Here is a 56410-nt window from a genome sequence, read left to right on the forward strand (position 1 = left end):
CCCCCCCCCCCCCCCCCCCCCCCCCCCCCCCCCCCCCCCCCCCCCCCCCCCCCCCCCCCCCCCCCCCCCCCCCCCCCCCCCCCCCCCCCCCCCGCACCCCCCCCCCCCCCCCCCCCCCCCCCCCCCCCCCCCCCCCGGTTCGTGCCCGGCCCCTGTCCGAAGACGCCCGAGCCCGTCGAAGCGCTGAGCAAGGCGCGGTGCGGTTTCCTGGAGGTCCCCGAGAACCGCGCGCGCCCCGGCGGCCGGACCATCAAGCTGGCCGTGGCGAGGATTCCGGCCGCGGCGGCCAAGCCCGCCGCGGACCCGGTGGTGTTCATGGCGGGCGGTCCCGGCGCCGACACGTTCGACGACATTCCCTTCCTCGTCGACTCCGGCCTGAACAAGGACCGCGAACTGATCGTCATGGCCCAGCGCGGCAATCTCTACGACCGGCCGAACCTCGCCTGCCCGGAGGTCGACCGGTTCAACGAGCAGGCCGTGGGCCTGGGGTACGACTCGCAGCAGGCGGAAGACATCATGCTGAAGGCGGTGAAGGACTGCCGGGCCCGCCTGACGGCCGACGGCGTCGACCTGAGCGCCTACAACTCCACGGAGAACGCAGCGGACTTCGCCGACCTGCGCAAGGCGCTGGCCATTCCCCGGTGGAACGTCTACGGGTACTCCTACGGCACCAACCTGGCCCTCACGTACCTGCGCCTGCACCCCGAGGGCATCCGCGCGGTGGCGATCGACTCGGTCGCACCTTCCCAGTACGTGACCCTGCCGTGGACATGGGGCAGCACCGCCGAGGGAATCCACAACATCTTCGACGCGTGCGCGGCGCAGCCCGCCTGCAAGAACCGGTACCCGGACCTCCCCGGCCTGCTGACGGAGCAGGTGCGCAAGCTGGAGGCCGACCCCCTGACGCTGAACGTCACGCCGCCTGAGGGCGGGAAGCCGGTCAAGACCGTCCTCGACGGCGGCGCCCTGCTGAACCTGATCGTCGCCTTCACCCCCCGACCCAAGGACATCCCGGCGGCGCTCGACGAGCTCAGCCGCGGCAACCCGGAGCGCTTCGCGCAGGCCCGCGCGGCCGGCTCGGTCCAGAAGACCGGCGAATTCGCGCACGGCCTGACGAACTCGATCGCGTGCAGCGAGTGGGCTCCGGGCCACTCGGAAGCCGACGTGCTGAAGGCGGGGCAGAAGTCCTTCCCCGGCTGGCCGGACACGGTCCTGGCCCAGGCGCCGCAGCTGCCCTTCCAGTACCCGGTGTGCGGGGTGTGGAACGTTCCGGACCGCGCGAAGATCCAGCGGGTGCCCACGATCAGCTCGGTGCCGGCGCTCGTCGTCTCGGGCACGTTCGACGTGAAGACCGGGGCGAGTTGGGCCAAGGGCGTGGCCGACAACCTGTCCCGTTCGACCTCCGTACTGGTTCCCGGAATCGGCCACTGGGTGGTTCCGCAGTCGCCGTGCGCGCAGCGCGTGCTGGCGTCGTTCTTCGCTCGCCCGACCGCTCCCGACACCTCGTGCGTGGAAGGCCTCGAGCCCGCACCGTTCACCATCATCCCGAAATGACCGGGAGGGCAGATGACGCTCCAGTACGCGCCCCGTCGTCGGCGCACCGTGCGACGACTGCAGGCCACGTCGGCCGGCATAGCGACCGGTCTGCTCGTCACCGGTCTGCTGGCAACGCCCGCTCAGGCGCAGTCCCGCACCGAAGCCAGCCCCAGCCCGCAAGCGCCGATCGGCACGACCGCCCGCACGGTGGGCGACGCCAGCTACGAACCGGGCCCCTGCCCCAAGACGCCGGAACCGATCGAGGCGCTCAAGGGGGCCCGCTGCGGGACCCTCACCGTGCCCGAGAACCGCGCCGAACCGACCGGTATGACGATCAAACTCGGTGTCGCGATCGTGCCCGCCCTGTCCGCCACACCGAAACCCGACCCCATCGTGTGGCTCGCGGGCGGACCCGGGGACGACGCGGTCGGGGAGGCGAAGCTGGCGGTCGACGGCGGCCTGAACCGCGACCGTGACGTGATCCTCATGTCCCAGCGCGGCACGTACTCGGCCGATCCCGATGCCCTGTGCCCCAACATCGACGAGTTCAACGCACGCGCGGTCGGCCTCGCCTACGACGCGCCGTCCACCGAACGCCTGCACCTCGAGGCCACGAAGGCCTGCCGCGACAAACTGGTGCGCAGCGGTATCGACCTCAGCGCCTACAACGACACGGAGAGCGCCGCCGACTACGACGACCTGCGCAAGGCGCTGGGCATCGAGAAGTGGAACCTGTACGGCATCTCCTACGGCACCAACCTGGCGCTGGTCTCCATGCGCCTTCACCCCGAAGGGCTCCGCTCGGTCGGCCTCGACGGCATCCTGCCGCCCTCCAAGGGCGGGTCGGCCTCGACTTGGAGCAGCGCCAAGCAGGGCTTCGACGGTCTGTTCAAGGCCTGCGCGGACCAGCCCGCGTGCAACAAGCGCTATCCGAACCTGCCGGCCACCTTCGAGAAGCTCGTCCGCGACCTCGACGCCAAGCCCGTCACCACCACCGTCACGCCCCCCGGCAGCGACAAGCCGGTGAAGGTCGTACTGGACGGCGGAATGCTGGTGAACTGGCTGGTCTCCGCCACGCACACGGCGGAGGCCGTACCCCGCTCCCTCGATGAGCTGGCGCACGGCAACCCCCAGCGGATCGCCCAGCAGTGGGCGGCCTGGAAGACCAACCCCAAGGGCATCGGAGTGACTTCGCACGGCCTGGCCTACGGCGTCTTCTGCAGCGAGTGGACACCGTACGAGACCCAGGAGCAGGCGCTGAAGGGCGGACAGGCAGCGTTCCCGGCCTTCCCCGGCTCGGTGCAGGCCCAGGCCCCGCTGCTCACCTTCCTCCGTCCGGACTGCGACGTCTGGAACATCCCCGCGGCACCGCGCTCGATCCGGGACGTCACGAGCGGCGACATCCCCACCCTCGCCCTGTCCGGTGCGTTCGACGCCCAGACCGGGGCGGACAACGGTCCCTACGTCGCCCGTACGCTGGGCAAGGCCAAGGTCGTCACGGTCCCCTACGAGCCGCACGTGGTGTTCGCGACCTCGAAGTGCGCCCAGGAGATCGCCGTCTCCTTCTTCGACAACCCGGCCGCACCGAAGACCGGATGCCTGAACAGCCTCGAACCGCCCGAGTTCGAGATCGGCCCGAAGCCCTGACCTCCCATGAACGCGGGTACAGCGCTGGCCGCCGCCGGGTTCGGCATCCGGTGCGCGCGACCGTCGGAATCCGGCGAGATCGCCGCGCTCCTGGCCCGCGCCTTCGCCGACGACTCGGTCATGGCCTGGATGATCCCCGACGTCGCCGACCGGGGCCGCAGGATGGCCCTCTACTTCAAGCTGGCCCAGCGCCGGCAGCGGCCGCGTGCGGGCGGTGTCCGGGTGGCCGCGACCGGCGGGGGCCGGCTGCTGGCGGCCGCCCTGTGGTCGGGGCCGGAGCGCTGGAAGACCTCCGCGGTGCAGGAGCTGGCGGCGATGCCGCGTTCTGTGCGCGTGTTCGGTGCCAGGGGCGTTTCGCGGGCCGCAGACGTCCAGAACACCCTGCACGAGGCCCATCCGGACGCACCGCACTGCCGCCTACCTGGAGTGGAGTCCGGCATCCGCCTCTACGAGCGGTTGGGCTTCCGCGTGACGGGTGAGATCCGGTTGCCGGACGGCGGGCCGGTCCTCTGGGCCGTGTGGCGCGATGCCCGCGCGCGATCCGGACCGGCTGCCGAAGGGTCCGCCGGCCACGGTGGCTGAGCCGTCCTGGGCGTCGGATTGTCAAGCCCCGACTTTCCGTGGGGTGACCGCGGCGCCCGGCCGGGGCGCAATGGAACCACGGACGACGGCACGCAGATGCAGACAGCATCCTCGCCTCGTCCGCAACCCGGCCCCCTCGACCCCGTAAGGACCCTCTCCCATGGCCGTCACCAGGACCCGACGCATCGTTCCCGCCCTCATGGTCGCCACCGCTCTGGCCGCCGGAGGCGTCTCGCTGAGCAGCACCGCCTTCGCCGCCCCCGGCGCCGCACCCGCACACCTCACCGCCGACGGCGACGACCCCGGCGCGCTGAAGCTCCTCAAGTACTCCAAGCTCTCGAAGATCTCCAAGAGCGGCGGCATCCTGACGAAGGTCCCTGCCGGCGGCGGCGCGACCGGTGGCGACACCGAGCCGCCGAAGGGTGGCAGCACCGGAGCGGCCGGGGGCGGAGACACCGAGCCCCCCACGGGCGGCGGCACCGGAGGGTCCACGGGCGGCGACACCGGCACCTCCAGCGGCATCCCCGACGACTTCGACTACGGCGTCTGGGTCGGCGTCGATCCGCCCTCCGGCCCCATCGTCAACTGAATCGTTCGAGCCGTGCGGCCTAGGGGCGTCTTGCCGATCAGGCCGGGCTCGCGGCGTCCGGCAACGCGCGCTCGCCGCGTTCTCGTCACTCGCCGCTCCGCGTCGACTCCCTCCTCGGCCTTGCGATCGCACGCACCGGACGCCGCTCCCTGATCCGGCCTGATCGGCAAGACACCCCCTAGTGACCTGAGTCGGAAGTTCTCTTCTAGATAGAACGTTCGAACCAAGCGAACCTTGCATGCTGGCAAGGAGGCCCGCCGCGACCGGAGGGCCCGGCGATCTACCAGAAAATCTCTGACTCACGTCACTAGACGACCGGCGGGTTGAGCCGGGCGAAGCCCTCCTGTCGGTGGTACGGGAAGTAGGGGTACGGGGCCGTCCGGCTGCTCGCCGCGTCGAGCCTGGCCATCTGTTCGGGGGTGAGCGTCCAGCCCACGGCTCCGAGGTTCTGGCGCAGCTGTTCCTCGTTGCGGGCACCGACGATGACGGAGGAGACGGTCGGCCGCTGCAACAGCCACCGGAGGGCGATCTGCGGGATCGCCTTCCCGGTTTCCTCCGCGATCTCGTCCAGGGCGTCGACCACGCGGTAGAGGTACTCGTCCTCCACCGGCGGGCCGTAGTCGGCGGTGTCGTGCAGCCTGCTGCCGGCGGGCAGCGGCCGGCCCCGGCGGATCTTGCCGGTGAGCCGGCCCCAGCCGAGCGGGCTCCAGACGATCGCACCCAGCCCCTGGTCGAGGCCGAGCGGCATCAGCTCCCATTCGTAGTCGCGCCCGATGAGGGAGTAGTAGACCTGGTGGGCTACGTAGCGCTCCCGTCCGCGGCGGTCGGCGGTGGCGAGGGATTTCATCGCCTGCCAGCCGGAGAAGTTGGAGACGCCGAGATGACGGATCTTCCCGGCCCGGACCAGGTCGTCCAGGGTGGACAGCACCTCCTCCACGGGGGTGCCGGCGTCGTAGGCGTGCAGCTGGAAGAGGTCGATGTGGTCGGTGTCGAGGCGGCGCAGGGCGCTGTCGACGGACGTGATCAGGCGGGACCGCGAGGTGCCGGCGTCGCCGGGACCGTCGCCCGTGGGCAGGCCGGCCTTGGTGGAGATGAGCACCTGGTCCCGGCGCCCCTTGAGGGCGGCCCCCAGCACCTCCTCCGACGCGCCGTCGGAGTAGACGTCGGCGGTGTCGAACATGGTGATCCCCGCGTCGATGCAGATGTCCACGAGGCGGCGCGCCTCTTCCACACCGGTATCGCCCCAGGCTCCGAAGAGCGGCCCCTGTCCGCCGAAGGTTCCGGCGCCGAAGCTGAGCGCGGGTACCTGAAGCCCGGACGCACCCAGTCGCCTGTACTCCATGACGAATCCCCTCTCACACACCCAGCTAATGGGGCTGTGGTTCCGTTAAGATGGCCTCAGCCTAACAAGGCTGGACAGTTAATGGAACAGGAGTCCCGTTATGGAGTTCGCGGAAGCCGAGGCCGACCCGGGGACCACCCGGCCCGGAGGGCGTACGGCACGGGTGCGGGCGGCGGTGCTGCGTGCCGCCGAAGACGTCCTGGCCGAGCAGGGCTTCGCCCATCTGGACCTGACCGACATCGCGCGCCGCGCGGAGGTCGGGAAGACGACGGTCTACCGCCGCTGGGGCACGGTCGCCGCTCTCGTGACCGACCTGCTGCTGGACATGGCGCAGCAGTCCGTACCGCGCACGGAGACGGGCTCGCTGCTCGGGGACCTGAGGGCCAACACCCGTCTGGTGCAGCGGACGCTGGCCGACCCCCGGCAGGGAGCCCTGTTCAAGGCGGTGATCGCGGCCGGCACCTGCGACCCGAAGGCGGCGGAGGCTCTGTACGGCTTCTACACGGCCCGCGTCGAGGAATGGGCGCCGTGCGTCGAACAGGCCGCCGCTCGCGGCGAGGTGCCCGAGGCGACCGACCCGCACGAGGTGATCCGCGCGGCGTCCGCCCCGCTCTACCACCGCCTGCTGACCACTGCCCTGCCCCTCGACGAGGCCGCTGCCGATCGCTGCGCCACGGCCGCGGCGGTGGCCGCGCGCGCGGGGGTGTACGTACGGGAGCCCCACGTACGGGAGGAGTAGCGGTTCGGCCGCGGTGGACGGGGCCCCCGGGCGCCGGACCCCGAGGGAGCCCTTACGGGGTGGTACGGGCCGGGAAGGTGAAGGTGTAGCCCCGCGCGGTGAGCCAGGGCAGGTACTCCTTGAGCGCGGCGACCGTCTCGCTGCGGTCGCCGCCGCCGTCGTGGAACAGGACGGTCGGCTGCCGGGGCAGCTTGCCCTCCAGCGCGGCGACGATTGCAGGCAGGCCCGGCCGGCTCCAGTCCTTGGGGTCCACGCTCCAGCCCAGCGGCCGCATCCCGCTCGCGGTGGCTATCGCACGGCTGTCGGGGGTGAAGGCGCCGCCCGGCGCGCGGTAGTAGTTCACCGCGACACCCGGCACGGCCTTCTCGATCATGGCCTTGCCGTCGAGGATCTGCTGCCGCTGGTAGGCGACGGGCTTGTGGTCCATCGTCACGTCGTGGTCGACGGAGTGGTCGCACAGCTGGTGACCGTCGGCGGCGATCTCGCGCACCAGAGCGGGGTACTTCTGCGCGCGGGTTCCGATCATGCAGAAGGTGGCCTTGACGTGGTTCTGCCTCAGCACCTTCAGGACCTGCGGGGTCCAACGGGGGTCCGGGCCGTCGTCGATGGTGATGGCGACGTTGTGGCCCGAGCCCTGGGCCAGCCGGGAGATCCCCAGCGGGATCGGGGTGGCACCCTGGGCGGATCCGGAGTTGGCCGACGACCGGCCCGCCGAGCCGTCCGTAGCGGCGAGCGCCGGTGTGCCGGCGGCTGCCAGAAGGCCGAGGACGGCCCCCGTCACGGCGCATCCCGCCCGCCGACGACGTACGGAACTGAAGATGATGCCCATGGACGCGCTCTTCCTTTTGCGCTCGGCCCCCGGATCTCACGTTGCCGATCCAGGGTAGGTCACGCGTTCGTGGGCCTCGTTCCTCCGATCGGCCGATACGGCGCAGGACCGGCGACGCACGAGCGGCAGTTCACGCCGGGCGCCTCGCCCGCTACTTGCTGTGCAGGATCTGGATCAGGTTGCCGCAGGTGTCGTCCAAAACTGCAGTGGTGACCGCGCCCATCTCGAGCGGCTCCTGGGTGAACTGCACGCCGAGCCCGCGCAGCCGGTCGAACTCCGCAGGTACGTCGTCCACGGCGAAGGCTGCGAGCGGGATGCCGTCCTTGGCCAGCCCGTCCCTGTACGCCTTCACCACGGGATGGCCGGAGGGCTCCAGCAGCAGTTCGGTCCCGTCGGGAGCCTCCGGCGAGACCACGGTCAGCCACCGGTCCTCGCCGAGCGGGACGTCGTGCTTCTTCACGAAGCCGAGCACCTCGGTGTAGAAGCGCAGGGCCTTCTCTTGGTCGTCGACGAAGACGCTGGTCCGGTGGATCTTCATGGGGTGCCCTCCGGGGTGCGGGGCCTGAGCCATCGGGTCGCGATGCGCTCGAGGGGTTCGGTGTTCAGATCGTGGAACTTGTAGCGGCCCTGGCGCCGCGAGACGACCAGACCCGCGGATTCCAGTACGGCCAGATGCTGGCTGATCGCCTGGCGGGACAGCCCCAGACCGTGCTTGGTCACCAGCCGTGCGCATATTTCGAACAGGGTCTGGCCGTCCCGTTCCACCAGCTCATCGAGGATGCGCCGGCGGGTGGGGTCGGCCAACGCCTTGAAGACGTCCTCCGCCATGACGGCCACCATAGGCAAGTGTCGGCTTGCCTATCAAGTCCACGCCGCCTTGTCAGGTGCCCTCGGAAGGGCTCGACGGGTTCAGCCAGGCCCCGATGCTCGGCAGCGCTCCGGGCCCGCTGTCGCGCTCCACCGAGCCCACGAGGTCGGCGATGGAGACCCCCTGCAGCGACGCCCGCCAGGCGGCATCGGCAGCGGCCATCACACGGGCGATGGCGCACGGCTTCGTGCAGTCCTGGGGCGGGGTCCCGAGCGGGCCCCGCTGGCGGATCTCGGTGCACACGAAGGCCGGGCTCGCCCCGTCGACGGCCTGCACCACGTCCAGCACCGTGATCTCGGAGGCGGCCCTGGTCAGGGCGTACCCGCCCGTCTTGCCCTGGACGGACGTCACGAGACCCGCGCGGGACAGGGCCTGCATCTGCTTGGCGAGGTAGCTGGGCGAGACGTCGTGCAGTCGCGCCAGCCGGGCCGCCGGCACCGGCTCGGTCGCCGCGGTCAGCACCACACAGCAGTGCAGCGCCCACTCCACTCCACCGGACAGCTTCATGCACCCTCCCGTTTGACTCGGACCCAGAATATCCGAGTATCATCTCGGACAAGATGTATCCGAGTTTGGGCCGCGACCGCTCGCGGCACTCGGCTCACGGAAAGGGCACGGCCATGAAGACCACAGTCATCGGCGGCACCGGACTGATCGGCTCCCAGCTCGTCTCCAGGCTCCGCGAGGCCGGGCACGAGGTGGTCGTCGCATCCCTGTCGAGCGGGGTCGACCTGCTCACCGGCGCGGGGCTCGACCAGGCGCTCGAAGGCGCGGACACGGTCGTCAACGTGACGAACTCCCCCACGTTCGACCAAGCCTCCCCGGACTTCTTCCGTATCACCATGGGCAACCTGCTGGCGGCGGGCGAGCGCGCGGGCGTCCGCCATCAGGTCATCCTCTCCATCGTCGGAGTCGACCAGGTGCCGCAGCTGGACTACTACCGCGCGAAGACGCTGCAGGAGGACCTGCTGCGTACCGGCCCCACCCCGTACTCGATCGTGCGCGCCACCCAGTTCTTCGAGTTCATGGACGCGGTCATGTCCTGGACCGCCGACGACCGCACCGTCCGGCTGCCCGCCACTCCCGTCCAGCCCGTCGCGACGGCCGACGTGGTCGAGGCCCTGGCCGACGTGGCCACCACCGAGCCGCTGGACGGCACAATCGAAGTCGCGGGCCCCGATGTCTTCACACTGGACGACCTCGGCCGCCTCACCCTGTCCGCCCGGCAGGAGCAGCGCACCGTTGTCACCGACGCGCAGGCGGGCATGTTCGCGGCAGTCTCGGGCGACGTTCTCCTCCCGGGCCCCGACGCCCGCCTGGCCCCCACCCGCTACAAGGACTGGCTCGACAGCCGCCGCTAGCGTCCGAGGGTCCGCAACGACCCGGCGAACGTGCCCGTCACAGCATCGGGGGGCAGGCAAGCGATTTCCTCTGCCCCCCGTTCCCACCCACCGGTTCCAGCCAAACCTCCTGTCGAGGAACCTCCGGAACTCAGCCGACGCCCGGAACGATCAGCCAACGGCGCGGAGCCGACCGCGTGAGCAGGTCGGCCAGATCCGGCTGCTCCGGCCTGCGCACTGCTGTGTACTCACTCCCTCCAGTTCCCCGGACAGCGCAGCGGCGCCTCCCCCGGCCTCGGTCGGCGGGCTGCGCCGCCATGTCCTGCACCGGGTGAACCGGGTTCCCTCACAGCCGAGTTGGAGGAGCCGCAGAATGACGCAGCAGCAGGCCGAGAAGGCGAAGGACACCGCACTGCCCGCGCCACCGGAGTTCAAGTTCACCTGGGGCCAGCACAACGAGACGATGGAACGGCTGTCGCTCGCACAGATGGCCCGCCGCGTGCCCGCCGCCCTCGCGCAGACCGCGAAGCTGGCCTGGGCGGTGAACCGAACTGCGTTCCTCTGGCTCGTGTGCGCCCAGCTGCTCGGCGGCGTGTGCACGGCCGCCTCCCTCGCCGCGGTCTCGAGGGCCATGGGTCCCCTGCTCGCCGGCGGCACCGCCGAGCAGCGCATCGCCGCCGCCACGTGGCCCCTGGTCGCCGCAGCGGCCATGACCGCCGTGGGGGCGCTGGCTTCCATCGCCTCCGGCAGTGCGGCCCGGCGCCTGAACCCCGGCATGGCCACGATCGCCGACCTGGCCATGGTCGACGCCCACATGGACGTCGAGCTGGCCGCCTACGACGCCCCCGACTTCACCGAGCGCTCCGAGGCGGCGGAAACGGGATCGGCCCGCTCCTCCATGCTGCTTCAGGACGCACTCGGCTTCACCGGCGGGCTCATCGACATGCTCGCCGTGGCGTCGGTGCTGTCCCTGGTGCACCCGCTGCTCCTGCCGCTCCTGCTGCTGTCGGTGATCCCCCGGGGCCTCGGCTCCGTCTTCGCTGCCCGCCTCGACTACCGCCTCCACAACGAGACGGTCGCCTCCCGCAACATCCGCCACATGATGCGCTGGCATCTCACGACCCCCAAGCTTGCCGACGAGCTCCGCGGCAACAGCATGCGGACGTACGCGCACCACTGGTACGCCGCAGTCTGCGAGCGGATCGACTCCAAGATGGTCAGCTCCGCCCCGCGCTACCTGGCCGTGTACCTGACCGCGGCCGCCGTGTCCGGTCTGTTCATCCTCGTGACCTGGGTCTCCCTCGGCGCCCTGGTGATCGGCGGCTACCTGGCCGTGGGCGCGGCCGGCACCGCCATCGTCGCCATGCGGACGTCCACCGCGGCCCTGTCGCAACTCGTCGTGTACGGCGCGGCGATGTTCCAGCACGCCCTCTACCTCGGCGACTACGCGGCCTTCATCGCACAGTCGGCCGAGCAGTCCGTACCGCGCGGGGCGCAGGTGCTCGACGCCCCCCAGAAGATTCGGATGGAGGGGGCCTCGTACACGTATCCGGGCAAGGACACCCCGGCGCTCGGACCGGTCGACCTCACCCTGAACCGGGGGGAGGTCGTCGCCCTCATCGGGGAGAACGGCGCAGGCAAGTCCACGTTCATCCGGCTCCTGACGGCGCTGACGACCCCGACGGCGGGCAGCGTGTCCTGGGACGGCGTGCCGACCTCGGATGCCGACCAGCGTTCGGCGTGGACCCACGTCGGGCTCGTCACCCAGTCGTACGGGTACTGGCCCTTCTCGACCCGCGAGAACATCACCCTCGGCCAGCCCGACGCCCGCGGTGAAGACGCGGTCTGGGAGGCGCTGGCCGCCGTCGGCATGAAGGAGGCCGTACGGGAATTCCCGCACGGCCTGGACACACTGCTGGCGAGGTCCCTGTGGGGTGGCCACGAGCCCTCGGGCGGCCAGTGGCAGCGCCTCGCGTGCGGCAGGGCCTTCCACAGGCGGCCCGCCCTCCTCGTCATGGACGAGCCCACGTCGGCGATGGACCCCCGCGGAGAGCACATGGTGTTCTCCGGGCTCCGGGACATGAAGGACGACCGGATCACGGTGATCGTCACGCACCGGATGGAGAACTGCCGTCTCGCCGACCGGATCATCGTGCTCGACTCCGGGAGGATCACGGAGCAGGGCACGTACGAGGAACTGGTCCGGCTGCAGGGCTCCTTCGCCGAGCTCGTGCGGCTCTCCCAGGACCGGTAGGCCGGCTCTCGCAGGGGGCGGGGGAGGTGCACCGTGCACCGCCGCGTCCCCTGCGGTCGCGCGTATTGACGGGGCGTCGGGTGTCAGGTCAGGACGACGACCTTGTGCATGCCCTTGACCGCGTGCGGGAGGCCGGTCGTGGCGTCCGGGACGAAGCAGAGGAGAACGTACGTGCCCGGCGGCAGGTTCCGGGTCTCCAGCAGCGCGGAGCGGCCGGGCGAGAGCACGCCGAGGCCGACGGGCCGACCGGTATAGGGCAGCGGACCGGGTGCGGTGCGGTCGAAGACGGCCTGGATCTGGGCGTCCGTGGTGCCGGGCGCGACGGGCTGCACCGCCATCTCGTGCAGCTCGCTCGAGGAGTTGTGCACCAGGATGCTGTCCGCGGCCCGGTCCAGGCCGTGGACGTCGAAGCGGGGGCCGTCCGAGGCATCCCGTTCGATCAGCAGGCTGTCGGCGAAGTCCGTCAGGTTCCCTGACCTCTTGTGGCCCTGAAGCTCAAGCGTGCGAGTGACCGGGTGGGCCGGGTCTGCGAGGAAGGCGCCGAAGTCCAGCAGGACGAGCTCGCCCGCGGTGATCGGAGCGGTGAAGGTCTCGGACACCGACGGGGTGACCTGTGCCCCGCCGAACAGGTCCGCCTCGTCGCGCACCGCGGATATGCCCTCGACGGTGGGGACGGGCTGGTGGCTGACGGCCTTGGCAAGGTCGGCCAGCACCTGCTCCACCGTCACGCCGGAGTGCGGCCGGAAGGCCTGCAGGAAGTGCCCGTTCGGGTCGTCGGTCCTGACGCGGAAGGACACCAGGCCCGCCTGCGCGGACTCCGGCGCCTCGATCCCCGACGCCGTGATCCGCACGTCGACCGGCCTCGGCGCACGCGAGCCGAGACCGGCCTGGCCCTGGGGGTCGCCGTTGTCTGCCGTGTCGGCGACGGCCGGACCGCCGAGGGAGGTGGCGAGGACGAGCGCGGCTGCGGCCGTCGCTCGTACCCCGTGCTTGAGCAGTGCGCTACGCATGGGTCTCCTGTCGTGGAACGGCCCCCGGACAGGGCTACGCCTTCGGGGCCCGGGCGGCGTCAGCCACGCACGCTACGGGTTCGATCAACGACACCGGCGCTCGAACTGACGTATTCGACACAGACGTTGGCCGCAATGACGGCCAGAACTGGATCGACGGCCGGGAGCGCCGCCGTGAGAGCCACGTCGGCGACGGTTGCGCCGGGCGGCCGGCCTCCCGGGCTCATTTGCGCCGGTGAGACCCTCACTCCTTCACGCTCCCCCACTTGGCGCAAGCGTCGTTGAGCTGCACCGACCATGATCAATACCCTGCCGACCGGCGCGTGATCTCGCGTCTGTCGGAGGGAAGGCGAGCGACCCCCGATGGAACTCCCGATGTTGCAGCGCGCGGCCCGGCTCACCGCGGCGACCGCGCTGCTGACACTGCTCGGCACCACCCCGGCCGGTGCGGCCGACCCATGGCAGAAGGTGGGCGGCGACGCCCGCAGCGGTGTCAGCGGCATCGCTTTCGAGAGCCGCACCGAGGACGGAGTCGGCGTACACGCACTGGTCGTGCACGACAACAAGGGGACCGGGCAGCAGCGCCTGTCCCGGATCACCCATCGGGAGGGCTCCGACGACATCTCTCCGATCACCTGGGACGGACCCGAGCGCGTCGGCCTGGAGGCCGTCGAAGCGATCCCCCAGATGCCCGGGGAGTACCTGGCCCTCGCCGGTCGCGGCATCGTCTACCGGCTGAAGGTCGTCGGCAGTACGGCGACGGTCGTCGACCACGCGCCGCTGCCGGCGATCGGGGAGGGCGACGACTTCGAGAGCTTCGCGCTCGTGGCCCAGAACGGGAAGCTCGCCGCCCTGTGGGCTGACCGCGGAGCGGGTGCGGAGCGCCCCGCAACGCTGTACTCGGCGCCCCTCACGTTCGCCCCGTGGGGACAGCCGCAGTTCGGCAGCGTGATCCGCCGGGCCTTCCGGGCGACGTATCCGACCGACGACGAGACGCGGCACATCTCAGACATCTCGGTGACCGACTCCGGCCGGATCATCGTGAGTTCGGCGGCGGCCGCCGGCAACGACGGCCCGTTCGACTCGGCGGTGAGCGAGGCGGGCCGGGTGACCGTGTCGCCGGCCGGCCGGGTACGGGTCACGCTCGCGCCGTCCCCGGCCGTGCTCGGGGCCTTCCCGCAACACAAGATCGAGGGGGTGGAGTGCCTGCCGGGATCCACCGACGCACTCCTCGGCACCGACGACGAGAACCTCGGCGGACACGTCCGGAGCATGCCGATCTGCGGGGCCTGACCCGGGACAGTGGCATCGGCGCCCGGCCGGTGGCCGGACGCCGGTACCCGCCGGACAGGCCGATGGCGTGGCGGCCCGACCGAGATGCCGGGCGAAGATGTCGGACAGAAGCCCGGACCACGTAGGCCGTAGGGGGTATCCACTCATCCGTACAGCCCCCCTTGACGGGTGTCGAGCAGGCACGGGCAGGTGACGGCGTTAGCGTCGCTCGTGGCCCATGGAAGCACCACTTCGCTGTCGTGCACGGAGGTTGTGATGTCGGGTAGAGCGGCGTCGGAGCAGGCGAACACGGTGCGAAGTCGAGGGGGCGGAGCTTCCCGGTGGGCACTGCTGCGATCCTGGGCGACGGGGCTGGCGGTACTGGCCGGGATGATCGTCCCCCTCACCGCAGCAACACCCGCCGCCGCGCAGACCAGAACCCTCGCCTACGTGACCAATCACTTCTCGGGCAGCGTGTCGGTGATCGACACTGCGACCAACACCGTCACCGCCACGATCACCGTCGGCAGTCAACCCGAGGGCGTGGCGGTCACCCCGGACGGCACCCGCGTCTACGTCGCCAATTCCGATGGCACCACCGTGTCGGTGATCAACACCGCGACCAACACGGTCACCGCCACCATCGGCGTCGGCAGAGGCCCCAGAGGTGTGGCGATCACCCCGGACGGCACGCGCGCCTACGTCACCAACTCCATCGACGGCACCGTGTCGGTGATCAACACCGCGACCAACACCGTCATCGCCACCATCCGCGTCGGCTCGGCCCCTCGTGGTGTGGCGGTGGGATCCAGCGTCTACGTCGCCAATCCCGGCTCGAACAGCGTGTCGGTGATCGACATCGCCTCCAACACCGTCACGGCCACCCTCACCGTCGGCACCTTCCCCCAAGGTGTGGCGGTCAATCCGGACTCCGCCTACGTCACCAACACCAATGACGGCACCGTGTCGGTGATCGACACTGCAGGCAACGACATCGCCGCCACCATCCCCGTCGGCCCCTCCCCCCTCGGAGTGGCGGCCGCCCTGGTCGGTGGCGCCAACGTCTACGTCACCAACGCCACCTCCCCGGGCACCGTGTCGGTGATCAACTCCGCCACCAACACCGTCACCGCCACCATCCCCGTCGGCTCCCTCCCCCAGGGCGTGGCGGTCACCCCGGACACCTCCCGCGTCTACGTCACCAACGTCGGCTCGGACACCGTGTCGGTGATCGACACCGCCGGCAATGCCGTCACCGCCACCATCCATGTCGGCGACGGCCCGGTCGGCGTGGCGATCGGGACCCTCGCCGTGTCGGAGCAGCCGCAGACGCCGACCACACTGACGCTGAAGGCGGAGAAGAAGGAGGGGCAGGACAAGGACGGGCCGGGTGTCCTGAGCAGCGGCGGCCTCACCCTGAAGGCCAGGTTGACGGCCTACGGCGAGCCGGTGGAGGGCAAGCCGATCGAGTTCACCACCGACTCCACCTCGCTGTGCACCGACACGACCGACAGCAGGGGCCACGCCGTCTGCAAGGTCCCGCGCAGCCATGACGACGAAGCCTGCTACACCGCCACCTTCGCCGGCGACGACACCCACGGCCCGTCCACCGCCACCGTCTGCACGAAGAACCACCACGGCGAACCCCACCACGAGGGGGACCAGCCTGACCACGACAGCAGCCGTGCTCTGACGCCGGCCCCCATGACCTCGACAGGCCTTCCCCTCGTCCGGCACGGCCACTGAGGCAGGTCACCGTGCGCCGGCTGCCGCCGTAGGCTGACATCTCGCACGTGAGGGACAGGAGGCTGGGGTGGCCGATACCACGGTGGCCGAGGTGATGGCCGAGCTGGCCGAGCTCGAGGACCCCAAGGCGCGCGAGGTGAACGAGAAACACGGTGACGATCACGGCGTCAACCTCGGCAAGCTGCGCGCGCTCGCGAAACGGCTGAAGACGCAGCAGGAACTCGCCCGCCGGCTCTGGGACACGGGTGACACCGCGGCGAGACTGCTGGCGATCCTGATCTGCCGACCGAAGGCTTTCGAGCGTGACGAGTTGGACACCATGGTGCGCGAGGCGCGCACACCCAAGGTGCACGCCTGGCTCGTGAACAACGTGGTGAAGAAGAACCCGCACTCCGACGAGCTGCGCCTGGCCTGGCTCGCCGATCGGGATCCGGTGGTCGCGAGTGCCGGCTGGGCGCTGACCACCGAACGCGTGACGAAGAAGCCCGCGGGCCTCGACCTTGCGGGACTGCTCGACGTCATCGAGGCGGAGATGAAGGACGCCCCGGATCGCCTGCAGTGGGCCATGAACCACTGCCTGGCTCAGATCGGCATCGACCACGCCGAGTACCGCGCCCGCGCCATCGACATCGGTGAGCGCCTGGAGGTGCTCAAGGACTACCCGACGTCCCCAGGCTGCACGTCTCCGTTCGCGCCCGTCTGGATCACCGAACTGGTGCGCCGACAGCAGGAGAAGGCGATGCCGTGACCCCGTCCCCCCGCGCTGGCCGTCACCTCACGGTGGCGGCCGGCGCCATGGCATGCGGGGTGGGCACGGGCCGCCAGACGCCACACAGACACGTGGTCGTCGCCTGGCAGGTCCGGACCGGTCAGGCGGTGGCCGTCACCGGCTCGTTCGCGGTCTGGGCCGGTACGGCGGCCGGGGCTTCGGCGGCCGTGTCGTTGGGCTGGATCGCCGTGTAGTAGACGGTGGAGCCCTGCTTGGCGCGCTCCGCCAGGCTGCGGGCCACCAGACGCTCGGTGGTCGTGCGCACGAGGTTGTCGCTGAGGTTGCGGTCCGGGTGCGCGGTGGTCAGGGCCTGGGCGATCTCGCGGGCCGTCTTCGGCTCCGTCTGACCGCTCAGGTGCTGGTGGATGATCTCCGTCAGCGGGACCGGCTTCTCCTTGGACGCTGCGGGCTTCTCCACCACGGGCTTCTTCGCCGCGGCCTTCACGGCAGGTGCCTTCACGGCAGGTGCCTTGACGGCTGTTGCCTTCTTGGCGGTGGCCTTCGTGGCAGTGTTCTTCTTGGCGGTGGTCTTCTTCGCGTCGGCGGTGGTCGCGGTCTTCGTCGCCGCGGGCTTCTTCACGGACGCCGCGGTCTTCTTGCCGGTACGCGGCGCGGGCACCGCGGTCGGGGTGTCGCCGATGGCCGCCCGCATCCCGACGAGGAGTTTCTGGTCCTGCTCCAGAGCGGTCAGGTGGTCCTGCAGGGACGCGATCTCCTTGCGGATCCGCTCCTGCTCGGCGGTGTTCAGCTCGAGGTCTGCGGTGACCTTCTCGACGTACTGCGACTTGAGAGTCTGCTCCTGTGTGGCCATGGGGGCTCCTCGCTAGATGGTGTTGCCTGCGGACTCTACCCAGGTCACCTGTGAGGTGTGTGGGTTTGAGCGATACCGGATACTCGCCTGTGGGGAACGAGGCGCGGTAGAGCAGGGCGTCGGAGTAGGCAGGTTTCCATCCCGCGGCGTACTTGACGAGCGTCCGGTACCCGCAGGTCAGTTCGGGTGGTCGCTCGTGTGGGGATCCTGGCCTGTGTGCGCCCGGTCGACACCACTGCCTCTCCAACCTGTTGGTGAGGCAGTGGTGTTGAGGCCCCGACCGCGAGCACCGTTCGGAGGCCAACGGCTCGCTCGACGAGTGCGTTGCCCGCCCGACCACAGCCTGAGACCTGGAATTGACCCCGGAACTCGTCTACGGTGCGATCTACCACCCGGGAGCGCGGCCGCCGCGTGGGTCGGCGAGGATCGCGGGGTCACCCGCCCGCAACACGTGAGGAGCGTCCGCGCAGATGCCCCCGCCCGGTCTCGGCCCCAAGCCACCGACGATCGCCGACGTCGCCCGTGTCGCCGGGGTGTCGCGTACGACGGTCTCGCACGCCCTCAACGGGCTCGGCAAGGTCGACCCCCGCACGCGGGAGCGGATCAAGCAGGTTGCCGCCGAGCTCGGTTACCGGCCCAATCTGCGGGCGCAGCGGTTGCGGCGCGGGCAGGCCAAGGCCATTGCGCTGGCGTCTTCCATGCCGTTCGCGGTCGCTGGTGGGACTTCGCGGCTCGGGTTCTACATGGAGATCGCCGCCGCTGCCGCCGAGAGCGCGCTGCTGCACGACTACGCGCTCGTCCTCGTACCGCCCGTCCAGTCCGGTTCCGGGCTGCACTCGGTCGACATCGACGGTGCCATCGTCGTCGAACCGGACGTGGACGACCCCGCGACGGCCCTGCTGCGGGAGCGCGGGTTGCCGTACGTGGCGCTCGGCAGGCCCGTCTCGCCGGACGAGGACGCGCCGTACGTGGACCTGCGCGGCGGGCTCGTCGCCGAGATGCTGCTCACCCATCTGCACGAGCAGGGTGCCTCGCGGCCCGCACTGCTCATCGGGTCCGGCGAACGCCACTCCTCCGTCGACGCGCGCCAGGCGTACGAGCGCGTGGCGACGGAGTACGGCTGGGCGCCGATCGTCGCGACCGCCCCCGAGGCGGGCGGGGAGCAGGCCGGCTACGAGCGCTGCGCGGCCCTGCTCGCCGAGCATCCCGGGATCGACGCGGTCTGTGCGCTGGTGGACGCGTTCGCGGTGGGTGCGGTCCGGGCGATCCGGGAAAGCGGGCGGGCCGTACCGGATGACGTCATGGTCGTCACCCGGTACGACGGACTGCGCGCCCGCACCTGTGATCCGCTGCTCACGGCCGTCGACCTCCACCTGGACCGGGCAGCGGCCGACGCGGTGGAGCTGTTGCTGGGGCGGCTGCGGGGTGATGCGGCGGCCGCCACGGCGGTGGCCACGCCGCCCGCGCCCCGGCTCGTCGTACGGGCGTCTTCGCTGCGGGTCACGCCCCCAGCATGAGGACCAGCCCGGAGACCAGCGCAAAGGCCAGCACGAACAGGCGCATCCTGCGCGCGTCCAGCCGGTGGTGCACCAGGCGGCTCAGCCACGCTCCGGCAGCGATCGCCGGCAGGAGCAGGACGGCCCAGCCGAGGTCCTGCGGGCGTCCCTGACCCGTGGCGAACAGCAGGATCAGCGAGGCCACTTCGCCGATGAGGAAGCAGACGGCGACGGTCGCGCGGAGCTCGGCCGGCGGCCGGTGCTGGTAGACGAGCGCGAGCGGCGGGCCGCCCACGCCGGTCGCGGTCTCCGTCAGCCCCGTCACCGCGCCCGCTCCGACATAGGCGGCCCGGCCGGGGGTGAAGGCGGGTGCGGCAAGGCTCACCACGGCCGCCAGGACGGTGGCGATGCCCACGAACAGGCCGAGGCTGCGGTCCGGGATCAGCCAGAGCAGTGCCAGCCCGCCGGGGGTGGCGGCGAGCCTGGCGCCGGTGATCCAGCCGGCGCCCCGCAGATCGAGCGCGGCCCGCTCGCGCCAGGCGACGTACACGTTCAGCGGGATCATCGACGCCAGGACGAACACAGGCAGCAGCCCCGGATCGAGGATCCCGGCCACGGGGGCGACGATCAGGGCGAAGCCGAGTCCGCTGCTGCCCTGGACGAAGGCGGCGAGGGCCACGGTGAGGGCGAGTGCCGCGAGCGTCTCGGGGCTCACCGTGCGGTGCTCCGATCGCGTGCCGCGGTGGAGGTGGGGTGTACCCGCGTGACGGGCGCCCTTTCCACGGCGGCGCGGGCCAGTTCCGCCGCTCGCCGTACGAGCGCGGCACCGTCCCATCCGTGGGGCCCGCCGCACCACAGGCGCATGCGCCCTGCGACGAACACGGCCGTGATCTGGTCGCGGTTGCCGCGTCGTACGAGCTCCCACGGCAGGTCCCATGAGAGTGCGAGTTCGGGGGTGGTGACGTCGACGAGGAGGAAGTCGGCGGCCAGGCCCTCGGTGACGGTGCCGGTACGGGCGCCCAGGCCGACGGCGTCGGCGCCCCCTCGCGTGGCGTGCTCGAGCCAGGTCCACCCGGCGCCGCACGACGAGTCGCCGGTGGCGAGGCCGTAGACGATGCGCTGGGCGAACTCGGCCGCGTCGGCGAGCCGGAACCCGTCGCCGCGCGTGCCGTCGGTACCGAGCCCGAAGCGGATGCCGCGCTCGGCCATGGCGGTGGCCGGGGCGACGGCGTTGCCCTTCCAGGCGCTGGCGACGGGGTTGTAGCTGACGGCGGTCCCCGTGTCGGCGAGCAGGGTCAGCTCGCGGGGGGTGAGCAGGGTGGCGTGGGCGGCGAGCAGTTGGGGGCCGAGCGCGCCGAGGTGGTGCAGGTGTTCGAGGGGGCGCAGGCCGTGCCGTACCAGTGAGCGTTCGACGCCGGCCAGGTGCTCGTTGACGTGGATCTGTACGGTGGCCCCGGCTTCCGCGGCGAGGCGGGCGGTGCGCCGAAGCGTGGCCTCCGTGGCCGCCTCGGGGACGGACACGGCGAGCGAGGCATGGACGAGCGGGTCGCCGTCGTACCGGGCCAGGTGTTTCTCCGCGCCGTCGCGTACGGAGGGGTGGTCCGATTGCGTCCCGGCGTCGTCCCCCGTCCCCGCGTCGTCGCATACGAGTCCCAGGACGCAGCGGATGCCGGCGTCACGGGCGGCGGATGCCACGACGTCGATGTCCACGCCGGTGCGGTTGCCGGCGTCGGCGACGGTGGTGAACCCGCCGCGCAGCGCTTCGAGCGCCGCCAATTTGGCTGCCGCGTAGGCGGATTCCTCGTCCAGGGCGCCCTCCAGCGGCACCCAGACCCGGCGGAAGATCTCCGACGGCTCCCCGTAGGCGAGTGCGGAGCCGAAGCTCTGCGTGAGGTGGTGGTGGGCGTCGACGAAGCCGGGCATGAGGAGGTGGCCGGGCAGCCGTACGGGGTCGAGGTGCGCATGGGTGCGTCCCAGCTCCTCGGCGGGGCCGACGGCGTGGAACGTGCCGTCGGCGACGACGACCGCCATGCCGTCGGCGGGGCCTTCGGGCAACAGCACGGCGTCCGGTACGAGGAGGAGCGGGCCCGGCCCGTCGAGGAGGTCTCGGATGAGCTGGTTCATCGGTCGGTCTTTTCGCTTTCGGTACGGGCGCCGGCGACGCGGGCGGCGACGCGGGGCCTGATGTGGTGGAAGAGGAGGTTGAGTACGACGGCCACGAACGCGCCGACGGCGACACCGCTTTCGAGGAGGATGCGGAGGTTCGGCGGGAAGGCCGCGTACACGCCCGGGATGAGGATGGGCAGCAGGCCGAGTGCGAGGGCGACGGCGCAGACGAAGGTGTTGGTGTGCCGGTCGAGGTCCGAGCGGCCGAGCATCTGTATGCCGAGCACCGTGATGACCGCGAACACCACCATGGCGGTGCCCCCGATGACGGCGGACGGGACCACGCTGATGGCGCGGGTCACGGGCGCGAGGAAGCCGATGACGATGAGGACGATGCCGGCCGCGGCGGTGACGTATCGGCTGCGGACGCCGGTGACGCGGACGATCCCGATGTTCTCGCCGCTCGTCACCATCAACGGCAGTCCGAAGAAGCCGCCGACGAGGGAGGTGAGCGCATCGCCCCTGATGGTCTTGGGGACGGCGGTGCGCCGGTCGATCTCCTTGCCGACGGCCTCGGCGTTGATGACGGTCTGGCCGGTGGCCTCCGCCATGGAGGCGAGGCTGTAGAGCATCAGCGGCAGCGCGGCGACGAGGCTGAACTGGGGAGCGCCGAAGGGCAGCAGCTGCGGCGCGTTGAGCAGGCCGTCCTCGGCGGCGCGCCCGAGGTCGACGGTCCCGAGGACTGCGGCGAGCACGGTGCCGGCGAGCAGGCCCAGCATGACGGCGAGTTGGCGCAGGATGCCGGTGAACAGCAGGTAGCAGACGACGGTGAACCCGATCGTGGCCACGCCGAGCCCGAGGTTCGTGGGGTCCCCGAAGCCCGGTTCGCCGGGGCGGCCGGTCACGAGGACGGCGCCGACCTTCACCAGGTTGACACCCACGATGACGATCATCGTGCCGATGACGAGGGCCGGGAAGTAGGCGAGCAGCCGCGAGAAGACGGGGAGGACGACGAAGGAGAAAGCGGCGGTGAGGACGACCGCGCCGGTGGCCGTGCGCAGGCCGTGCTGCTCGGCGATGGCGAGGAAGAGGATGAGGGGCGCGCCGCCCGGCAGCATCACGAACGGGAGCCGGGGACCGAACTTCCAGGGCCCGAGCGACTGGATGAGGGAGCCGACGCCGGAGAGTACGAAGGCTGCGGAGAGCAGATTGACGGTGAGGCGGGAGTCGAGGCGGAGGGTGGCGCTCATCAGGAAGATCGCCGAGATCGGGGTGGCTGCCATGACGAGGACGTGTTGGATTCCGAAGAGGAGGATCCGGGCGAAGGGGCGGGACTCGTCGACGGGGTGGACTCCGTCGGGGTGCACGCCCTCGGGGTGCACGCCCTCGGCGTGGTCGGCCGGGGGGTCGGCCGGCTCCGGCGTCGGTGGCTGCTGCGTTCCGGGGATGGTCTGGCGGGGACTGGACACGTTCGAGCTCCGATCGGCGTTCGACACGCATGAGTTCAGCCGCGATCCGGCCCTGGACGGAGAGCCAAAGCGAAGTGGCCAAATCGATTTGGCCGCCAGTATGTGAGGGCCCCGGACGGCCGTCAAGGGTTCCGGGCAGGCCGGCCCGCCGCACCTTCGGCATGGCCAACGGTGGAGACGGCCATCGCGGTTGGGAACCACGAGGACGTGGGGACCGTCCGGTTCGGGGAGGGGTCGTTCGGGCGTAGGCTTCGCTCAGCACGGGCGCAGCAAGGGGGCGGAGCACATGACGGCCGAGACACCACGGACGTGGAGGTCGACCCTCGATTCGGTCGTGGTGTACGCGCAGGGCGCGGTCTGCCGCCGACTGGTCCGGGGCAGCGTGCCTGCGAACGGCCGGCTGCGGGTGACGGGGCTGCCCCGCTCGCTGGACCCGGCTTCACTGCGCGTCCGTGTCCTGGGCGCCACCACCGGGGTGCGCATCACCGAGGCCCGGGTGGAGGTCGAGGCCGAGCCGCTGGGCGCCGGCGCACCCGACTCGTTGCGGCGCGAGGTCGTGCGGTTGCGCGACGAGCACGCGGCCGCGCAAGGACGCCGGGACCGGCAACTGGGCCTGATCGAGGAGGTCAGGGGGCTGCACCCGGTGCCGCCGCCCCGCAAGCGCGACGACCCGCACCGCCGCACCCCGGTCGACGCGTGGTTGGGGCTCGCCGACTTCGTCGAGGAGCGGCTGACCCAACTGCACGCCCGCCTGGTCGAGCTGGAGGACGCACTGCGCCGCGCCGAGCACGAGCTCGCCGTCGCCGCGGACCAACTCGCCCGCGCCACCACCGACGCGCCGTCAGCGCACGTGGAGACCACGGTCTCGGCGGTCCTGACCCTCGACGCCACCCACGACGGGGAGGCGGACGCGCAGACAGAGCTGGAACTCGATCTGGAGCTGGAATACGCCGTGCCCGGCGCCGTCTGGGTGCCCGCCTACCGGCTCACCCACCGTCAGGGCGACGGCACCGGCCGTCTGGTGCTGCGCGCCTCGGTCGCCCAGCGCACCGGCGAGGACTGGACCGGCGTGCGCATCGCCCTGGCCACCGCCGACCTGCGGCGCCGCACCGATCTGCCGAGGCTCCGCTCGATGCGGATCGGACGCCGTCAGCCCGCCCCCGCGCCCTCCGGCTGGCGCGAGCCTCCGGCGGGGCTCGCCGACCTGTTCGCCGGGTACGAGGCGGCCGGCCCCCGGCCGGTCCCGTCGGCACCCCCGGCCCCGCGCCCGGCAGCTGCGGCTGTCCGGGCACCCGCGACTGTCCGGGCCGCATCCGCATCCGGTCCCGTACCCCCACCGCCCCCACCCCCGTCGGTGCCGATGCCCCAGGCGCCGCAAGGCTACGGTGCGCCGCCCGGCGCGTTCCCGGCTCCCGGCGGTGTGGACGGCGCCGCCCCGGCGGCTTTCGGCGCCCCCATGCCCGCCGCCATGCCCGCCCCCGCGCAGCCGGGCCGGTCCCGGGCGGCCGGCAGGCCGGGCGGCGGCGGCTTCGGCGCCGCCCCCGCCGCCATGGCTCCGCCGGCTCCCGCGGCTCCCGGAGGGCCCCCGCCGGCGCAGCCTCCGCCGCCTCCGGCCGGTCCGCCGCAGCCGAGCGGCGCCGAACTCGACTACGCCGCCCTCGTCCTGTGCGGTCCCGACGAGCACGGCGGCCGCCGAGGCAGGCTGTTCCCCGGCTCTCCCCTCGACCCGGAGGCCGCCGCGTACCGCCGCCGCGCCGAAGCGGTGGCCCGGCTGCCGCTGCCCGGGCACGCCGTGCGTCCCCGCGAGTCGGCGGGTTCCTTCGACCACCGCTTCGATGCCGCTGCCCGCGCCGACATCCCGTCGGACGGCACCTGGCACACCGTCACCGTCGGCGAGATCCCGGTCGGCCTGCGCACCGAGTACCTCTGCGTACCGTCCGTCGAGCCGACCGTGTACGCGACGCTGCTGCTCTCCAACGCCACCGACCAGGCCCTGCTGGCAGGCCCGGTGGAGGTCACCGTCGACGGCGAGTTCCTGCTGACCGCCGCACTGCCCACGCTCGCCCCCGGGGGTGTCCGCCGGGTGGGGCTCGGGCCGGCCGAGGGCATCCGGGTCACCCGCCGTACGAACCTGCACGAGTCGACCTCGGGCCTGCGCAACAACACCACCGTGCTCGACCACCGCGTCCACGTGGAGCTGGCCAACCGGCTCGCGCGGCCCGTCACCGTCGAGGTTCGCGAACGGGTGCCCGTCACCACCGATCCGGACGTCCGGATCGAGGAACGGGCCGACTGGACGACACCGGAGGCCGACTCCGGGCCGGAGCACCATGCCCCGGGCACCCGCGTCTGGCGCGTGGACCTGCCCGCCGGCGCCACCGCCGCCCTCGACGGCGGCTACGAGATCCGTATCCCGGCCGGCAAGGCCTTGGTCGACGGCAACCGCAGGAGCTGACACACCATGTCCACGGCCCCGAAGCCGATCGCCCTTCCCGTCACCGCCGTCACCTGCCTGGAGGACCGCGCCCACATCGAGCGCGCCGTCGTGCTCGACCTCGAAGCCGGAGTCCAGCGGCTGCGTCTGGGGCCGGTGACTGCGCTGGCGGTCGACCGCACCCTCCACGCCGAGCTGACCGCCGATCACCCCGCTACCGTGCTCGACGTACGGATCGTCCGCACGTGGACACCGCGCGGGCCGCTGCCGTCCACCGACGACTCCGCCCTGACCCGGCGCGTGCACGCCCTCGAGGAGGAGCGGCTCGTCCTGGAGCAGCGCCGCGACCGGCTGCGTTCCCGCCTCGACGTGCTCGGCCGTCTCGCGGCCGATCTCCTGCGGGAGATCGGCGAAGGCGCCGGCTCCGGGGAGACCGAAGGGCCCCGCTGGGCCGGCGAACTGGACCGGGTGGACGTGGAGCGCGACGCGTACGGCGAGCAACTCCGTGCCGGGGAGGCACGGCTGGCCGTGCTCGATGCCGAACTCGTCGCGGTTCAGCGGGCCATGGCCCTCTCCGAGGAGGAGCCCGCCGAGCTGGTCGGCCATGTCGAGCTGACCGTGGAGGCCACGGCCGCCGGGCCGGTCGGGCTGCGGCTGAGCCACCTCACTCCGTGCGCGCTGTGGCGGCCCGCCTACCGGGCCGTACTCGACGAGGACTCCCTCACGCTGGAGACCGACGCGATGGTCTGGCAGCGCACCGGCGAGGACTGGTCCGGCGTCCGGCTGACGTTGTCGACGGCCCGGTCGGCAGCGGCCACCGATCCGCCGCGGCTGGGCGAGGACCGGCTGACGCTCAAGGACCGCTCCGCCGCGGAGCGCCGCACGGTCGACGTCGAACTGCGCGAGGAGGAGATCGGGGAGCTCGGTCCGGCGCCGGTGCTCGGTCTGCCGGGAGTGGACGACGGAGGCGAGGCGCGGGTGTTGAGTGCCCCCGCGCCGGTCTCCGTACCCGGGGACGGCCGCGCGCACCGGGTGCCGGTGTCTGCCTTCACCACGGCCGCGAGCAGCGAGTACTCCTGCTCACCCGAGCTCTCCCCGCTGGTCACCCGCGTGGCGCGGTTCGCCAACGCGTCCGGCCATGCGCTGCTCGCCGGTCCCGTGGACCTGGTCCGCAGCAGTGGGTTCAGCGGCCGAGGCACCCTGGAGTTCGCCGCTCCGGGCGCCCCGGTCGAGCTCGCCTTCGGCAGCTGCGACGACCACAGGGTGGTCCGGCATGCCGAGGAGTCCCGTGCCACTGCCGGGATCAGCCAGCGGACCGTGGTCACGCGCACGGTTCAACTGCACCTGTCCCGGTTCTCCGCCCCCGGGGAGCAGGGCGAACAGGTGGTCGCCCTGCGGGAGCGGATCCCGGTTTCCGAGGTCTCGGCGGTGGAGGTGCGTCTGCGTAAGGAGGCCTGCTCGCCGGCGCCCGATGCGGTCGACGCCGAAGGCATCGTCCGCTGGGACGTCCCCCTCCCACCCGGCGGCCGCCGCACGGTCACCCTGGTCTACGAGTTGTCGGCGAGCGCCAAGGTCGCCGGGATCTGAGCACCGGCTCGCGCACCGGACCACCGGCCTGCCGGGCCGGCGGGGTGCGCCGGTCATGACCCGGCGACGGCGTCCTCGACGCTCGGGTGCAACGAGAGGACCGTATCGGTGCCCGTCAGGGCGAAGAGCCGGCGCAGCTGCTCGCCGGGGGCGGCGATGCGAAAGGTGGTGAGTTGGTTCATCCGCAGCAGCAGGTTCAGGAACGACGAATCACCGAAGGTGACGGAGCCGGCGTCCAGCACCACCAGCCCGTGCTCATCGGCGGCAGAGAGGAGCGCCTCCTCGAGAGGGGCCAGCGTGTCCTGGTCGAGCTCCCCGTGCGCGGCCACCACCCAACCGGCTCCGGCCGGGCAGCCGTCCCCGACCACGCCTTCGTGGTGCGCGTCGCCCGCTCCGATCATGTCCGCCTCCCCGGATCGTCACCTGTACAGCGTCCACAAGGGAGTATGCCTGCCCGTACGGCAAGGCGATGACGCCGAGGCCGCGGCACGTGCACCCCGGTGGCTGACACCTCCTCCCTGGCGGGGCCGGATCCACAAGCACTTCCGCGGGGCCGTGTAAGAACGAGGATCCGGGGCATGAGCGCCCGGGCAGCCGTCAGTCAATCGGGAGGGAACGGCCACATGTCTCGCTCGGCCACCGCCGCAAGCCCCGTTCGTGCAACAGACGCGCAGATCACGCCTTCTGTGCCAGGCAGCGTGGGAACCCCGCCGCAGGACGTGGCACTGCCCGAGGTGAAGAACGCCCGGGAGATGGCACCTGCCGACGCGCGCGAGCTCTCGAAGCTGTTCTTCGCAAGGCTCCGCGACCTCGAAGAGGGCACGCGCGAGTACCAGTACACGCGCAACACCCTGATCGAGATGAACCTCTCCCTCGTACAGTTCGCCGCGCGACGCTTCCGGGCTCGCGCACGCGGCGGAGGTCTGGACATCGAGGACATCATCCAGGTGGGCACCATCGGTCTCATCAAGGCCATCGACCGCTACGACCCGGAGCGCGAGGTCGAGTTCTCCACGCTCGCCCTCCCCTACATCACCGGTGAGATCAAGCGCTACTTCCGCGACACCACCTGGGCCGTGCACGTCCCGCGCCGTCTGCAGGAACTGCGCACGGAGCTGGCCAAGGCCCAGGAGGCCCTGACCGACGTCCTGGGTCGGGCCCCGACGGTCAAGGAGGTCGCCCAGCACCTCGAACTGACCGAGGAAGAGGTCATCGACGGACTGGTCGCCGCCAACGGCTACACGAGTGGCTCCCTGGACACGGCCGGCGCGGACAGCGACGAGCCCGCGACCTCGTCGAGCCGGACGACACGGCCGCTGGCGGACCGCCTCGGTGACGTCGACCCCGCCATGGAGCTCTTCGAGGAGTTCCACACCCTCGCCCCGCTGCTGGAGCAGCTGGACGAACGCGACCGGCTGATCCTGCAGTTGCGCTTCGGCCAGGACAAGACCCAGGCCGAGATCGGCGCCGAACTGGGCATCTCCCAGATGCAGGTCTCACGTCTGCTGTCCCGGACCCTGACCCGGCTGCGCGCCGGCATGCTCTCGGTATAGGCAACGGCCTGCACGAGTGCCGGGACGGAAGACGCGCCGGCGCTGACCGCCCAGCCGTTGCGCGACCGTCCCGGTGCTCTGCTGCGGCCCTGAATGCGCCGCGGCACGGCGATCTCACCATTGCGATCAGCGAGGCGACCGATGTGACCTGGTCGAGATCAGCGCCTCGGACACCGGCCTCACTCTGAGGATGCACAGGGAACCCTCGTGGGACCGGAGGTCCCCTAGACTGTCACGGGCTGCTCAGATGTCCTCGGCGCCGGGGACGTACGCACGGTCCGGGGCCCCGGGCCGGGACGGCCGGGCGGGGCGAGGCGGGCCGCAGCGGTTTCCCGCGAGTACAGACCAGTGTCAACGGCGGGGGTGAGGACCACAGTGGAAACCATCGGACCGGGAACCGGCGACCCACTGCATGCCGGACCTTCCGTCACGGTGCAGCGCCGTCGGCTCGCCCTCTCGGGCGTCCGCGGCCACGTGGCCAAGGGGCGTGACTTCACGCGCCGGGCCCTGCAGGACTGGGGCTGGGACGGCAACGCGACCGCCGAAGACGCCCTGCTCCTCGTTTCCGAGCTGCTGACCAACGCGTCACTGCACGCGGGTGGTTGCATCGAACTCGCAGTTTCCGCCGGTGAGGTCCTGCGCATCGAGGTCTTCGACGGCACGACGACACTGCCCCAACGCCACCCGTCCCCGCAGCGGGGACTGCCGGGCGGCCACGGCCTCTACATAGTGGAGCGCCTCTCGGATCGCTGGGGCACCCACGTCCATGAGAACGGCAAGGCCGTCTGGGCCGAGATCGAGGCGTCGCGGCTGACGTCGGGCAGGCCCACGGGCCGGTGACCCGATCGTCGTCGCCTTCGCCCTCCTGGTCCTCGTCCTGGTCCTCGTCCACACCCTGGCCCGGCATCGTCAGGACGTGAGCGTGCCCCGGCCGCGTCCCGGGCGTGCGGGGCGCGGCCGGCGGCAGCGGTCGGTGTCGGCGGGCGGCGGGGTGCCTACTCGCCGCGCCCGGTGGCGAGGTCCCGGGCCCGGTCGACCAGCCCGGTACCGGCGGACAGCAGACGGTTGTGCTGCCGCGAGGCGAGGGCGCCGGGGTGGGGCCGGGTCGGCGCGAACCTCTTGGCCCGCCGCACCTTGTCACCCAGCTTTTCGAGGGCTTCCGGGGAACATGCCTGACGGAGGCGGGGGAACAGGTTGTTCTCCTCGTCGTGCACGTGGGCGGTGACCTCCGCCTTGAGTGCGGCGATCAGCCGGTCGAACTCCGGCCCCGCCGCATCGAGTCCCTCGAGGTCCTTCAGCAGCTTCTCGACACGGGCGTGGTCGGCCAATTCCTTGTCCGCGATGAGGTCGCCGTCCGGGAAATGCTCCCGGACCGCGGGGTAGAGGTGTTCCTCCTCCGCCACCGCGTGCCGGATCAGTTCGATGGTCAGCTGCTCGGCCGCCTTCTGCCGCTCGCCCGCCGGGGTCGTGTGCTCGATCCTGACGAACAGTCCGTCCACCTCACGGTGGTCGACGGTCAGTTCGGCGATGATGTCCCCTGCGTGTCCCATGCCGGTGTTCCTTCCCGATCGGCCTCGACCGGGCGGTGCGCGCCGGTCGCTGCGCGTGTACCCGGGAAGACGCAGCGCTAACGAGCCGCCACGGCGGGTGCCCGGCAGCCGACGGCATGCACCGGCCGGTGCATGCCGCCCCGGGGGCGGGGTAGCCGGGCTGTGAAGGGTCCTCACGACCGGCGACCGGCACCGCGGGGTGCGGGCCGCCGACGACACGGAAGCCGACGACACGGAAGGGGTGCGCATGTCGCACGTCGAGGAGTACGTCGAGGTCAACGTTCCCATTCGCACGGCCTACAACCAGTGGACGCAGTTCGAGGAGTTCCCCCACTTCATGGAAGGCGTCGAACGCATCGACCAGCGCACGGACACGCTCACCCACTGGGTGACGAATGTGAACGGTGTACAGCGTGAATTCGACGCGCAGATCACCGAGCAGCTCCCCGACCGGCGCGTCGCGTGGATGACGGTGGACGGGGAGGCCCGTCAGGCCGGGCTGGTCACCTTCCTGCCGATCGACGCGAGCACGACCAAGGTCGTTCTGCACATGAACTGGGTGCCCGACGGCCTGGCCGAGACGGCCGCCGACAAGCTCGGCTTCGTCAGGCGGCAGGTCGCCGGCGATCTGAAGAGGTTCAAACTGTTCATCGAGTCGCGCGGCGTCGAGACGGGCGGCTGGCGGGGCGAGGTCTGACCGCGATGAGAACCGTGGACGCGAGCAGGGGCGTCCGGGCCGCAGCCCGTGGCGGCGGGGTCCGGGAGGTCACGGCGCGCTGCGGGCTCCTGGCGCGCGGGGCGCTGTACGTACTGATCGGCATGCTGGCCCTGCGTGTGGCCCTCGGCGACTCCGGAGGGCAGGAGGCCGACCGCCAGGGCGCCCTCCAGGAGCTCGCGGGGAAGTCCTTCGGGAGCATCCTCATCTGGGCCGTGGGCATCGGGCTCGTGTGCATGACGCTGTGGCGCCTGTCGGAGGCGTTGTTCGGCGCGGCCGGACCGGACGGCGACAAGCTGATGAAGCGGCTGTCCGCGGCGGCCCGGACCGTCTTCTACGCTGCGGTCGCCTTCTCCGTGCTGTCGTTCGCGATGGGTGGCGGCGGGCGCTCCGGAGACGAGCAGTCACGCGATGTGACGGCCAGGGCGCTGGACGTCCCCGCCGGCCAGTGGCTGGTGGGTGCGGTCGGGCTCGGGATCACCGTCGCGGGTGTGGTGATCGCGGTGCAGGCGGCGCGGCGCAGCTTCCGCAAGGACCTCGCCATGAGCGGGGCATCGGAGCGCTGGCGCAAGGCCGTCGACTTCCTGGGGGTGATCGGCGGCCTTGCCCGGGGCGTCGTGTTCGCGGCGGCCGGTGGCTTCCTCCTGTATGCCGCGGTGCGCTACGACCCGGCGCAGGCCAAGGGCATCGACGACACGCTGAGGTCGCTCACCCAGACCGCGGCGGGGCCGTGGCTGCTGGTCGCGGTCGCCCTCGGCCTGGTGCTCTTCGGGTTGTTCTCCTGGGCGATGGCGCGGTGGTGCAAGGTCTGATCCCGGACGGGTGGGCTCACGTGCCTGCCCCGTCGACGCGGCCGGCGCGGGCGCGGGCCAGGCGGGGGCGGGAGGAGACGGTGACCGCAACGGAGACCGCGGCCAGAGCAGCGATCGCGGTACCCGGTGTGAGGTGCTGGGCGAGGCCGCCGGCGATCGCGGCTCCGATGCCCTGCCACGTCATCCGGCCGGCGGACTCGACGCCCTGGACCTGGCCGCGGACCGGGTCCGGGGTCAGGGCGAGGAGTTGCTCCTGGAGCGGCAGCGTGGCGGCGAACCCGGCGCCGGAGGCGAACACCGCGGCCATCAGCACCGGCACGGGCGGGTGGACGGCGAACAGCAGGTACGGAGCCGCCAGCAGCAGTCTGAGGGCGAAGGCGTAGCGGTTTCGCCGGTCGGCGCCGAGCAGTCGCCCGACAGCCAGGTCCCCGAGGAGCATGCCGGCTGATCCGGCGGCCAGGAACGCACCCGCGTGATCCGGCGCGTAGGAGATGAACAGGGCCTCGCAGCCGACGATCAGGCCGTTCGGGACCCACAGGTTCAGCAGGAGTACGCGCCGGCCCGTGTCGGAGAAGAGCGTGGTGTTCGTCGTCCAGGTCTGGCGCAGTCCGGGTCGGCGGGTCAGCCGGATCGAGCGTTCCCTGACGGTCGTGGCCACGGCGCCCAGGCCGAGTGCGGTCAGGACGGCGGCGATGACGAAGACCCCCTGCGGGCTGAGGTGGCGCAGCAGTACGGCCCCGACGGCGTAGCCGAGGACGGCCATGCCTCCGGAGGTGATGTTCATCAGGGAACGTGCCAGCGCATAGGTGGAGGTCGGCACCACTTCGGCGAGCAGTCCCATCCGCGTTCCGGTTCCCAGGGACTGGAAGAACCCGAGCACCAGGAGGAGACCGAACCGGGCGGCCAGCGGCAGCCCTGGCAGCGCCTGCGCGGCAACGCCCACCAGCGCGGCGCACTGGAGCATGACGAGGGTCCGGCGCGGCCGGCTCCCGTCGGCGACCGACATGAGCGTCAGGGCGCCGAGCACCGTCGCGAACGTGGCGCCGTACATGCTCACGGCGGTCAGGAACGGCGATCCGGTGCGCTGATGGACCAGCGTGCCGAGCGCGAAGCCCGACAACGTGTTCGCGGCTACGGTCAGGGTGAAGCCGGCGTACAGACCCGCGAACTCTCTGTTGCGGAGGAGAGCGAGGTAGCCGGTGGTGGGAGGGGCGGTGGACGCGGAAAGGTCTGAAGGCATGAAAAAAGCCTCCGGACACACACCCGTCGGGTGCGGCGCCGAAGGCCAACGTGATCATTGTAGCAGTCGGCCCGGCGCCGTCACCAGAGGCTATTGCCCCCGTTGAGCGCTGGGCGGCCGGGTCGTCCCTCGGGAGCGGTAGACGATGTACGGGCGGGTCAGGTAGCCGAGTGGTGCGGTGAAGGCGTGGACGAGTCGGCTGAACGGCCACAGCGCGAACAGGGTCATGGCGAGCAACGCGTGGAGCTGGTACGGCAGGGGGGCCTCGGCCATCGCGGGGACGTCGGGTTCGAGGGCGAGGAGGGAGCGGAACCAGACGGACACGCCCAGGCGGTAGTCGTAGGGGTGCGGGACGAGCGTGGTGGCGGTGGCGGCGAGGCCGGCCAGCAGGACGGCGGCCAGGACGGGGTAGACGGCGCGGTCGCCGGTGCTCGTGGCGATGCGTACCGCGGGCACCTTGACGCGCCGGTACACCAGGATCGCCAGGCCGGTGAGGGTGGCCAGGCCGGCGGCTCCCCCGACGAACACGGCGTTGGCGTGGTAGACCGCCTCGCGGATGTGCAGGCGTTCGGTGAGCGATTCGGGGACGAGCAGTCCCACGACGTGCCCGCCGATCACGAAGAGCAGTCCGTAGTGGAAGAGGGGGGCACCGATGCTCAGCAGCCGGTGCTCGTGGAGCTGGCTGGAGCGGGTGGTGAACCCGAAGCGGTCGTAGTGGTAGCGCCAGGCAGTTCCGGCGACGAGCACGACGGCGACGAGGTAGGGCAGCACGCCCCACAGGGCGATGTGCACGTGGTTCATCGTCGGGTCTCCTCGGCTGGGGCTGCCTGCGGGCGCAGCACGGGAAAGGGCAGCAGGCCGACGGTTTCGGTGGGCGGGCCGCTGCGGGCCAGCTGCAGGGCGGCTGCGCGGTCGGCCGGTGAGGAGCCCGGCAACGTGAGGCAGACGGCGCCCAGGACGTCGGCGTAGGGAGTCTTGTGATCGGCCAGGGCCATGCGGAGCAGTTCGAGGGCGGCGCGGTGTTCCTGCAGCGCCGGACGGCCGGCGTGGGGGCAGCGGGCGGCGAACTCCAGGGCCAGCGGGAGGAAGTCGGGCAGTTCGTCCGCGGGCGGCTGCCAGCCGTGATCGCGGTACAGCTGCTGCCAGCGCAGCAGGGCCTCTCCGCGGCGGCGGGTGTCGCCGTCCGTGTAGTACGTGAGGTGCAGGGTGCGGCGGCGGCTGCGGTCGAAGGTGGTCACGTAGCGGGCGGACAGCTCCAGTTGCGGTACGTCGGCGACCGCGGTGCAAAAACGCAGCAACAGCGCGGCCTCTTCCCCGCCGAGGTCGCCGAGGCAGCTGCGGACGAGGCCGAGGCGCTGCGGCCAGTCCTCGTCGGGATGCGACAGCAGCAGCGAGGCCGCCTGGTGGAGGGCGGCGGTGTGGCTCATGCCTGCTCCCTGCGGGGGAAGAGTCCGGCCGGGGCGCCCCGGCCGTTCCAGTTGAGGAGGTTCACGCGGCCGCTCAGTGGTCCGGGCTCGGGATCGGGGCCGGCGAGCGGGGCGTGGAAGGTGTCGGCCGTGTACATCCCGGGGCCTCCCTCGCCGTCGAGGCTGCATCCGGTACCGGGGTCGGCGTGTTCGGAGTGCTCGGCGGTGTACCCGGTGGGGATGACGTAGCGGTCCTCGTACTTGGCCACGGCCAGCAGCCGGTACATGGCCTCGATGGCGTCGGCGTCCATGCCGACCGAGCCGGCGATGGCCGGGTCCTGTTCCTCGCCGAGGTTGATCCGGCGCATGTGGGCCCGCATGGCGGCCAGGCGGCACAGCGCAGCCTCCACCGGGGCCGGGTCGCCGGCCGTGAACAGCTCCGCCAGGTACCCGATGGGGATCCGCATGGAGTCGATCGCGGCGAAGAGTTTCGCCGGGTCCTCGCCGTCGTGCCCGGTGGCCGTCAGGGACTCGACGATGGGCGACAGCGGCGGGACGTACCAGACCATCGGCATGGTGCGGTACTCCGGGTGCAGCGGCAGCGCCACCTTGTACTCGCTGATCAGGGCGCGTACGGGTGAGCGCCGGGCGGCGGTGATCCAGTCGTGCGGAATCCCCGCCTCTTCCGCGGCGTGCTGCACGTCCGGGTCGTCGGGGTCGAGGAAGCAGTCGAGCTGGGCCTCGTACAGGTCCTTCTCGTCCGGCGTGGCGGCGGCGGCGCCGACCTTGTCGGCGTCGTAGAGGATGACTCCGAGATAGCGCAGGCGGCCGACGCAGGTCTCGGAGCACACGGTGGGCTGCCCGGCTTCGATGCGCGGGTAGCACAGGGTGCACTTCTCGGCCTTGCCGGTGCGGTGGTTGAAGTAGATCTTCTTGTACGGGCATCCGGTCACGCACATGCGCCAGCCCCGGCAGCGGTCCTGGTCGACGAGGACGATGCCGTCCTCGATCCGCTTGTACAGCGCGCCCGACGGGCACACGGCCACGCACGACGGGTTCAGGCAGTGCTCGCAGATGCGTGGCAGGTAGAACATGAACGCCTGCTCGTACTCCAGGCGGACCCGCTCGTTCATCTTCTTGAGTACGGGGTCGCCGGCCAGGTGTTCCGGGCCGCCGCCCAGATCGTCGTCCCAGTTGGGGCCCCAGGTCACCGCGGTGGGACGGCCGTCGATCAAGGAGCGGGGCGCGGCGGTGGGAACGTCGTCGCCGAGCGGCGCGTTGATCAGGTTCTCGTAGTCGTACGTCCACGGCTCGTAGTAGTCGGCCAGGGAGGGAAGGCGGGGGTTGGCGAAGAGGGTGGCGAGGCGGCGGGCCCGACCGCCGCTGCGCGGCACCAGGCGGCCCCGCTTGAGCTGCCAGCCGCCCTGCCACTTGTCCTGGTCCTCGTAGGAGCGGGGGTAGCCCTGTCCGGGGCGGGTCTCGACGTTGTTGAACCAGGCGTACTCGCTGCCCGACCGGTTGGTCCAGGTCTGCTTGCAGGTGACCGAGCAGGTGTGGCAGCCGATGCACTTGTCGAGGTTCATCACCATGGCGACCTGTGCCATCACGCGTCCGATGGTCGCTTCGCTTCGGGGCATCAGTACGTGACCTCCTGGGAGCGGCGGCGGATGACGGTGACGGCGTCACGCTGGTTGCCGGTGGGGCCGTAGTAGTTGGGGGCGAAGCAGAGCTGGGCGTGTCCGCCGATCAGGTGGGTGGGCTTGATCAGCAGGCGGGTCAGGGCGTTGTGGACGCCGCCGCGCCGCCCCGTGGTCTCGGAGGTGGGCACGTTCACCATGCGTTCCTGTACGTGGTACATGAACACCGTGCCGGGCGGCATGCGGTGGGAGACGACGGCTCGGGCGACGACCACGCCGTTGGCGTTGACGGCCTCGATCCAGTCGTTGTCCGCGACGTCGATGGCCGCGGCGTCCTCGATGCTGAGCCAGATGACGGGTCCTCCCCGGGCCAGGGTCTGCATGAGGAGGTTCTCCTGGTACTCGGAGTGGATGGACCACTTCGAGTGCGGGGTCAGGTACCGCACCGTCACCGATCGTCCGCCGTCCCCCGGTTCCTGGCGGGGCCGGTCCCCCAGGGCCGCGAGATCCAGGGGCGGCCGGTAGACGGGAAGTTGTTCGCCGTACTCGGCGATCCACTCGTGATCGAGGTAGAAGTGCTGGCGGCCGGTCAGTGTGTGCCACGGCTTGCGGTGCTCGGTGTTGATGGTGAAGGGCGCGTAGCGCCGGTCCGGCCCCTCCTTGCCGGACCATTCGAAGCTGGCGCCGACCTGCACCGGGCGGGCCTGGGTGTCGGAGAACACGATGCGCCGCTCGGCCAGCGAGGCGGCCAGCTCCTCCAGGCCGCTCCCCGGTCCGCAGCGCACGCCGAGCTGCCGGAACCCCTCGGCGGCGACGCGGCCGTTCGTCGTGCCCGACAGGGCCAGGATCGCCTCGCACAGCTTGACGTCCGTGTCGAGCAGCGGGCGGCCCCGTGCCGCTCCTTCCCGGGCCGTGCCGCAGCGTTCGGCGAGCCAGTGGGACTCCGGGGTCGTGTGCACCGTGATGCCGCGGACCTGCATGCCGTGCTCGTCGGCCACCGGTCCGAAGGCCGCGAGCTGGTCGGCGAGGGCGGTGTAGTCCCGTTTGACCAGCGTGTACTGGGGTTGGGTGGGTCCCTCTGGCGGAGCCTCGCCTGGGGTGTCGTGCTGCAGGGCCGTGGCGACCAGGTCCCAGGCGTCCTCCAGGCGCCCGTGCGCCAGTTCGGCGACCTTGGCCGCGAGGCCGTGGAAGATCTCGAAGTCCGTACGGGCCTGCCAGGGCGGGTCGATCGCCGGCGAGAAGGCGTGCACGAACGGGTGCATGTCCGTACTGGACAGGTCGTGCTTCTCGTACCAGGTCGCCGCGGGCAGGACGAGGTCGGCGAACAGGGTGGTGGAGGTCATGCGGAAGTCGAGCGCGAGGAGCAGGTCCAGCTTCCCCTGCGGCGCCTCCTCCCGCCAGGCCACTTCCCGCGGCCGGTGCTCCTGCGGAGCCTGCGCGGCCGAGGCGTTGTCGTCCGCGCCCAGCAGGTGCCGCAGGAAGTATTCGTTGCCCTTCGCCGAGGAGCCGATGAGGTTGGCCCGCCACACCGTCAGCACGCGCGGCCAGTTCACCGGATCGTCGGGGTCCTCGCAGGCGAAGGCGAGGCGGCCGGCCTCCAGCTGCTGCTCCACCCAGGCGGCCGGTTCCCTCCAGGAGGCGTGGGCCTGCCGGCCCAGCTCAAGCGGGTTGACCGAGAAGGTGGGGTACGACGGCATCCAGCCCTGCCGCACCGAGCGGGCCACCAGGTCCGCCGTGTGCGCGCCGGCGAAGGTGCCGCGCGCCGTGGGCGAGGTCAGCGTCTCGGCCGCGTACCCCTCGTAACGCCACTGGTCGGTGTGCAGGTACCAGTACGGTGTGCCCGCCATCTGCCGGGAGGGCCGCACCCAGTCGGAGGCGGTGGCCAGCTGCTGCCAGCCGGCGTACGGCCGCACCTTCTCCTGGCCCACGTAGTGGGCCCAGCCGCCCCCGTTGACGCCCTGGCAGCCCGTGAGCAACAGCAGGGAGAGGAAGGAGCGGTAGATCGTGTCGGAGTGGAACCAGTGGTTCGTGCCGGCACCCATCACGATCATGCAGCGGCCGCGGGTCTGCTCGGCCGTCCGGGCGAACTCGCGCGCCGCGCGCACCACCGCGCCGGCGGGCACGGAGGTGATGGCCTCCTGCCAGGCCGGCGTGCACGGGACGGCGGCGTCCTCGTACGAGGCCGGCCACTGCCCGTCGAGGCCGCCGCGGCCCACGCCGTACTGGGCGAGCATCAGGTCGAAGACGGTCGTCACCAGGCGGTCGCCGAGGCGCTGTACGGGAACGCTGCGCTCCAGCGTCGCGCCCTGCTCGTCGAAGCGGGGCAGGACGACCCGGGCACTGAGCCCGTCCGCGCCTTCGTAGAGGCTGAGGAGCGGCTCGATGTCGCCCAGGTCGAGGTTCCAGCGGCCTTCGCTGAACTTGGACCAGCGGTCGCCCAGCGTCCCGTTGGGGACCACCGGGCCGCCGGTGACGGAGTCCAGCAGGACCGGCATCCAGCGGCGGGTGGCCTCGTCCGGTGCCTCGTGGGCGTGGCGCAGGTCCGCGGCCGTGACGAAGCGGCCCGGGACGTGCCGGCCCGGCTCCCGTTCCTCCAGCTCGATCAGGAACGGCAGGTCGGTGAATCGTTTCACGTAGTCGGTGAAATAGGGCACCTGCCGCTCGACGAAGCACTCCTTGAGGATCACGTGGCCCATGGCCATCGCCATGGCGCCGTCGGTGCCCGGGTGCGGGTGGAGCCACTCGTCGGCGAATTTGGTGGCGTCCGCGTAGTCGGGTGAGACGACCACGACCTTCTGCCCGCGGTAGCGGGCCTCGGCCATCCAGTGGGCGTCGGGCGTCCGGGTGACGGGAACGTTGGAACCCCACAGCATCAGGTAGGCGGCGTCCCACCAGTCCCCGGATTCCGGTACGTCGGTCTGGTCGCCGAAGACCTGCGGCGACGCGATCGGCAGGTCCGCGTACCAGTCGTAGAACGACAGCATCGGAGCGCCGATCAGCGCGTGGAAGCGGGCCCCGACCGCGTGCGAGGCCATCGACATCGCGGGGATCGGTGAGAAACCGGCGATCCGGTCGGGGCCGTGCGCGGCCAGTGTGTGCACATGCGCAGCGGCGGCGATCTCCAGGGCTTCCTGCCAGCCGATGCGGACGAGGCCGCCCTTGCCGCGGGCCGCCTGGTAGCGGCGCCGCTTGTCGGGGTCCGTGGTGATCTCCGCCCAGGCCGCCACCGGGTCTCCGCCGAGGCGCGCTCTGGCCTCGCGGTACATCTCCACGAGGACGCCCCGGGCGTGCGGGTAACGCACGCGGGTGGGCGAGTACGTGTACCAGGAGAACGAGGCTCCGCGGGGGCAACCGCGCGGTTCGTACTCCGGCCGGTCGGGGCCCGTCGACGGGTAGTCGGTCGCCTGCGTCTCCCACGTGATCAGGCCGTCCTTGACGTACACCTGCCACGAGCAGGAGCCGGTGCAGTTCACGCCGTGCGTGGAGCGCACCACCTTGTCGTGCGCCCAGCGCTCGCGGTACGGCGTGTCGTTGACCCCCTGGTCGGCCCGGAACACCGTCCGGCCGTCCGGCGTCTCGGGCGCTCTCCTGAGCATGCGCCCCGCCTGCAGCAACCGGTCGGAGACGGCGTCCGCCGCGCGTTCTGTCGTAGCCCTGGCCCTGCCGCGTTTCACGTGGTGGCCCCTTCCGTGAGGCGGGCGCAGCCGGCCCTCTGCGGGATGCGGCTGACCGTGGGTGCGTCGTGCACAGATTGCACCCGTGAACGACTGCGACACGGATCGCCTGCCGCCGGTTGAATGTATCGAGAATGTATCTTGGCGAGCTCTTGGGGTGAATCACCCGCGTGTCAGGCAGCCGGGTGGAGCCGTGGACGTCCGCGGGGCAGCGGATCGACGGCCCGCGCGCTACCCTCCTGCGCATGGTTGACATGGACACGCTCCGAATAGGGTCCCGTGGGCGCCGTCGCACCGCACCGGCGCCCGGCCCGCGGACCGCCCCCTCCCGGCTCCTGAGGAGAACCGGCCGGCGCACCTTCGTCTGCCTCCTCCTGCTGGCCCTCCTGGGCGCCGCGACCGCAGCGTCCGCCTCGGCCCCGGCCGGGGCCTCCTCCGCCGTCTCGGTCTCCCCCGGGACGCGCGCGGCCGCGGCCGCGGCCGCCCGCTGGGGCGACCGCCGCCTGGACGAAGCCACCTTCCTGAGCACCCACAACGCCTTCACCAACTACGACGACGCCCGCTGGAGTTCGGTGAACCAGGCCGAGTCGGTGCGCGCCCAGCTCGACAACGGCGTCCGCGGCCTGAGCCTGGACACGCACTGGTACGAGCACAGCACCTGGCTGTGCGTCATCAGCTTCGGCAGCGACTGCTACCCCAGCGACGTCTACCTGTGCCACGGCGACTGCAAGACCTTCGCCGGAGCCACGTACGCCCTGCCGCGGCAGTCGTTCCAGGGCACGATGCAGACCGTGGTGGACTTCCTCGCCTCCCATCCGCAGGAGGTCGTGACCGTCTTCCTCGAGGACTACGTGGGCGCCGACCAGCTGGGGCAGTCCCTCGGCCGGGTCAGGGGGCTGCCCGAACTGCTGTTCCGGCCCGACGACTGGGGCGTACGGCAGCACGGATGGCCGAAGGTGGCCGACCTCGTCACCGCCGGCAAGCGCCTGCTGATCTTCTCCGACCGGTCCGACCGCGAGCACCTGGGCGTCATGTACGACAAGTCCTGGACGGTGAGCAACTACTGGAGCCTCGGGGACATGGGCAACGACGTTGCATGCGTCACCCGCTGGCCCGATGTGCCGCTGGACCGCCAGGAGCCGGGATTCCGGCGGCTGTTCACGATGAGCCACCACCGCAACGTGCCCACCGTGCTCACGGCGGCTCTGGACAACGGCGCCAAGCTGCGCAGCCGCATCGCCGAGCAGTGCCGGCCCGCGGCGGGGGGCCGCAACCCGAACTACGTCTCCGTCGATTTCCACCGGTTGTCGGACGGCAGCGGACACACACCCGCGTCGATCGTGGCGGAGCTCGACGGGAGCCCCTGAGTGCCGGTGACCGAGCAGTCGGTCAGGGCTCGACCCGCAGGTTCGACGGTCCGTCCGACACCGGGGCCGGGGCCGAAGCCGGGGCCGGGGCCGGCGCGGCCGGGTCGACGGTCGCCGTGACGACCGTCGCGGTCAGCATGCTGGCCAGGGTGAGCCCGGCGACGAGCCACCCCGAGCGCGAGCGCCTCCGGTGCCGGGCGCTCGCGCGGCGGGCCCGCGGGGGCGGGGCGGCATCGCGTGGGCGGAGGGGCTCCTGTGGTGCGGGGTACCTGTTCATCGCAGATCGGGGTCCTCGGTAGGGCCGGTGGGTCCAGTGGGTCCAGCGGGTCCAGTGGGCTGCGTGGATGCGGTCGGCTCAGCAGGTTCAGTAGGTGAAGCACTCCGTGTGGATGCGCGCCGAGGGGACGCCCGCCCTGATCAGTGCCGCAGTGGTCGCATCCGCCATGCCGGGCGGTCCGCAGAGGTAGACGTCACGGTCGGACAGGTCGGGTACGAGCGCACGCAGGGCCTGGGGGGCGAGCGGGTCGTACGCGGCGTCGGAGCGTCCCACCAGGTAGTGCAGCGCGGCCTGGCGGTCAGCGGCGATGGCCTCCAGCTCATCACGAAGGACCAGCTGGTCGGCGTCTCCCGCCCGGTAGAGCAGGGTCAGGTCGCCGGGGCCCGCGGGCAGGGACTCGAAGAGGGCGCGCATCGGGGTGATCCCGATGCCGCCCGCGATCAGCAGCACCTTGGGGCGGGTGCGCCGCCGCTCGGTGAGGGCACCGAACGGGCCGGTCGCAAGTACCCGGGTGCCGGGCCGGAGTCCGCGCACGCGCCGCGAGTGCCCGCCGAGCGCCTTCACGGTGATGCGGAGGCGGTCGTCGCGGGCGGGCGCGGAGAGCGAGAACGGCAGGGCGGTGTGCCACAGGCCACCGGTCAGGAACCGCCAGCGGAAGAACTGACCCGGCTCCGCGCGGAGTTCACGGAGCCGGCCTCCCTGGATGCTGACGGAGACCACGCCGGGACCTTCCCGGTCGACGGTGGCTACGCGCAGCCCGTGCCGCAGGGCCTGGCGGACCGGGACGATCCCGCGGTACCAGGCGAGCAGGACGCCGACGGCGGTGTGCAGCAGGGCCCAGAACCAGGTGGTGAGGGCGTTGACGGCGACGTCGGGGCCGGCGAGCTGGTGGACGGAGCCGAGCGCGGCGGCGAGGTAGGTGAGGAGGTGGATTCCGCGCCATGCCTCGTGCGAGACCCGGCGGCGTACGGCCCGGGCGGAGCACAGGCCTACACCTGCCAATACGGCAGCTCCCGCGAACGCGGCGGTGACGGCCGGGTACCGGACCAGGGCCCCGGTGGCGGTCAGCAGGTCGGTACCGGTGCGCAGGGCGTACACGACGAGGGCGAACAGCCCGTGGGCGCCGCACAGGAGCAGAACCCACCGGCCGCCGAAGGCGTGCCAGCGGGCGAGGCGGTCGGCGCCCACCCCGTGCTCGACCGCCGGCACGCGTGCCATCAGGAAGAGCATGGCGAGGATCCCGTAGCCCGCGAGGAGCCCGGTGAGGTGCGCGGCCGCCCCGATGAGCTCGTCGGGCCGGGCAGACGGATGCACCTGCACGGCCCACAGCAGGGTGACGGCGGCCGCCCCGCCGGCCAGGCCGGCGCGCAGCCGCTGGGGCGCGGTCTTCATCTGCGCCGCCCCGCGGCGGGGCCGGCGGCAGTCGAGGGGCCGGGAAGGGCGCGCGGGAGAGCCATGCCAAGTCCGTTTCACTCGTTGATCGACGCATCTCCCTGCCTGCCGTACCGGAGCAGCTCCGGAGACGATCGACAGGGACGTAGCGTCGGCAACTATGTGCAAACTCGCTCGCGCCAAGCAATGGCAATGACTTCCGTCACGGAGGGCGAAACGAGCGCTATGTCCACCTCTGAGGGATATGGACACTCCCGAACGGCTCGCCGACGGCTCGGCGCACTCGCCGTCTCGCCTTTGCATTCCTGCAGTACAGACACGCCGCGACCACACGCCTAGCACACGCGGGCGCGCGTTTTGGGTAAGTTTTTACGCTTCCTCGGCGCTGCCGCAGCCCTGGTGCCCCCAGCGGTTGTCGAGCTTGGTGATCATGTCGCCGACCGCGTACGACGTCCCGCAGGGGCAGCTGCCGGGGAACTTCGCCTTGATGGCGCCTCGGCCGCGGGTGGGCCTCTTGGCTCCGCCTCCGGCTGCGGGCTTTGAACGCGACGCGGACGCGCGGGCGGGCGCGGGTACGGGAATCGACGCGCTGCCGAGTGCCGTGCCGGCCGCCTGCTGGGTGACCGCGGCGTCACTGGCGGCCTGGTCGGCGATCGCGTTCAAGTGGTCGCCGTCCTCGCGGTGGGCCGGCACGTAGCGGAATTCCACGTCCCGCTCGGCCAGCAGCGCGTCGATCTGCTCGACGAGCTCCCGGTTGGCCACGGGTTTGCCGGCCGCGGTCTTCCACCCGTTGCGCTTCCAGGCCGGGAGCCATTGGGTCACCGCCTTCATGGCGTACTGGGAGTCCATGCGGACCTCGACGGCGGTCCCGGGGGCCAGCGACTCCAGCAGTCGCTGAAGGGCGGTGAGCTCACCCACGTTGTTCGTGGCCCGGCCCAGGGGGCCGGCCTCCCAGCGCTCCGGCCGGCCCTGTGTGTCGGCGACGACCCACGCCCAGCCGGCCGGTCCGGGGTTCCCCTTGGCCGCGCCGTCGCAGGCGGCAATGATGCGATCAGACATCCCCCGATCATGCACCACCGACGCCCCGCGGCGAATTCTGCTCATGGCGACGGCACGGGGGGAGCGGGCCGGCCGGCTGCGCCGGTGGGGAATTTCCCGCCGCCGATCCGAAAGCCTCCTCGCCACGGGGGTGCCGGAGCGGCACAATGGGCCGGGTCAGCGCCGCCCGGCAGGAGAGCGTGTGCCCGTACCGATCATCATCGACTGCGACCCCGGACACGACGACGCCCTGGCGATCATGCTTGCGGCGGGTGACCCCGCGGTCGACCTCCTGGCCATCACCACGGTCGCGGGCAACCAGACGCTCGCGAAAACCACGCTCAACGCGCGCCGGGTCTGCACCGTCGCGGGCATCACCGATGTGCCCATCGCCGCCGGCTGCGCCCGGCCGCTGGTCCAGGCGCTGAAGGTGGCGGACGACGTGCACGGTGTGTCCGGCCTCGACGGGCCACGATTCCCCGAACCCACCGTGGACGTGGTCGCCGAGCACGCGGTGGACCTCATCTACCGGATCCTGACCCGACACCCGGAGCCGGTCACCCTCGTCCCCACGGCGCCGTTGACCAACATCGCCCTGCTGCTGACCCGCCATCCCGATGTCGCGTCCCGCATCCGGGAGATCGTCCTCATGGGCGGCTCGACGGAGCGGGGCAACCGGACCCCGGCCGCCGAGTTCAACATCCAAGCGGACCCGGAAGCCGCGGACATCGTCTTCCGCAGCGGTGTTCCGCTCACCATGTGCGGTCTGAACGTCACGCACCAAGCGCTCGCCACGCCCGAGATCGTCGCCCGCTTCGAGCGCCTGGGCACCGAACTGGGGCGTGTCTGCACCGAGCTGCTGACCTTCTTCGCGTCCACCTACCGCACGCTGTGGGGGTTCCAGGACCCGCCGTTGCACGATCCGGTCGCGGTCGCCCGGGTCATCGACCCGGGCATCGTGCACTGCGTGGATGCGAACGTGGTCGTCGAGCTGCAGGGCCGGTACACCCGCGGCGCCACCGTCGTGGATCTGCACCGGTACATGGACCGTCCGGTGAACGCGCAGGTCGCGCTCACCCTGGAAACCGGCCTGTTCTGGGACCGGATGGTCGCCGCCGTGCGGGCTCTCGGCGACCGCACGGCCTGACCGGCCCTCAGGTCACGACGTGGGGTCGGCCATCAGAGGGGCTGGGTGGCGAACAGCTCCAGGTGGCCGCACTTCGGGCAGCGATAGGCATCGATCTGGCGGCGCGGCCGCCCCATCCGCTTCGCGCCGCCGAACAGACCGCGCTCCAACGGCCCTGCGATCCAACGGGCGTAGCCTCGTGACCCTTCGCCGGAGTCCTCGACGAATCCCGGTTCTAGGCCGACGGCCCCGCAGTACGTGCACCTGACATCACTCACCCCGCGAGCCTCTCACACCTGCTCCGGCACCGACACGGGTCGTGTGGACGGGACGCCCACGGCGGTGGGGTGCGGCGGGACGGTCAGGCGGGCGTGAAGACGTCTTCGCGGGTGTCGTCGAGGATGAACCCGAGGTCGAGGCGGACGCGGACGGTCACGCGGTGCTTCTGCTCCTCGTACGCGATCCACGCGGGTTCCAGGAAACCGACCTGCTCTTCGAGCTGCCTCCTGCTTCCCGTGGGCATCTCGTGGCCGAAGGTGTCGAGGAGCGACTTGAGGCGCTCGTACTCACGAGCCTCGTGACTCTGATGCTGGTGTTCGACCACCCGCTCGACGGTGCCCTCGGTGCCTGCGGCCAGATATACGGACCCGGCGACGGCTCCCGGCGACGTCGCGGGCTCCCCCGTCATCGCAACCCAATCGGTCAGCCGGGTGTCCGCGGCCAGCTTCACCCGCTGGCCCTCTTTCAGCGTCATCGATCCCTCGTCCCTCCGGTCGGTGCAGGCTGCTTACACTTGAGGTCATCAATCATCGATAACCTTAAGCATCCTCCCACCCGGGCAGCACCATCAGAGGAAAGGTACAGACATGAACCCCGCCCAGCACGGAGCGGCCGTCGCAGCCGAGACCGCCCGATTCGTCGCCACGGTCAAGGCGGCCGACCTCTCCACCCCGGTGCCGACCTGTCCCGGCTGGACTCTCGCCGACCTCACGCAGCACGTCGGCAGCGTGCACCGCTGGTTCACCGAGCTGCTTCGCCGGCGCAGCCAGCAGCCGCCGACCAGCCGTGACGTGGACCTGCGCCTGCCGCAGGACCCGGAGGGGCTCCCGGAATGGCTGGCCGCGAGCGCTGCCGAGGCCGCCGAGGTGTTCGCCGCCACCGACCTGGACGCACCGATGTGGGCCTGGGGAGTCGACCAGCACGCCCGGTTCTGGGTCCGGCGCATGCTCTTCGAGACCCTCGTCCACCGGGCCGACGCGGAGCTCGCACTCGGCATCACCCCGCACGTCGACCGCGTACTGGCGGTCGACGGCGTCGACGAGTTCCTCACCAACCTGCCGTTCGCATCCTCTTTCGCGCCGCTGACCGGCCGGCTGCGCGCCCCTGACCGTGCCGTTCGCTTCAGCTGCACGGACGGCGACGGCGACTGGCTGGTCGGCTTGCGCCCCGACGGCTTCGCGCTCGTGGCCGACCGCGCCGAGCACCGTGCGGCGGACGCCACCGTGGAGGGATCGGCTGCGGACCTGCTCCTGCTCCTCTACGGCCGCCTGGACCACCGGAGCGAGGCCTTCCACCTGCTCGGCGACGCGGACCTGCTCGCCCACTGGTTCACCCACTCGGCCTTCTAGTGCTGCGACCGGAAAGGTTCACCGGGTCACGGCGCCCGGCACGGCACCTCGCCGCGTTGTCGGACCACGCAAGTACGTCCAGTACGAGACGTGCTCCTCCGCCTTGCGACGCACCGCACCGGACACCGCGACCCGGCAAACCTTCCCGGCCACAGCACTAGACATCGCATACGGGCTGCCAGGGCGCAGCGCGGAGGTCGGCGGTGCTGCGCCGCTCCCGCACCACCGGGGGTTCGTCGGCCGCCTGACCCACCGCGATCATGGAAACGATCGACCAGCCGGGGTTCGGCCGGAGCTCCCCGGTGAGGGCTTCGAGGTCGATGGCCCGGAACTGGTGGGATGCCAGTCCCATGGCCTGGGCCTGGATGCTCAGGTGGGCGACGGCCTGCCCGAGGTCGTAGTCGGCGAACTCGGAGTAGACGGTCCGGGAGTCGTCGACATGCCGGCGGGTGAGCGCAACGACGAGCAGGCCGGCGTCTCCCGCCCACCGGGCGGAGCTGGGTGCGAGGTGGCGCAGCACCCGCTCGTGGTCCGGCTCGCCCGGCCTGACGGGAAGGAACCCCCACGGTTGGGAGTTCCCGGCGGAGGGCGACCACCTCGCGGCTTCCAGGAGCAGCTCGAGGGCGTGGTCCTCGACGAGGCCCGACGGGTCGAACTTGTAGGGGCTGAAGCGGTGGGCCAGCAGGGGGTGGATCCGGTCGGACCGCTCGAGATCATGAGGCACGTCCCGGACAACCGGCTGCCCGGGCGATTCATTTCCGCCCGAGCCGCTCGGCCGGGAATGCGGTGATCTCGTCCCGGGCGGCCGGCCGGGAAGACACGCCCTCCGCTCACACTCCGTGTGCGCAGCGGCCGGTACGTACACAACGTGACGAACCATGTGGACGGTTCACTGTTCCGCTCAGACGGCTGACTCCAAGTTCGGTGTGACGCTGTACCTGTTGAAGGAGCGATACGTTCTCGCGCCTGACGGCAGGGGTGTCACCGTCCGCGGGGGCCGGGGCCGGCGTCGACCGGCGACGCAGCCCACGCCCCGGCCGCGGCCTCCGTCGTACGGCCCCGGTTCACGCGCCCTCACCTCCACCGCGGTGATGGACGAGCAGATCGACGCCATGGCGCACTGACCCGACCCCCGTACGGGGCAGTGCGCCCAGCGGGGCGGTCCCGCGTCACGTCGACCGGTCCCTCTGAGAACGATCACCACGCTATGGCCGCGAACCCTGCTCGGCACAGGGCAGCGCACGCCAGCCAGGGGACCGTGCGCGCCAACAGGGGACTCTGCACGCCGTGATGGGGACATCAGGCGCCGAGTCGCGACGATGACCTGGTCATTCCTGCTGGTCTATGCTCGTCCGCTGTGATCTTGCATGCGCACCAGGGCACGACCTCCTCGGCCCTCACCCGTCTGAGCGTCAACGCAGCTCGTCGGCTCGGCATACCCCGGGACGGATACGCGCACCTGCTGGGTCTGGCGCCCGAGCACCTCGACGACGACCTGTGCCGGACCCCCTCGGCCACGAGCATCCGCATCGCGGAACTGACGACCGTCCACGCTTACTGGACCGAGTTGTCCCTGGTACTGGCGGAGCAGTCGGGCATCGGCGCCCTCGGGGTCTGGGACTACCTGATCACCTCCGCGCCCACTCCGCTCGAGGGGATCCGGGACGCCTCGGCGTACTTCGCCACCGTTGCCGACACCGGCACGGACAACCTCCGGATCGCCGAGGACGGCGAGCAGATCACCATCAGCCACGTCAACGAGGCCGATCTGACGTACGAGGCGGCCTGCGCCATCCGCGCCTACGCGCTCGGTCTGTACCGACGTCGTCTGAGCGAAGCCGCACAGCGCCGTCTCGTTCCCCTCCGCGTCACCCTGGCCGCCGAAGCACCCCGCCGGCACGAGGCGCTGACCGGGCTGTACGGTACCCGCGCCATCGAGTTCGAGGCGCCGGTCAGCTCGATCACCTTCCTCGCCTCCGACTTGAGCGCACCGACGCCACACGCCCAGCCGGGCCTGTCGACCGTGCTGCGAAGACACGCCGAGCAGACGCTCGCCGGCGCGATCCCGCTGCACGACTGGCTGGACCTCTTCCGCACCGCCCTGGCCTCCGTCCACGAAGAGACCACCACTCCGACACTGCCCGCAGTGGCACGCCGCTTGACCGTCAGTACGAGAACCCTCCAGCGCCGCCTCGACGAACACGGCACCACCTGGAGCAACGAGCTCGAGGCCGTACGGCGGGCCCACATCACGCGGCTGCTCCACGACACCGACGTCGGCATCGACGCGATCGCCGCCCGAAGCGGCTACGCCGACGCCCGCGCCCTGCGGCGGGCGGTCCAACGCTGGTACGGCACCACGCCCGCCAAGCTGCGCCGCGACGGGCGGTCGGCCTGAAGCCCTTCCTCCGCCTCTCCCCCGTCAGAAGCTGTTGCGCAAGCGCATCCTGAGGGGGCGTCCGTCCGGGTCGATCAGGGCGCGGTGCAGTGGCGCTGCGAGGAGGCGTTGGACGGTCGGCAGGTCCGGCGGGGCATAGCGGCGGAGTCTGCCCGCAGGGCGCGGTCCACGACGGCCGCCCGCGTGCCAGGCGTCGAGTGCCGCGGCGGCCTCGCTGAACGCGTCGAATGCGGTCTCCGGATCGCACAGCCCCGGCTCCGCCCCGGCCTGCGCGTCGAGGTGTTCGCGCATGAGCTCGAGGCGCAGCTCCCGCGCGAAACGCCGGGCACCGTCACCCAGTCCGCCCGGATCGTGCGGCGGCCGCGGATCACGGCTCAGGTCGAGGACGGCGCAGCTCAGCTCGGAGTCGTGGGTCCACGAACGCAGGTTGACGTTGTCGGACCCGACCCCGGCCCATACGTCGTCGATCACGCACACCTTGGCATGCACGTATACCGGGGTTCCGGCGTGGTTCTCCAGGCCGTACACCGCGACCCGGTCCCCGCCCGCGCGGCGCAGCTCCTCCAGGGCGGTGATGCGGCCGATCAGGTTCACGGGTCTGCTGAGCCGGCCGTCCTGTTCCGGAACGGAGGGGATGACGGCGATCAGCAGCAGCCGCGGGTGTGCGCGCAACGCCCGGGCGAAGCAGTCCACCACGCGCGGGGACCACAGGTACTGGTCCTCCAGGTAGATCAGCGCCCGGGCCCGCCGCAGCGCCTTCAGATAGCCGCGGGCGATGCTGCGCTCGCCGTCGGGGGCGAAGGGGTACCCGCTCAGCAGTCGGTTCGGGTAGGTGCGCAGCACCTGCACCGCGTGCGTACCGCACGGCGGAGGGTCGGCGCCCTGCGGCGGCAGCCCGTCGGCGCCGGTGTCCTCCCGGTCCCACAGCTCGCGCAGACGGATCAGGGGGCTGCGGCTGAGCGGCGCCGGATCCTCCCAGCGCTCGCGGAAGACGGCTTCGACGTCGCCGACGGCCGGCCCGCTCACCGCGAGCTGGACGTCGTGCCACGGGGGGTGCGGACCGTAGGCCGGTGCCATGGGCAGCGACTGGCGGTCGCCCGCGTGGCGGGCACCGTCGTTGCGGTTGTGGCACAGGTCGATCCCGCCGACGTACGCGACATCGCGCTCCGGGCGGCCGGGGTGGCGCAACACCACCATCTTCTGGTGGTGCGAGCCGCCGGGCCGCACGCGCAGGTCGAGCAGGCATTCGCCGCCCGCCGCTTCGACGTCTTCGCCGAGGGAGAGGTTCTCCTCCTCGCTGAACCGGAAGCCGTCGAGGTGGGAGCGCCACAGCAGTCCCTTGACGATGACACCGCGCTCCGCCGCCCCGCCGAGAACGGCCGCGATCTCCGTGCCGGCTCCGGCCAGCCGCTCGTCGGGATCGCCGCGCCAGTCGGTGAACAGGAGCAGATCGCCCGCCCGCATCCCCCGGATCCGCTCGAGGAGCTCGGCGAAGTACGCCGCTCCGTGGACCAGCGGCCGCGCGTCGTTGCCCTCCGAGCAGGCGGCCCCGTCCGCCCGGCGCTTCTCCAGCCGGGTGGCGGCGTTTCCGCGTTCTCCGGGCTCCAGCAGCCAGTCCGAGTGGGGCATGGCACGACCTCCACCCGCTCGCCTACCCGCCGTCGGCCCGTCCACCCGTGCAGCCCGGTGACACGCCTCGGGTCAGGCCGTACCGATCGGCGACGTACGGGTGCGCCGGCGGGGCGCGGCTTGCGGGGCAGCGGCGGCGGTCCCATAGTCCGAGGTATGGACGCGCGCGAGAGGGCGCTCCAACGGGCGTACGGCCATGCCGCCCGCTGGCTGGCGAGCCTGCCCGACCGCCGGGTCCCCGCCCGCGCTTCGGTCGGCGAGATCGTGCGGGCGCTCGGTGCCGAGCTGCCCGAGGGAGCGAGCACGCCCACCGACGTCGTCGACCTCCTGGCCACGGCCTGCGAGCCGGGGCTGACCGCGTTCCCCAGTGGCCGTTTCTACGGGTTCGTGGTCGGTGGCACCGAACCGGCCGCGCTGGCTACAGACTGGCTGGTCAGCGCCTGGGACCAGAACTGCGTGATGCGCGCCGCCTCGCCCGCGTACGCGGCGGTGGAGGACGTTGCCGGCACGTGGTTGCTCGACCTGCTGGGCCTGCCGGGCGACAGCGCCGTCGGCTTCACCACGGGTGCCACGATGGCGAACTTCACCTGTCTCGCCGCCGGGCGCGACGCGGTGCTGCGCCGCACCGGCTGGAACGTCGCCCGCGACGGACTCGCAGGTGGGCCGCCTGTACGCGTCATCGCCGGCGAGGACCGCCACATGGCCGTCGACCTGGCGCTGCGCTATCTCGGACTCGGCGGGCCGGAACTGGTGAAGGCGGACGATCAGGGACGCATCGAGCCCGAGGCGCTGCGGCGCACCCTGGCGGGCGGCGGGCGGGGCCCGACGATCGTGATCCTCCAGGCCGGCGACATCCACTCCGGCGCCTTCGACCCGTTCGTCGAGACGATCCGTGCCGCTCGCGAGGCGGAGGCATGGGTGCACGTCGACGGTGCGTTCGGACTGTGGGCGGCCGCGTCTGCGACGTACGCACACCTGACCGCGGGCTGCACGTACGCCGACTCGTGGGCGACCGACGCCCACAAGACCCTGAACGTCCCCTACGACTGCGGGCTCGCCATCGTGCGCGACCCGTCCGCGCTCCGGGCGGCCATGGGCCTGCACGGCGACTACCTCATCCAGGACGAGCAGGGCGACCCCGTCGACAAGGTGCCCGAGCTCTCCCGGCGCGGCAGAGCCTTCACCGTGTGGGCCGCTCTCAGGTCCCTCGGCCGAGCGGGTGTGGCCGATCTCGTGGATCGGCTGTGCCGGCACGCCTCCGCTTTCGCCGCCGGCATCGCCGGGATCGACGGCGCGACCGTCCTCAACGACGTGGTGTTCACTCAGGTCTGCGCCGAGTTCGGCGACGACGAACGCACGGAGCAGGTGCTCACCCGGCTGCTCGACGACGGCACGGCGTGGATCAGTGGCTCCACCTGGCGCGGCCGTCGCGTCATGCGGATCTCGGTGAGCAACTGGTCGACGACCGACGACGACGTGACGCGCACGCTCGACGCGATCCGGCGGGCAGCCGGCAGGTGACCGGGCTGTGCCCGTGGTTCCATGACGGCGTGGAGAGCATCAGTCAGCGACTCCTGACCAGGGGGTTCGGCCGGCCCAGCGGGCTGCTCGGCCGTCTCGGCGGCCGGCTGATGGCCCATGGCAACGCCGCGACCGATCTGCACGTCGTCGCCCTCGCCGCGCCCGCCGAACAGGAGACGGTCCTGGTCGTCGGGCCCGGTCCCGGGGGCGGACTCCACCGTGTGCTGCGCCCGGGCGGCCGTGTGCTCGTCGCCGCCCACGAGAAATGGCTCCCCACCGACCTCGCGACCCTCTCGAACACGGCCCTGGCGGCCGGCTTCACCTCCGTCCGCACCTGGACGTGGGAGCCACCGACCCGCATGGCATCGACGGCAGCGCTGCTGAGCGCCGTCCGCGGATGCGGGGCGCGGGCGCGGGCGCGGGGCTGGGGATGACCGGTTCCCCCCGGTCCGCGCGGATCCGGCCGTCGCGCCGCAACGGGCTGCACGGTCTGCTGCCTCCACTCGTCGCATGGCTGCTGACCAACCTCATCACCTGGCTGATCGCGAAGGCCTCCGCTGCCGGCGACGGATCCGAAGTGGTCTATTGGTCCACGGGCGGTCGCCGCCGCTGGGATTCCGAACACTATCTTTCGATCGCCAAGACCGGCTACGAAATGTTTTGGTGCCGGGATCGTTACGCGGACTTTCCCGATGTCATGTGCGGAAATGTCGCCTGGTTTCCTGGATATCCCATGGCGGTCCGGGCGGTTTCAGCGACCGGTCTTTCCTACGAGATATCCGCAGTTGTCGTCGCTGAAGCATCCCTGTTCGGCATGTTCGCGGTGTTGTGGTGGCTGCTCGGCGCCCGGCTCACCTGGGCCACCGGCCTCACCCTCGCCATCGGCGTGGTTTTCCCCGGCGGGATCTACTTCCATGCGATGTTCCCCATCGCCACCGGAACGCTGGCGTTGCTCGTCTGCATCGCCGGAGTGAAGCGCGGTTCCTGGGGCGTTGCCGCCGCCGGCGGTTTCGTGGCGGCCTCTTGCCATCTGGTCGGCGCGGTTGCCGTGGGCATGCTGCTGTTGAGCGCGTTCTTCGCCTGGCAGCGGGACACGTGGCCCGTACGTCTCGTGAAGGCCGGGGCGTCAGCAGCCGTCGCCGGGTGCGGTGTCCTCTGGGCCAAATGGCTGATGTGGCAGGCGACGGGCCGCTGGGACGCGTACGAGGCCCTCCAGAAGTCCAGTTACCAGCAAGGCGGCCTGCGCCGGCCCTTCGACGAGATGAGGAGGGCCTACGATTTCCCGTTCAGCGACTGGTACCGGCCCGAGGGCCGTCTGCCGTGGCTGGTGGAGCAGAGCCTCAGCGCGCACAGGACCCAGCTCTGGCTGAATGTGGCCTTCTTGCTGCTCGTGGTGGCGACGGCCATGGTTCGGCTCGTCCGGAAGCGGCGGCTCGGCGCCGAGGAGTGGGCCGCCTTGATCCTGACGGTGGCAATTTTCTCGGTGCCGTTCTTCGCCGGCGCGGAAATGTCGTGGTATCGCAACCATGCGCAGATGTTCGTCGGGCTCGTACTGGTCAAGCACATGTCCCGATGGATTCAAGTACCACTGCTGGCTATGTGCTCGATCCAATACGCCCTTTTGGGGTCGATGTTCTTCGCCGGGGTGCTGGTCTGACCGCTCCGCGCACGGCTCGCACCGCCCCGGCCACGGTGCCACGCCGAGGCCCTGCGGCGCCGGGTCTGTCAGGGGCTGGAAGGCGAAGTCCTGTGGACGCGAGTTTCGACACCGCCCTGTCCACCTGGACGCTCTGCACCATCCCGGACGCCGGCGCCGCCCTGCGGGAGGTGCGACGCGTCCTCAAGCCCGGCGGAACCCTGCACTTCACCATCACCGAGCTCGACGTCTTCTACGAGAAGGGCGCCCCCAAGCCCCTGGCCGCCGACTCCCTCGGCATCGCCGTGTCCCGTTGACAGCCGTCGGCCTGCGTCGCGCCCTCAGGCTTCGCCGAACTCCCGGTCCGTGCCGGGCGCCGTGAGGCCGCACGGTACCTTGGAGGGTCGTTCCGTCCCTCCGTACGTCCGCCTGCCGGTTGGCGGTGTGCCCGCCTGACAGGTCTGCTCCCTTTGCCTCACTCCGCTGTCTCCATGTCCGCGCGGCTGCGTGACGTCCGGCCGTCCTGGCTGTCGCCGAAGGTGCTGCGCACCGAGGTACTGGCCGGGCTGGTGGTCGCGCTGGCACTGATCCCGGAGGCGATCTCGTTCTCGATCATCGCAGGGGTGGATCCGGCGATCGGCCTGTTCGCCTCCTTCACCATGGCCGTGACCATCGCCGTCGTCGGCGGCCGGCCCGCGATGATCTCCGCCGCCACCGGGGCCGTGGCCCTGGTCATCGCACCGCTGAACCGCGAGCACGGCTTCGGGTACCTGGTGGCCGCGGTCATCCTGGCCGGGGCGTTCCAGATCGTGCTCGGCGCGCTGGGGGTGGGGAAGCTGCTGCGGTTCATCCCGCGCTCGGTGATGGTCGGCTTCGTCAACTCACTCGCCATCCTGGTCTTCATGGCCCAGGTGAAGGAGCTGCGGGACGTGCCGTGGGCCGTGTACCCGCTGCTCGCGGCCGGTCTGGCGCTCATGGTGCTGTTCCCGAGGATCACCACCGCGGTCCCGGCCCCGCTGGTCTCGATCGTGATCCTCACGGTGATCACCGTCGCCGCGAGCATCGCCGTGCCGACCGTCGGCGACAAGGGCGCGCTGCCGTCCTCGCTGCCGGTTCCCGGACTGCCCGACGTGCCGTTCACCCTCGACACCCTGACGACCATCGCCCCGTACGCCTTCGCCATGGCCCTCGTCGGGCTGATGGAGTCCCTGATGACGGCGAAGCTGGTCGACGAGATCACCGACACCCCCTCGTCGAAGACCCGGGAGTCCGTCGGGCAGGGCATCGCGAACATCGTCACCGGCTTCCTCGGCGGCATGGGCGGCTGCGCGATGATCGGCCAGACCATGATCAACGTGAAGGTGTCCGGCGCCCGGACCCGGCTCTCCACGTTCCTCGCGGGCGTGTTCCTGATGGTGCTCTGCATCGTCTTCGGGCCGGTGGTGTCCGACATCCCGATGGCCGCCCTGGTCGCCGTCATGATCATGGTCTGCTTCGCGACCTTCGACTGGCACTCGATAGCGCCGAAGACGCTCAAGCGGTTGCCGGCCGGCGAGATCACCGTGATGGCCGTCACCGTGGCCTGCGTCGTCGCCACCCACAACCTCGCCGTCGGCGTCGTCGCGGGATCCGTCACCGCCATGGTCATCTTCGCCAAGCGTGTCGCCAGGCTCGCCGACGTCACGGCGGTCACCGACCCCGACGGCGGCCAGGTCGTCTACGCCGTCACCGGTGAGCTGTTCTTCGCCTCCTCCAACGAGCTCGTGGGCCGCTTCGACTACGCCGGCGATCCCGACAAGGTCGTCATCGACCTGTCCGCCGCACACGTCTGGGACGCCTCGTCGGTCGCCGCACTGGACGCCATCGAGCACCGGTACGCGCTGCGCGGCAAGAGCGTCGAGATCACCGGACTGAACGGACCCAGCGCACGGCTGCACGAGACCCTGAGCGGCGAACTCGCCGCCGCCGGCTGACCGGGGATGATGAAGAAGCTCGCGGTTGCCTTCCGGGACGTGTCGAGAACGGGCAGAGGGCTCCGACGTCTCGTGTGAGAGGCCCTGAGGGGCCACGAGCAGAAGGAGTGGCACGCCATGAAGTACATGCTGATGGTGCTCGGGAACCAGGACGACTACGCCGCCATGAGCGGCGCCGCCGGCGCGAACGGTCCGGCCTGGACCGAGGCGGACCTCAAGGCGATGTTCGCCCACATGGAGGCCCTGAACAACGACATCGCCGAGGCGGGCGAGCTGGTCGCCGCGGAGGGGCTGGCCTCGCCCCGGCAGGCCAAGCTCGTGACGGCGGACGCGGACGGGACCCCGGTGGTCTCGGACGGCCCCTACGGCGAGGCCAAGGAGGTACTCGCCGGCTTCTGGATCGTCGACGTACCCGATTTCGCCCGGGCCGCGGAGATCGCCGCACGGGCCTACCTCTGCCCCGTTCCGGAGGGCGCGCCGAACTATCCCGTGGTCGTTCAGCCGGTCGGCGAGGGCCCGACGATCGAGGCGTGACGCCCGTGACGGACGCAGCCGGCGATCCGGCCGTCCCCACCGAGGACCTGCTGCGCCGGCTGACGCCGCAGGTCCTCGGCGCCGTGGTCCGCCGCTACGGGCACTTCGACGCGGCCGAGGACGCCGTACAGGACGCCCTGCTGGCCGCCACGCAGCAGTGGCCCGTGCGGGGGCGCCCGCAGAACGCGCGCGGCTGGCTGATCCGGGTGGCCTCCCGGCGGCTCGTGGACCAGCTGCGGGCGGACGGGGCGCGCAGGCGGCGGGAGTCGCACGACCTCGCGCTGACGCCGCGCGACGCGTTCACGGTGCCGCCGCCGGGCGAGAGCCGCGCCCCCGCCGAGGACGACACCCTGAAGCTGCTCTTCCTCTGCTGCCGTACCGAGCTCTCCCCGCCCGCACGGATCGCGCTGACCCTGCGCGCCGTCGGGGGCCTGACCACTGCGGAGATCGCCCGCGCCCACCTGGTGCCCGAGGCAACCGTCGCCCAGCGCATCAGCCGGGCGAAACGACACGTCAAGGCCTCCGGGGCGCCGTTCGCGCTCCCGCCCGCCGATGAGCGTGCGCAGCGCCTGTCGGACGTGCTCCAGGTGCTGTACCTGATCTTCAACGAGGGCTACACGGCGACATCGGGGCCCGACCTGATGCGGGTGGAGCTCTCGGCCGAGGCGATCCGCCTCACCCGCGCCGTGCACGCGCTGCTGCCCGCGGACGGCGAGGTGGCCGGCCTGCTCGCCCTGCTGCTGCTCACCGACGCCCGGCGGGCGGCCCGCACCGGGCCCGACGGGAGCCTGATCCCGCTCGCGGAACAGGATCGCAGCCGTTGGGACCGCGCCGCCATCGCCGAGGGAGTCGCGCTGGTCAGCGACGCGCTCACGCAT

General features: G+C 71.6%; 51 protein-coding genes (1 of these 51 cut by a window edge). 28 read left to right on the plus strand and 23 right to left on the minus strand.

Translation table 11 applies throughout. The features are described from left to right. Window positions 1-141 precede the first annotated feature (141 nt). From ACZ49B_RS31135 to ACZ49B_RS31150, 4 genes are all read left to right on the plus strand, one after another. Window positions 142-1554: an alpha/beta hydrolase gene (locus ACZ49B_RS31135; RefSeq protein ID WP_468312266.1), complete on the plus strand. Its 1413-nt coding sequence runs from the start codon at window positions 142-144 to the stop codon at window positions 1552-1554. 12 nt (window positions 1555-1566) lie between these two features. Further along, window positions 1567-3183 carry an alpha/beta fold hydrolase gene (locus tag ACZ49B_RS31140; RefSeq protein WP_468312269.1) on the plus strand — a complete coding sequence of 539 codons (1617 nt, stop codon included), beginning with the start codon at window positions 1567-1569 and terminating at the stop codon, window positions 3181-3183. Between the two features lie 6 nt (window positions 3184-3189). After that, window positions 3190-3765: a hypothetical protein gene (locus ACZ49B_RS31145; protein ID WP_468312272.1), complete on the plus strand. Its 576-nt coding sequence runs from the start codon at window positions 3190-3192 to the stop codon at window positions 3763-3765. Between the two features lie 160 nt (window positions 3766-3925). Further along, on the plus strand, window positions 3926-4354 hold the full coding sequence (locus tag ACZ49B_RS31150) for a hypothetical protein (protein ID WP_468312275.1): 429 nt from the start codon (window positions 3926-3928) through the stop codon (window positions 4352-4354). Between the two features lie 307 nt (window positions 4355-4661). On the opposite strand, the gene ACZ49B_RS31155 is transcribed toward ACZ49B_RS31150, so the two are convergent. Further along, entirely contained in the window at window positions 4662-5696 is a 1035-nt protein-coding gene (locus ACZ49B_RS31155) for an aldo/keto reductase (protein WP_468312278.1), read from the minus strand. Between the two features lie 100 nt (window positions 5697-5796). Between ACZ49B_RS31155 and ACZ49B_RS31160 the strand changes: the two genes are divergently transcribed. Continuing rightward, a complete protein-coding gene (locus ACZ49B_RS31160) occupies window positions 5797-6435 on the plus strand; it encodes a TetR/AcrR family transcriptional regulator (protein ID WP_468312281.1) in 639 nt (212 codons plus the stop codon). Between the two features lie 52 nt (window positions 6436-6487). Here ACZ49B_RS31160 and ACZ49B_RS31165 read toward each other — a convergent pair whose 3' ends face one another. The 4 genes from ACZ49B_RS31165 to ACZ49B_RS31180 all read right to left on the minus strand — a co-directional run bounded on the left by ACZ49B_RS31165 (window position 6488) and on the right by ACZ49B_RS31180 (window position 8639). Next, window positions 6488-7264 carry a polysaccharide deacetylase family protein gene (locus ACZ49B_RS31165; RefSeq protein WP_468312284.1) on the minus strand — a complete coding sequence of 259 codons (777 nt, stop codon included), beginning with the start codon at window positions 7262-7264 and terminating at the stop codon, window positions 6488-6490. Between the two features lie 151 nt (window positions 7265-7415). Next, complete coding sequence (locus ACZ49B_RS31170) at window positions 7416-7802, minus strand: VOC family protein (protein ID WP_468312286.1); 387 nt, start codon at window positions 7800-7802, stop codon at window positions 7416-7418. Next, window positions 7799-8092: an ArsR/SmtB family transcription factor gene (locus tag ACZ49B_RS31175; RefSeq protein WP_468312289.1), complete on the minus strand. Its 294-nt coding sequence runs from the start codon at window positions 8090-8092 to the stop codon at window positions 7799-7801. The genes ACZ49B_RS31170 and ACZ49B_RS31175 overlap by 4 nt, the downstream gene beginning before the upstream one ends. A gap of 52 nt (window positions 8093-8144) precedes the next feature. Further along, complete coding sequence (locus ACZ49B_RS31180; protein WP_468312292.1) at window positions 8145-8639, minus strand: RrF2 family transcriptional regulator; 495 nt, start codon at window positions 8637-8639, stop codon at window positions 8145-8147. Between the two features lie 113 nt (window positions 8640-8752). Between ACZ49B_RS31180 and ACZ49B_RS31185 the strand changes: the two genes are divergently transcribed. Together ACZ49B_RS31185 and ACZ49B_RS31190 are read left to right on the plus strand one after the other, a co-directional pair. After that, window positions 8753-9493 (plus strand): SDR family oxidoreductase, encoded by a 741-nt coding sequence (locus ACZ49B_RS31185; protein ID WP_468312295.1) that lies wholly within the window; start codon window positions 8753-8755, stop codon window positions 9491-9493. 352 nt (window positions 9494-9845) lie between these two features. Continuing rightward, window positions 9846-11726, plus strand: coding sequence for an ATP-binding cassette domain-containing protein (locus ACZ49B_RS31190; protein ID WP_468312298.1), 1881 nt, complete (start codon window positions 9846-9848; stop codon window positions 11724-11726). Window positions 11727-11809: 83 nt separating this feature from the next. On the opposite strand, the gene ACZ49B_RS31195 is transcribed toward ACZ49B_RS31190, so the two are convergent. Beyond that, on the minus strand, window positions 11810-12736 hold the full coding sequence (locus ACZ49B_RS31195; RefSeq protein WP_468312301.1) for a hypothetical protein: 927 nt from the start codon (window positions 12734-12736) through the stop codon (window positions 11810-11812). 375 nt (window positions 12737-13111) lie between these two features. On the opposite strand from ACZ49B_RS31195, the gene ACZ49B_RS31200 reads away from it, so the two are divergent. The 3 genes from ACZ49B_RS31200 to ACZ49B_RS31210 all read left to right on the plus strand — a co-directional run bounded on the left by ACZ49B_RS31200 (window position 13112) and on the right by ACZ49B_RS31210 (window position 16502). Continuing rightward, on the plus strand, window positions 13112-14029 hold the full coding sequence (locus ACZ49B_RS31200; RefSeq protein WP_468312304.1) for a hypothetical protein: 918 nt from the start codon (window positions 13112-13114) through the stop codon (window positions 14027-14029). Between the two features lie 429 nt (window positions 14030-14458). Beyond that, on the plus strand, window positions 14459-15754 hold the full coding sequence (locus tag ACZ49B_RS31205) for a YVTN family beta-propeller repeat protein (protein WP_468312307.1): 1296 nt from the start codon (window positions 14459-14461) through the stop codon (window positions 15752-15754). Between the two features lie 94 nt (window positions 15755-15848). Beyond that, window positions 15849-16502 carry a DNA alkylation repair protein gene (locus ACZ49B_RS31210; protein WP_468312465.1) on the plus strand — a complete coding sequence of 218 codons (654 nt, stop codon included), beginning with the start codon at window positions 15849-15851 and terminating at the stop codon, window positions 16500-16502. A gap of 121 nt (window positions 16503-16623) precedes the next feature. On the opposite strand, the gene ACZ49B_RS31215 is transcribed toward ACZ49B_RS31210, so the two are convergent. Next, window positions 16624-17334 carry a hypothetical protein gene (locus ACZ49B_RS31215; protein WP_468312310.1) on the minus strand — a complete coding sequence of 237 codons (711 nt, stop codon included), beginning with the start codon at window positions 17332-17334 and terminating at the stop codon, window positions 16624-16626. A 470-nt stretch (window positions 17335-17804) separates the two neighbouring features. On the opposite strand from ACZ49B_RS31215, the gene ACZ49B_RS31220 reads away from it, so the two are divergent. Then, the gene (locus tag ACZ49B_RS31220; RefSeq protein WP_468312313.1) at window positions 17805-18851 is read left to right on the plus strand and encodes a LacI family DNA-binding transcriptional regulator; all 1047 of its coding nucleotides are present in this window, start codon (window positions 17805-17807) and stop codon (window positions 18849-18851) included. On the opposite strand, the gene ACZ49B_RS31225 is transcribed toward ACZ49B_RS31220, so the two are convergent. From ACZ49B_RS31225 to ACZ49B_RS31235, 3 genes are read right to left on the minus strand one after another with little or no spacing between them, the layout of a single operon-like run. Then, complete coding sequence (locus tag ACZ49B_RS31225) at window positions 18835-19545, minus strand: TSUP family transporter (RefSeq protein ID WP_468312316.1); 711 nt, start codon at window positions 19543-19545, stop codon at window positions 18835-18837. The two genes, ACZ49B_RS31220 and ACZ49B_RS31225, sit on opposite strands and share 17 nt — an antisense overlap. Then, window positions 19542-20954, minus strand: coding sequence for an amidohydrolase family protein (locus ACZ49B_RS31230; protein WP_468312320.1), 1413 nt, complete (start codon window positions 20952-20954; stop codon window positions 19542-19544). The genes ACZ49B_RS31225 and ACZ49B_RS31230 overlap by 4 nt, the downstream gene beginning before the upstream one ends. Next, window positions 20951-22405, minus strand: coding sequence for a uracil-xanthine permease family protein (locus tag ACZ49B_RS31235; protein WP_468312323.1), 1455 nt, complete (start codon window positions 22403-22405; stop codon window positions 20951-20953). Before ACZ49B_RS31235 ends, ACZ49B_RS31230 begins: the two co-directional genes overlap by 4 nt. A 286-nt stretch (window positions 22406-22691) precedes the next feature. Here ACZ49B_RS31235 and ACZ49B_RS31240 point away from each other — a divergent pair, with 286 nt between their 5' ends. After that, on the plus strand, window positions 22692-24860 hold the full coding sequence (locus tag ACZ49B_RS31240; protein WP_468312326.1) for a DUF4139 domain-containing protein: 2169 nt from the start codon (window positions 22692-22694) through the stop codon (window positions 24858-24860). A 6-nt stretch (window positions 24861-24866) separates the two neighbouring features. Further along, window positions 24867-26426: a DUF4139 domain-containing protein gene (locus ACZ49B_RS31245; protein WP_468312329.1), complete on the plus strand. Its 1560-nt coding sequence runs from the start codon at window positions 24867-24869 to the stop codon at window positions 26424-26426. Between the two features lie 53 nt (window positions 26427-26479). Here the strand turns inward: ACZ49B_RS31245 and ACZ49B_RS31250 are convergent, their stop codons facing one another. After that, window positions 26480-26827, minus strand: coding sequence for an STAS domain-containing protein (locus tag ACZ49B_RS31250; RefSeq protein ID WP_468312332.1), 348 nt, complete (start codon window positions 26825-26827; stop codon window positions 26480-26482). 222 nt (window positions 26828-27049) lie between these two features. On the opposite strand from ACZ49B_RS31250, the gene ACZ49B_RS31255 reads away from it, so the two are divergent. Together ACZ49B_RS31255 and ACZ49B_RS31260 are read left to right on the plus strand one after the other, a co-directional pair. Continuing rightward, a complete protein-coding gene (locus tag ACZ49B_RS31255) occupies window positions 27050-27979 on the plus strand; it encodes a SigB/SigF/SigG family RNA polymerase sigma factor (RefSeq protein WP_468312335.1) in 930 nt (309 codons plus the stop codon). 432 nt (window positions 27980-28411) lie between these two features. Next, the gene (locus ACZ49B_RS31260; RefSeq protein WP_468312338.1) at window positions 28412-28819 is read left to right on the plus strand and encodes an ATP-binding protein; all 408 of its coding nucleotides are present in this window, start codon (window positions 28412-28414) and stop codon (window positions 28817-28819) included. Between the two features lie 155 nt (window positions 28820-28974). Here ACZ49B_RS31260 and ACZ49B_RS31265 read toward each other — a convergent pair whose 3' ends face one another. Next, window positions 28975-29529, minus strand: coding sequence for a hemerythrin domain-containing protein (locus ACZ49B_RS31265; protein ID WP_468312341.1), 555 nt, complete (start codon window positions 29527-29529; stop codon window positions 28975-28977). A 247-nt stretch (window positions 29530-29776) separates the two neighbouring features. Between ACZ49B_RS31265 and ACZ49B_RS31270 the strand changes: the two genes are divergently transcribed. Both ACZ49B_RS31270 and ACZ49B_RS31275 read left to right on the plus strand, forming a co-directional pair. Then, window positions 29777-30226 (plus strand): SRPBCC family protein, encoded by a 450-nt coding sequence (locus ACZ49B_RS31270; RefSeq protein WP_468312344.1) that lies wholly within the window; start codon window positions 29777-29779, stop codon window positions 30224-30226. A gap of 5 nt (window positions 30227-30231) precedes the next feature. Then, a complete protein-coding gene (locus tag ACZ49B_RS31275) occupies window positions 30232-31056 on the plus strand; it encodes a DUF1206 domain-containing protein (RefSeq protein WP_468312347.1) in 825 nt (274 codons plus the stop codon). A 16-nt stretch (window positions 31057-31072) separates the two neighbouring features. On the opposite strand, the gene ACZ49B_RS31280 is transcribed toward ACZ49B_RS31275, so the two are convergent. The 5 genes from ACZ49B_RS31280 to ACZ49B_RS31300 form a co-directional block, all read right to left on the minus strand. Beyond that, window positions 31073-32296 (minus strand): MFS transporter, encoded by a 1224-nt coding sequence (locus ACZ49B_RS31280; protein ID WP_468312350.1) that lies wholly within the window; start codon window positions 32294-32296, stop codon window positions 31073-31075. 90 nt (window positions 32297-32386) lie between these two features. Beyond that, a complete protein-coding gene (narI, locus tag ACZ49B_RS31285; RefSeq protein ID WP_468312353.1) occupies window positions 32387-33097 on the minus strand; it encodes a respiratory nitrate reductase subunit gamma in 711 nt (236 codons plus the stop codon). Then, window positions 33094-33723: a nitrate reductase molybdenum cofactor assembly chaperone gene (gene narJ / locus ACZ49B_RS31290; protein WP_468312356.1), complete on the minus strand. Its 630-nt coding sequence runs from the start codon at window positions 33721-33723 to the stop codon at window positions 33094-33096. The genes narI and narJ overlap by 4 nt, the downstream gene beginning before the upstream one ends. Beyond that, window positions 33720-35339 carry a nitrate reductase subunit beta gene (gene narH / locus ACZ49B_RS31295; protein WP_468312359.1) on the minus strand — a complete coding sequence of 540 codons (1620 nt, stop codon included), beginning with the start codon at window positions 35337-35339 and terminating at the stop codon, window positions 33720-33722. The genes narJ and narH overlap by 4 nt, the downstream gene beginning before the upstream one ends. After that, window positions 35339-38935: a nitrate reductase subunit alpha gene (locus ACZ49B_RS31300; RefSeq protein WP_468312362.1), complete on the minus strand. Its 3597-nt coding sequence runs from the start codon at window positions 38933-38935 to the stop codon at window positions 35339-35341. Before ACZ49B_RS31300 ends, narH begins: the two co-directional genes overlap by 1 nt. Before the next feature lie 323 nt (window positions 38936-39258). Between ACZ49B_RS31300 and ACZ49B_RS31305 the strand changes: the two genes are divergently transcribed. After that, a complete protein-coding gene (locus ACZ49B_RS31305) occupies window positions 39259-40380 on the plus strand; it encodes a PI-PLC domain-containing protein (protein ID WP_468312365.1) in 1122 nt (373 codons plus the stop codon). Window positions 40381-40744: 364 nt separating this feature from the next. Here ACZ49B_RS31305 and ACZ49B_RS31310 read toward each other — a convergent pair whose 3' ends face one another. Beyond that, a complete protein-coding gene (locus tag ACZ49B_RS31310; protein ID WP_468312366.1) occupies window positions 40745-42049 on the minus strand; it encodes a ferredoxin reductase family protein in 1305 nt (434 codons plus the stop codon). 369 nt (window positions 42050-42418) lie between these two features. Beyond that, window positions 42419-43108 carry a ribonuclease H family protein gene (locus tag ACZ49B_RS31315; protein ID WP_468312369.1) on the minus strand — a complete coding sequence of 230 codons (690 nt, stop codon included), beginning with the start codon at window positions 43106-43108 and terminating at the stop codon, window positions 42419-42421. Between the two features lie 181 nt (window positions 43109-43289). Here ACZ49B_RS31315 and ACZ49B_RS31320 point away from each other — a divergent pair, with 181 nt between their 5' ends. Continuing rightward, a complete protein-coding gene (locus ACZ49B_RS31320; protein ID WP_468312371.1) occupies window positions 43290-44234 on the plus strand; it encodes a nucleoside hydrolase in 945 nt (314 codons plus the stop codon). A gap of 32 nt (window positions 44235-44266) precedes the next feature. On the opposite strand, the gene ACZ49B_RS31325 is transcribed toward ACZ49B_RS31320, so the two are convergent. Then, window positions 44267-44491, minus strand: a complete 225-nt coding sequence (locus ACZ49B_RS31325; protein WP_468312374.1) for a hypothetical protein — start codon at window positions 44489-44491, stop codon at window positions 44267-44269. A gap of 83 nt (window positions 44492-44574) precedes the next feature. Beyond that, complete coding sequence (locus ACZ49B_RS31330) at window positions 44575-44967, minus strand: hypothetical protein (RefSeq protein WP_468312376.1); 393 nt, start codon at window positions 44965-44967, stop codon at window positions 44575-44577. A 112-nt stretch (window positions 44968-45079) separates the two neighbouring features. Here ACZ49B_RS31330 and ACZ49B_RS31335 point away from each other — a divergent pair, with 112 nt between their 5' ends. After that, a complete protein-coding gene (locus ACZ49B_RS31335; RefSeq protein WP_468312377.1) occupies window positions 45080-45841 on the plus strand; it encodes a maleylpyruvate isomerase family mycothiol-dependent enzyme in 762 nt (253 codons plus the stop codon). 157 nt (window positions 45842-45998) lie between these two features. Here the strand turns inward: ACZ49B_RS31335 and ACZ49B_RS31340 are convergent, their stop codons facing one another. Further along, on the minus strand, window positions 45999-46565 hold the full coding sequence (locus ACZ49B_RS31340) for a nitroreductase family protein (RefSeq protein ID WP_468312380.1): 567 nt from the start codon (window positions 46563-46565) through the stop codon (window positions 45999-46001). Between the two features lie 633 nt (window positions 46566-47198). Between ACZ49B_RS31340 and ACZ49B_RS31345 the strand changes: the two genes are divergently transcribed. After that, window positions 47199-48239, plus strand: a complete 1041-nt coding sequence (locus ACZ49B_RS31345) for a helix-turn-helix domain-containing protein (RefSeq protein ID WP_468312382.1) — start codon at window positions 47199-47201, stop codon at window positions 48237-48239. Between the two features lie 24 nt (window positions 48240-48263). On the opposite strand, the gene ACZ49B_RS31350 is transcribed toward ACZ49B_RS31345, so the two are convergent. Continuing rightward, complete coding sequence (locus tag ACZ49B_RS31350; RefSeq protein ID WP_468312385.1) at window positions 48264-49868, minus strand: phospholipase D family protein; 1605 nt, start codon at window positions 49866-49868, stop codon at window positions 48264-48266. A gap of 156 nt (window positions 49869-50024) precedes the next feature. Here ACZ49B_RS31350 and ACZ49B_RS31355 point away from each other — a divergent pair, with 156 nt between their 5' ends. From ACZ49B_RS31355 to ACZ49B_RS31385, 7 genes are all read left to right on the plus strand, one after another. Further along, window positions 50025-51389 (plus strand): pyridoxal phosphate-dependent decarboxylase family protein, encoded by a 1365-nt coding sequence (locus ACZ49B_RS31355; RefSeq protein ID WP_468312388.1) that lies wholly within the window; start codon window positions 50025-50027, stop codon window positions 51387-51389. 29 nt (window positions 51390-51418) lie between these two features. Continuing rightward, window positions 51419-51823: a hypothetical protein gene (locus tag ACZ49B_RS31360; protein WP_468312391.1), complete on the plus strand. Its 405-nt coding sequence runs from the start codon at window positions 51419-51421 to the stop codon at window positions 51821-51823. Further along, window positions 51730-53046 (plus strand): hypothetical protein, encoded by a 1317-nt coding sequence (locus tag ACZ49B_RS31365; protein WP_468312393.1) that lies wholly within the window; start codon window positions 51730-51732, stop codon window positions 53044-53046. The genes ACZ49B_RS31360 and ACZ49B_RS31365 overlap by 94 nt, the downstream gene beginning before the upstream one ends. Before the next feature lie 92 nt (window positions 53047-53138). Beyond that, window positions 53139-53342 (plus strand): class I SAM-dependent methyltransferase, encoded by a 204-nt coding sequence (locus ACZ49B_RS31370; RefSeq protein ID WP_468312396.1) that lies wholly within the window; start codon window positions 53139-53141, stop codon window positions 53340-53342. Window positions 53343-53516: 174 nt separating this feature from the next. Next, window positions 53517-54998: a SulP family inorganic anion transporter gene (locus ACZ49B_RS31375; RefSeq protein WP_468312399.1), complete on the plus strand. Its 1482-nt coding sequence runs from the start codon at window positions 53517-53519 to the stop codon at window positions 54996-54998. A gap of 117 nt (window positions 54999-55115) precedes the next feature. Next, window positions 55116-55532 carry a YciI family protein gene (locus ACZ49B_RS31380; RefSeq protein WP_468312402.1) on the plus strand — a complete coding sequence of 139 codons (417 nt, stop codon included), beginning with the start codon at window positions 55116-55118 and terminating at the stop codon, window positions 55530-55532. 5 nt (window positions 55533-55537) lie between these two features. Then, window positions 55538-56410, plus strand: the 5' portion of a protein-coding gene (locus ACZ49B_RS31385) for an RNA polymerase sigma factor (RefSeq protein WP_468312468.1). The gene runs 384 nt beyond the window's last position; the window shows 873 of its 1257 coding nt (coding positions 1-873); its start codon is at window positions 55538-55540; the stop codon falls past the right edge of the window.

This window comes from Streptomyces sp. NPDC031132, from assembly GCF_055570595.1.

What these genes read in the sequence shown, in the direction of transcription:
- narH (WP_468312359.1), bottom strand. Translation starts at nt 35,339, where the DNA reads ATGCCCCGAAGCGAAGCGACCATCGGACGCGTGATGGCACAGGTCGCC.
- ACZ49B_RS31195 (WP_468312301.1), bottom strand. Translation starts at nt 12,736, where the DNA reads ATGCGTAGCGCACTGCTCAAGCACGGGGTACGAGCGACGGCCGCAGCC.
- ACZ49B_RS31355 (WP_468312388.1), top strand. Translation starts at nt 50,025, where the DNA reads ATGGACGCGCGCGAGAGGGCGCTCCAACGGGCGTACGGCCATGCCGCC.
- ACZ49B_RS31220 (WP_468312313.1), top strand. Translation starts at nt 17,805, where the DNA reads ATGCCCCCGCCCGGTCTCGGCCCCAAGCCACCGACGATCGCCGACGTC.
- ACZ49B_RS31230 (WP_468312320.1), bottom strand. Translation starts at nt 20,954, where the DNA reads ATGAACCAGCTCATCCGAGACCTCCTCGACGGGCCGGGCCCGCTCCTC.
- ACZ49B_RS31250 (WP_468312332.1), bottom strand. Translation starts at nt 26,827, where the DNA reads ATGATCGGAGCGGGCGACGCGCACCACGAAGGCGTGGTCGGGGACGGC.
- ACZ49B_RS31165 (WP_468312284.1), bottom strand. Translation starts at nt 7,264, where the DNA reads ATGGGCATCATCTTCAGTTCCGTACGTCGTCGGCGGGCGGGATGCGCC.
- ACZ49B_RS31375 (WP_468312399.1), top strand. Translation starts at nt 53,517, where the DNA reads ATGTCCGCGCGGCTGCGTGACGTCCGGCCGTCCTGGCTGTCGCCGAAG.
- ACZ49B_RS31245 (WP_468312329.1), top strand. Translation starts at nt 24,867, where the DNA reads ATGTCCACGGCCCCGAAGCCGATCGCCCTTCCCGTCACCGCCGTCACC.
- ACZ49B_RS31305 (WP_468312365.1), top strand. Translation starts at nt 39,259, where the DNA reads ATGGTTGACATGGACACGCTCCGAATAGGGTCCCGTGGGCGCCGTCGC.
- ACZ49B_RS31310 (WP_468312366.1), bottom strand. Translation starts at nt 42,049, where the DNA reads ATGAAGACCGCGCCCCAGCGGCTGCGCGCCGGCCTGGCCGGCGGGGCG.
- ACZ49B_RS31175 (WP_468312289.1), bottom strand. Translation starts at nt 8,092, where the DNA reads ATGGCGGAGGACGTCTTCAAGGCGTTGGCCGACCCCACCCGCCGGCGC.
- narJ (WP_468312356.1), bottom strand. Translation starts at nt 33,723, where the DNA reads ATGAGCCACACCGCCGCCCTCCACCAGGCGGCCTCGCTGCTGCTGTCG.
- ACZ49B_RS31330 (WP_468312376.1), bottom strand. Translation starts at nt 44,967, where the DNA reads ATGACGCTGAAAGAGGGCCAGCGGGTGAAGCTGGCCGCGGACACCCGG.
- ACZ49B_RS31155 (WP_468312278.1), bottom strand. Translation starts at nt 5,696, where the DNA reads ATGGAGTACAGGCGACTGGGTGCGTCCGGGCTTCAGGTACCCGCGCTC.
- ACZ49B_RS31255 (WP_468312335.1), top strand. Translation starts at nt 27,050, where the DNA reads ATGTCTCGCTCGGCCACCGCCGCAAGCCCCGTTCGTGCAACAGACGCG.
- ACZ49B_RS31145 (WP_468312272.1), top strand. Translation starts at nt 3,190, where the DNA reads ATGAACGCGGGTACAGCGCTGGCCGCCGCCGGGTTCGGCATCCGGTGC.
- ACZ49B_RS31140 (WP_468312269.1), top strand. Translation starts at nt 1,567, where the DNA reads ATGACGCTCCAGTACGCGCCCCGTCGTCGGCGCACCGTGCGACGACTG.
- ACZ49B_RS31350 (WP_468312385.1), bottom strand. Translation starts at nt 49,868, where the DNA reads ATGCCCCACTCGGACTGGCTGCTGGAGCCCGGAGAACGCGGAAACGCC.
- ACZ49B_RS31280 (WP_468312350.1), bottom strand. Translation starts at nt 32,296, where the DNA reads ATGCCTTCAGACCTTTCCGCGTCCACCGCCCCTCCCACCACCGGCTAC.
- ACZ49B_RS31240 (WP_468312326.1), top strand. Translation starts at nt 22,692, where the DNA reads ATGACGGCCGAGACACCACGGACGTGGAGGTCGACCCTCGATTCGGTC.
- ACZ49B_RS31210 (WP_468312465.1), top strand. Translation starts at nt 15,849, where the DNA reads ATGGCCGAGCTGGCCGAGCTCGAGGACCCCAAGGCGCGCGAGGTGAAC.
- ACZ49B_RS31200 (WP_468312304.1), top strand. Translation starts at nt 13,112, where the DNA reads ATGTTGCAGCGCGCGGCCCGGCTCACCGCGGCGACCGCGCTGCTGACA.
- ACZ49B_RS31215 (WP_468312310.1), bottom strand. Translation starts at nt 17,334, where the DNA reads ATGGCCACACAGGAGCAGACTCTCAAGTCGCAGTACGTCGAGAAGGTC.
- ACZ49B_RS31300 (WP_468312362.1), bottom strand. Translation starts at nt 38,935, where the DNA reads ATGCTCAGGAGAGCGCCCGAGACGCCGGACGGCCGGACGGTGTTCCGG.
- ACZ49B_RS31380 (WP_468312402.1), top strand. Translation starts at nt 55,116, where the DNA reads ATGAAGTACATGCTGATGGTGCTCGGGAACCAGGACGACTACGCCGCC.
- ACZ49B_RS31275 (WP_468312347.1), top strand. Translation starts at nt 30,232, where the DNA reads ATGAGAACCGTGGACGCGAGCAGGGGCGTCCGGGCCGCAGCCCGTGGC.
- ACZ49B_RS31160 (WP_468312281.1), top strand. Translation starts at nt 5,797, where the DNA reads ATGGAGTTCGCGGAAGCCGAGGCCGACCCGGGGACCACCCGGCCCGGA.
- ACZ49B_RS31180 (WP_468312292.1), bottom strand. Translation starts at nt 8,639, where the DNA reads ATGAAGCTGTCCGGTGGAGTGGAGTGGGCGCTGCACTGCTGTGTGGTG.
- ACZ49B_RS31150 (WP_468312275.1), top strand. Translation starts at nt 3,926, where the DNA reads ATGGCCGTCACCAGGACCCGACGCATCGTTCCCGCCCTCATGGTCGCC.
- ACZ49B_RS31190 (WP_468312298.1), top strand. Translation starts at nt 9,846, where the DNA reads ATGACGCAGCAGCAGGCCGAGAAGGCGAAGGACACCGCACTGCCCGCG.
- ACZ49B_RS31185 (WP_468312295.1), top strand. Translation starts at nt 8,753, where the DNA reads ATGAAGACCACAGTCATCGGCGGCACCGGACTGATCGGCTCCCAGCTC.
- ACZ49B_RS31265 (WP_468312341.1), bottom strand. Translation starts at nt 29,529, where the DNA reads ATGGGACACGCAGGGGACATCATCGCCGAACTGACCGTCGACCACCGT.
- ACZ49B_RS31315 (WP_468312369.1), bottom strand. Translation starts at nt 43,108, where the DNA reads ATGTCTGATCGCATCATTGCCGCCTGCGACGGCGCGGCCAAGGGGAAC.
- ACZ49B_RS31335 (WP_468312377.1), top strand. Translation starts at nt 45,080, where the DNA reads ATGAACCCCGCCCAGCACGGAGCGGCCGTCGCAGCCGAGACCGCCCGA.
- ACZ49B_RS31270 (WP_468312344.1), top strand. Translation starts at nt 29,777, where the DNA reads ATGTCGCACGTCGAGGAGTACGTCGAGGTCAACGTTCCCATTCGCACG.
- ACZ49B_RS31170 (WP_468312286.1), bottom strand. Translation starts at nt 7,802, where the DNA reads ATGAAGATCCACCGGACCAGCGTCTTCGTCGACGACCAAGAGAAGGCC.
- narI (WP_468312353.1), bottom strand. Translation starts at nt 33,097, where the DNA reads ATGAACCACGTGCACATCGCCCTGTGGGGCGTGCTGCCCTACCTCGTC.